General features: G+C 47.7%; 44 protein-coding genes and 1 riboswitch (1 of these 45 running past the window's edge). Of the genes, 12 read left to right on the forward strand and 32 right to left on the reverse strand.

Annotation, left to right across the window (positions count from 1 at the left end; translation table 11 throughout):
- The 9 genes from DXA13_RS15840 to DXA13_RS15885 all read right to left on the reverse strand — a co-directional run.
- Window positions 1–419, reverse strand: a 419-nt coding sequence (locus DXA13_RS15840) for a PAS domain-containing protein (RefSeq protein WP_118245864.1), incomplete at its 3' end; no start/stop codon positions are given.
- Window positions 398–886, reverse strand: a complete 489-nt coding sequence (locus tag DXA13_RS15845) for a PrpR N-terminal domain-containing protein (RefSeq protein WP_118245866.1) — start codon at window positions 884–886, stop codon at window positions 398–400. The genes DXA13_RS15845 and DXA13_RS15840, both read right to left, overlap by 22 nt.
- A gap of 171 nt (window positions 887–1,057) precedes the next feature.
- Complete coding sequence (locus DXA13_RS15850) at window positions 1,058–5,602, reverse strand: leucine-rich repeat protein (RefSeq protein ID WP_118245868.1); 4,545 nt, start codon at window positions 5,600–5,602, stop codon at window positions 1,058–1,060.
- Between the two features lie 229 nt (window positions 5,603–5,831).
- Window positions 5,832–8,582 carry a hypothetical protein gene (locus DXA13_RS15855; protein WP_118245870.1) on the reverse strand — a complete coding sequence of 917 codons (2,751 nt, stop codon included), beginning with the start codon at window positions 8,580–8,582 and terminating at the stop codon, window positions 5,832–5,834.
- Window positions 8,582–8,920 carry a YobA family protein gene (locus DXA13_RS15860; RefSeq protein ID WP_243009179.1) on the reverse strand — a complete coding sequence of 113 codons (339 nt, stop codon included), beginning with the start codon at window positions 8,918–8,920 and terminating at the stop codon, window positions 8,582–8,584. Before DXA13_RS15860 ends, DXA13_RS15855 begins: the two co-directional genes overlap by 1 nt.
- Before the next feature lie 558 nt (window positions 8,921–9,478).
- Window positions 9,479–10,225, reverse strand: coding sequence for a TatD family hydrolase (locus DXA13_RS15870; RefSeq protein WP_118245875.1), 747 nt, complete (start codon window positions 10,223–10,225; stop codon window positions 9,479–9,481).
- On the reverse strand, window positions 10,209–10,970 hold the full coding sequence (locus DXA13_RS15875) for an ABC transporter ATP-binding protein (protein ID WP_118245877.1): 762 nt from the start codon (window positions 10,968–10,970) through the stop codon (window positions 10,209–10,211). The genes DXA13_RS15870 and DXA13_RS15875 overlap by 17 nt, the downstream gene beginning before the upstream one ends.
- A gap of 19 nt (window positions 10,971–10,989) precedes the next feature.
- Complete coding sequence (locus DXA13_RS15880; RefSeq protein ID WP_118245878.1) at window positions 10,990–12,036, reverse strand: ABC transporter substrate-binding protein; 1,047 nt, start codon at window positions 12,034–12,036, stop codon at window positions 10,990–10,992.
- Window positions 12,033–12,821, reverse strand: a complete 789-nt coding sequence (locus tag DXA13_RS15885; RefSeq protein ID WP_118245880.1) for an ABC transporter permease — start codon at window positions 12,819–12,821, stop codon at window positions 12,033–12,035. Before DXA13_RS15885 ends, DXA13_RS15880 begins: the two co-directional genes overlap by 4 nt.
- A gap of 163 nt (window positions 12,822–12,984) precedes the next feature.
- A riboswitch (TPP riboswitch) is annotated at window positions 12,985–13,084 on the reverse strand.
- Window positions 13,085–13,255: 171 nt separating this feature from the next.
- On the opposite strand from DXA13_RS15885, the gene sigG reads away from it, so the two are divergent.
- Together sigG and DXA13_RS15895 are read left to right on the forward strand one after the other, a co-directional pair.
- Complete coding sequence (gene sigG / locus DXA13_RS15890) at window positions 13,256–14,032, forward strand: RNA polymerase sporulation sigma factor SigG (RefSeq protein WP_118245882.1); 777 nt, start codon at window positions 13,256–13,258, stop codon at window positions 14,030–14,032.
- A 157-nt stretch (window positions 14,033–14,189) separates the two neighbouring features.
- A complete protein-coding gene (locus DXA13_RS15895; RefSeq protein WP_118245884.1) occupies window positions 14,190–15,011 on the forward strand; it encodes an EFR1 family ferrodoxin in 822 nt (273 codons plus the stop codon).
- 9 nt (window positions 15,012–15,020) lie between these two features.
- Here DXA13_RS15895 and DXA13_RS15900 read toward each other — a convergent pair whose 3' ends face one another.
- The 8 genes from DXA13_RS15900 to DXA13_RS15940 form a co-directional block, all read right to left on the reverse strand.
- Window positions 15,021–16,349: a sodium-dependent transporter gene (locus DXA13_RS15900; protein WP_118245952.1), complete on the reverse strand. Its 1,329-nt coding sequence runs from the start codon at window positions 16,347–16,349 to the stop codon at window positions 15,021–15,023.
- A gap of 107 nt (window positions 16,350–16,456) precedes the next feature.
- Window positions 16,457–17,197 (reverse strand): RNA polymerase sporulation sigma factor SigE, encoded by a 741-nt coding sequence (gene sigE, locus DXA13_RS15905; RefSeq protein WP_118245887.1) that lies wholly within the window; start codon window positions 17,195–17,197, stop codon window positions 16,457–16,459.
- 3 nt (window positions 17,198–17,200) lie between these two features.
- Entirely contained in the window at window positions 17,201–18,049 is an 849-nt protein-coding gene (locus DXA13_RS15910) for a sigma-E processing peptidase SpoIIGA (protein WP_118245890.1), read from the reverse strand.
- A 609-nt stretch (window positions 18,050–18,658) separates the two neighbouring features.
- Window positions 18,659–19,075: an arginase family protein gene (locus DXA13_RS15915; protein WP_118245892.1), complete on the reverse strand. Its 417-nt coding sequence runs from the start codon at window positions 19,073–19,075 to the stop codon at window positions 18,659–18,661.
- Window positions 19,076–19,451: 376 nt separating this feature from the next.
- Window positions 19,452–20,666, reverse strand: a complete 1,215-nt coding sequence (locus tag DXA13_RS15925) for a TolC family protein (protein ID WP_118245895.1) — start codon at window positions 20,664–20,666, stop codon at window positions 19,452–19,454.
- Window positions 20,667–20,686: 20 nt separating this feature from the next.
- Entirely contained in the window at window positions 20,687–21,838 is a 1,152-nt protein-coding gene (locus tag DXA13_RS15930; RefSeq protein WP_118245897.1) for a TolC family protein, read from the reverse strand.
- Between the two features lie 33 nt (window positions 21,839–21,871).
- A complete protein-coding gene (locus DXA13_RS15935) occupies window positions 21,872–24,913 on the reverse strand; it encodes an efflux RND transporter permease subunit (protein WP_118245954.1) in 3,042 nt (1,013 codons plus the stop codon).
- Window positions 24,913–26,076, reverse strand: a complete 1,164-nt coding sequence (locus tag DXA13_RS15940) for an efflux RND transporter periplasmic adaptor subunit (protein WP_118245899.1) — start codon at window positions 26,074–26,076, stop codon at window positions 24,913–24,915. The genes DXA13_RS15935 and DXA13_RS15940 overlap by 1 nt, the downstream gene beginning before the upstream one ends.
- Before the next feature lie 459 nt (window positions 26,077–26,535).
- Between DXA13_RS15940 and DXA13_RS15945 the strand changes: the two genes are divergently transcribed.
- Both DXA13_RS15945 and DXA13_RS15950 read left to right on the forward strand, forming a co-directional pair.
- On the forward strand, window positions 26,536–27,210 hold the full coding sequence (locus DXA13_RS15945; protein ID WP_118245901.1) for a response regulator transcription factor: 675 nt from the start codon (window positions 26,536–26,538) through the stop codon (window positions 27,208–27,210).
- The gene (locus DXA13_RS15950) at window positions 27,207–28,235 is read left to right on the forward strand and encodes a HAMP domain-containing sensor histidine kinase (protein WP_118245903.1); all 1,029 of its coding nucleotides are present in this window, start codon (window positions 27,207–27,209) and stop codon (window positions 28,233–28,235) included. Before DXA13_RS15945 ends, DXA13_RS15950 begins: the two co-directional genes overlap by 4 nt.
- Window positions 28,236–28,445: 210 nt before the next feature.
- Here the strand turns inward: DXA13_RS15950 and DXA13_RS15955 are convergent, their stop codons facing one another.
- Complete coding sequence (locus tag DXA13_RS15955) at window positions 28,446–29,669, reverse strand: alanine--glyoxylate aminotransferase family protein (protein ID WP_118245905.1); 1,224 nt, start codon at window positions 29,667–29,669, stop codon at window positions 28,446–28,448.
- A 324-nt stretch (window positions 29,670–29,993) separates the two neighbouring features.
- Here DXA13_RS15955 and DXA13_RS15960 point away from each other — a divergent pair, with 324 nt between their 5' ends.
- From DXA13_RS15960 to DXA13_RS15970, 3 genes are all read left to right on the forward strand, one after another.
- Window positions 29,994–31,166 carry a hypothetical protein gene (locus DXA13_RS15960; protein ID WP_118245907.1) on the forward strand — a complete coding sequence of 391 codons (1,173 nt, stop codon included), beginning with the start codon at window positions 29,994–29,996 and terminating at the stop codon, window positions 31,164–31,166.
- Between the two features lie 157 nt (window positions 31,167–31,323).
- Complete coding sequence (locus DXA13_RS15965) at window positions 31,324–31,884, forward strand: hypothetical protein (RefSeq protein WP_118245909.1); 561 nt, start codon at window positions 31,324–31,326, stop codon at window positions 31,882–31,884.
- Between the two features lie 38 nt (window positions 31,885–31,922).
- Entirely contained in the window at window positions 31,923–32,372 is a 450-nt protein-coding gene (locus tag DXA13_RS15970; protein WP_118245911.1) for a hypothetical protein, read from the forward strand.
- A gap of 1 nt (window position 32,373) precedes the next feature.
- Here DXA13_RS15970 and DXA13_RS15975 read toward each other — a convergent pair whose 3' ends face one another.
- Window positions 32,374–33,249: a LysR family transcriptional regulator gene (locus DXA13_RS15975; protein ID WP_118245913.1), complete on the reverse strand. Its 876-nt coding sequence runs from the start codon at window positions 33,247–33,249 to the stop codon at window positions 32,374–32,376.
- 161 nt (window positions 33,250–33,410) lie between these two features.
- Here DXA13_RS15975 and DXA13_RS15980 point away from each other — a divergent pair, with 161 nt between their 5' ends.
- The 4 genes from DXA13_RS15980 (at window position 33,411) to DXA13_RS15995 (ending at window position 38,055) form a co-directional block, all read left to right on the forward strand.
- Window positions 33,411–33,857 carry a MarR family transcriptional regulator gene (locus DXA13_RS15980; protein WP_118245915.1) on the forward strand — a complete coding sequence of 149 codons (447 nt, stop codon included), beginning with the start codon at window positions 33,411–33,413 and terminating at the stop codon, window positions 33,855–33,857.
- A gap of 56 nt (window positions 33,858–33,913) precedes the next feature.
- A complete protein-coding gene (locus DXA13_RS15985) occupies window positions 33,914–35,692 on the forward strand; it encodes an ABC transporter ATP-binding protein (protein WP_118245917.1) in 1,779 nt (592 codons plus the stop codon).
- 103 nt (window positions 35,693–35,795) lie between these two features.
- Window positions 35,796–37,616 (forward strand): ABC transporter ATP-binding protein, encoded by a 1,821-nt coding sequence (locus DXA13_RS15990; protein WP_243009182.1) that lies wholly within the window; start codon window positions 35,796–35,798, stop codon window positions 37,614–37,616.
- A gap of 163 nt (window positions 37,617–37,779) precedes the next feature.
- Window positions 37,780–38,055: a GNAT family N-acetyltransferase gene (locus tag DXA13_RS15995; RefSeq protein ID WP_118245920.1), complete on the forward strand. Its 276-nt coding sequence runs from the start codon at window positions 37,780–37,782 to the stop codon at window positions 38,053–38,055.
- Between the two features lie 35 nt (window positions 38,056–38,090).
- Here the strand turns inward: DXA13_RS15995 and DXA13_RS16000 are convergent, their stop codons facing one another.
- From DXA13_RS16000 to DXA13_RS16055, 11 genes are all read right to left on the reverse strand, one after another.
- The gene (locus DXA13_RS16000; RefSeq protein ID WP_118245922.1) at window positions 38,091–38,783 is read right to left on the reverse strand and encodes a 2-phosphosulfolactate phosphatase; all 693 of its coding nucleotides are present in this window, start codon (window positions 38,781–38,783) and stop codon (window positions 38,091–38,093) included.
- Between the two features lie 120 nt (window positions 38,784–38,903).
- Window positions 38,904–39,992: a zinc-binding dehydrogenase gene (locus tag DXA13_RS16005; protein ID WP_118245924.1), complete on the reverse strand. Its 1,089-nt coding sequence runs from the start codon at window positions 39,990–39,992 to the stop codon at window positions 38,904–38,906.
- Window positions 39,985–41,214, reverse strand: a complete 1,230-nt coding sequence (locus DXA13_RS16010; RefSeq protein ID WP_118245926.1) for a Tm-1-like ATP-binding domain-containing protein — start codon at window positions 41,212–41,214, stop codon at window positions 39,985–39,987. The genes DXA13_RS16005 and DXA13_RS16010 overlap by 8 nt, the downstream gene beginning before the upstream one ends.
- A gap of 144 nt (window positions 41,215–41,358) precedes the next feature.
- Window positions 41,359–41,961: a class II aldolase/adducin family protein gene (locus DXA13_RS16015; RefSeq protein ID WP_118245928.1), complete on the reverse strand. Its 603-nt coding sequence runs from the start codon at window positions 41,959–41,961 to the stop codon at window positions 41,359–41,361.
- A 140-nt stretch (window positions 41,962–42,101) separates the two neighbouring features.
- A complete protein-coding gene (locus tag DXA13_RS16020) occupies window positions 42,102–42,965 on the reverse strand; it encodes a creatininase family protein (protein ID WP_118245930.1) in 864 nt (287 codons plus the stop codon).
- Between the two features lie 267 nt (window positions 42,966–43,232).
- Entirely contained in the window at window positions 43,233–44,291 is a 1,059-nt protein-coding gene (locus DXA13_RS16030) for a LacI family DNA-binding transcriptional regulator (RefSeq protein WP_118245934.1), read from the reverse strand.
- A gap of 477 nt (window positions 44,292–44,768) precedes the next feature.
- Window positions 44,769–47,891 carry a leucine-rich repeat protein gene (locus DXA13_RS16035; protein ID WP_118245936.1) on the reverse strand — a complete coding sequence of 1,041 codons (3,123 nt, stop codon included), beginning with the start codon at window positions 47,889–47,891 and terminating at the stop codon, window positions 44,769–44,771.
- A gap of 295 nt (window positions 47,892–48,186) precedes the next feature.
- Window positions 48,187–51,948, reverse strand: a complete 3,762-nt coding sequence (locus DXA13_RS16040) for a phosphoribosylformylglycinamidine synthase (protein WP_118245939.1) — start codon at window positions 51,946–51,948, stop codon at window positions 48,187–48,189.
- Between the two features lie 145 nt (window positions 51,949–52,093).
- A complete protein-coding gene (locus DXA13_RS16045; protein ID WP_118245941.1) occupies window positions 52,094–52,939 on the reverse strand; it encodes a hypothetical protein in 846 nt (281 codons plus the stop codon).
- Between the two features lie 39 nt (window positions 52,940–52,978).
- Entirely contained in the window at window positions 52,979–53,617 is a 639-nt protein-coding gene (locus DXA13_RS16050) for a histidine phosphatase family protein (protein WP_118245943.1), read from the reverse strand.
- A 15-nt stretch (window positions 53,618–53,632) separates the two neighbouring features.
- Window positions 53,633–54,172 (reverse strand): sigma-70 domain-containing protein, encoded by a 540-nt coding sequence (locus DXA13_RS16055; RefSeq protein WP_118245945.1) that lies wholly within the window; start codon window positions 54,170–54,172, stop codon window positions 53,633–53,635.
- Window positions 54,173–54,352: 180 nt separating this feature from the next.
- On the opposite strand from DXA13_RS16055, the gene DXA13_RS16060 reads away from it, so the two are divergent.
- Window positions 54,353–55,228 (forward strand): LysR family transcriptional regulator, encoded by an 876-nt coding sequence (locus tag DXA13_RS16060; protein ID WP_118245947.1) that lies wholly within the window; start codon window positions 54,353–54,355, stop codon window positions 55,226–55,228.
- A 147-nt stretch (window positions 55,229–55,375) separates the two neighbouring features.
- Here DXA13_RS16060 and DXA13_RS16065 read toward each other — a convergent pair whose 3' ends face one another.
- Both DXA13_RS16065 and DXA13_RS23235 read right to left on the reverse strand, forming a co-directional pair.
- Window positions 55,376–57,007 carry an ATP-dependent DNA helicase gene (locus tag DXA13_RS16065; protein ID WP_347559888.1) on the reverse strand — a complete coding sequence of 544 codons (1,632 nt, stop codon included), beginning with the start codon at window positions 57,005–57,007 and terminating at the stop codon, window positions 55,376–55,378.
- Window positions 56,902–57,671: the 3' portion of a DEAD/DEAH box helicase gene (locus tag DXA13_RS23235; protein WP_347559887.1), read on the reverse strand. It continues 61 nt past the right edge of the window; only the last 770 of its 831 coding nucleotides appear in the window; its start codon lies off the right edge, out of view; it ends in the stop codon at window positions 56,902–56,904. Before DXA13_RS23235 ends, DXA13_RS16065 begins: the two co-directional genes overlap by 106 nt.

Genomic DNA, 57,671 nt, shown 5'->3' on the forward strand with positions numbered 1-57,671 from the left:
CCTTGGCACGTCTCAGCCAGCTCCACCACCGCCCCTTCAAAGGCGGAATCCCTGTTCTCCATTTTTACGATTCTGTAGTAAAGTTCCTTTTTTTCTCTTCTCACTGTTCCTGATTCTTCCGCCGGCCTGCGCTTGGCAAAATCCTTTAAGTCCAGTTCAGGAAACAGCCTGGAAAAATCCATGTTTTTTAATTCATCCGCCTCATTTTCAAACAGATCTGACGCCCTTTTATTATAATCGATTACATGGAACTCCCTGTCCAGCAAAAGGAATCCGTTGATACCCGATTCAAACATGGCCTGAAAATACTGGTTTTTACGCCTTTCCTTCCGCAGCTCCATGGCTACGGATTTTGCAGCTTTCAGAGAATCAATGATGCTCGTATACCCTGGATAAATCAGAACCGTCTGCTTGTCCATCCTGGCTCCCATCTCAACAGCATGGGCTGCCCGATGATCACATCGCATGGACTGTTACGTATCTTTTCACAGAGCTCCTCTGTATCCTCATATACAATATTTTCTATCTGCTTATTCTGTGTTTCATAAAACTGCATAATATGGTCGGCAAGCTTTTCCTGATATGTGACGATCGCCGGGCGGCGGCCGGCCCGGAACCCTTTCTCCACAGCCGTCATGTAGTCCCATTCCGTTATTTTAAATTCCAGCACCGGCTGGCTGAAGGTATCCCTTGCGATCACCGCATTGGCTCCTCCGGCCAGGATCACTTCCGCTTCCTGGATCAGTTCCCTGTTTTTCCCTTCCAGGATTTCATTGCGAAGCCCCTCTGCGACAGTTACGTTCAGCTCTTCATCCTGAAACCTCTTTAGTGCCTCTTCAACCAGTTTCGTTAATGTCTTATACGTAATACAGCATATTTTTACCATCTGGTGTCTGTTCCTTTCTGTCCTTATACCCAGTCTTCCAGCCGGTCGTTCTTTTCTTTTTTCTCTTCTATTTCTACTCTCATCTCCGGCTTTTAATTGCAGGTACCATATAGTTGCGGCCACCCGTATAACGGGTGGCCGCAATCCAATTGAACTGACTGTTGCTTACGTTTAACCTTCTATCTCATCTCCACCGCTTTTCCTTATTTTCGGATAAAAAAGCACTCCTATGGCGGAAAGCACAAATAGTATAAGCCACGCTTCCTTGTGGTTTGAATCCCCGGTTTTAGGCAGCTTCTGTGAGAGTGTGGAAGGAGACAGTGGTGGAACTTGACCTGGAATTCCTTCTATCTCACCGGACGGAGACACTTGGCCTGAAATGCCTTCTGTCTCACCAGCCGATGCATTTGTATTTAAGGTATTTGTAATAAACCAGTCGTTTTCGGTATTCGTAACGCTCTTACGATATTGATCCGGAACCGTTATCTCGTCTACCGTCCAACTCGAATCCTTGTCGAGTCTGCGCCAGGAATGCTGCCAGGCATTGGCTGCGGATAATGAGACCGGCTGTCCGTAAGCCTCGCCGTTTTGAAACAGCTGAACTGCCACAGAAGAAGGGCGGCTTAAACTGTCATGATCGTCCCAAATCTTGCTTACATTCACCGTAATCGTATCGACAGACGGTGAATGGTCTGAACCGGAAGAACCGCCGCCAGAATGACCGGCGCTTCTAGTCGTATTGGCAAATATAGGCGTGCCGTCGTAATCAGAACCGTTTTTACTCCAGGCAACGCTCTCTACCGAAAGGTCTGTACTGCCGGAAATGACTATCTTGGCGGTATAGGAGGCCGTATCATAGTTGATTCTGGAATCATTGCCGGCATTTTCCGAAATAAAATAAGTGTAAGTGCCGCCTGCGTCAAAGCTGATTTCGTCAAAATCAACGTCACCTCCATTGTTGCTTACGGTTTGAATGACGGCTCCATTACCATCCTTCAAAGAAAAGCTGAAATTACTTCCGCTCGGAACATTCCCATCCAGTGTTTTTTGAGCGGTCGGAGTCCAGTATGCCGGAGTCGGTGCATCGTCGTTGTTATCGTCGTTATTGCCACCGTTATCGTCTCCATCTTTCACGTTGGTGACAGTGATTATAATGTTTCCATCCGTGTCGGCCTTTATTTCATAGGACATAGAATAACCGGATACCGGATCCTCTGTAACGGTAAACTCAGTAAGATCAGCAGGGATGTTTGTTAAGGTCTTTGTCCAGCCATCGGCGGCTGTCAGGGTGACCGTATCAATTTCGTAGACGTCCGAAAACAGGTGAAGCGTAATGGATTCCGGAAGCACTTCGGCGTTTTGGGGCCACACTTTATGAATGGTAATTGTTTTCAGAGTCGTATCATCTTCACCGATCGCTATGCCACCGTTCGAACCGATGCCGCCGCCGCGGCTGGCTTTATTTCCTGTAATATACAGCGTCACTTTTTTCTTTGCAAGTTCGACCGCAGTTTGTTTAACCACGGACTTCAGCGAGATCTGCTGCGCATAATCTTGAATCGTCAGCGCGGAGGAATCCGCCCCCTCCTGTCCATATCGGGGAATGCCTGTGTTGACGCTTGTATGTGCCCCTGATCCTATACTGTAAATACCTCCGTCTCTGTACCAGAGAATGCTGCCGCCGCCAACCATTCGGTTTGCAAGAGACAGCGTATGATTTGCATTGGTAGCGGCTGCAATGTCATCGCCGGCGCCGGTTGCCAGATTGTTGTAGATCGCAGAACCGTCGGCGATATAAATTGCACCTTCACCGGTCGGACAGAACCACATTCCACCGCCCTGCTCGGCAGTATTATCAGTAATGATGGCACGATTTAGCTGCAAGGTACTGTAGTAATCCGCGTTGCCTTCACTGTAAATGCCGCCGCCCTGATCCGCAGTATTTCCACTGATTTCACCGGCATTCAGCTCAACATGGTTGGTATATGAATAGATACCGCCTCCGGAGCCGCCTGCGGTATTATTTGAGATGATTCCTCCGTTCATGACAAATGCGGTCTGACATTCGCCATTGCCATTCTGCAGTTTGGGATCGATCACACAAACTCCGGCGCCACTTCTACCGCGATTTCTGGTGATTAAGCCGTCTCCGGTCAGTATAAACGAAGAGTTTCCTTCGATGTGAACGGCGCCGGATGAAGGAAATCCTGACCCATCGGCAATACTGGAATTCTCGGAAATCGTTCCTCCGTTCATAATAAATGTGTTTTCCGTGCTGTAATTATCGGTATATAAATACACCGCACTTCCGCGGCATCCACGGTTGTTGGAAATAGAACCATCATTCATTATGAACGAACTATTGTCCAGAAGGTAAACACCGGGTGAAGAAAGATAAGCATTCGCCGTATTAGCGACATTGTTTTTAATTTCTCCTCCATTCATGGTAAGGCTTGCCCCATCGGTAACCCGAATCGAACCACAATAGGACTCAGCAATCGTATTTCCTTCGATAGAACCACCGTTCATAACAAATTCAGCATTTTCACCGCTGACATTTATAACGCCCTGACTGATGTTTTCAAGCTTCATGCGGGAGATCACGACAGGATTTTCTAATGTCATCTGTCCCCTGCATTCAATCAGGCTGCCTTGTGAACTTATAGCATTTCCAATCAGACGCAAATCTCCGGTAAGTGTAAGCGCTGCTCCCTCTTCAACCGTAATGAGGTTGGAGAGATTTTTCGTTTTATCGGCAGTAATAGTATAGGAGCTGCTCCCGCCCATGGCTGACGGCTTCGAAGATAGTACAACTATTTTACCGGCTGGAATCGTAACCGGACTTGTGATTTTAATGTCTTTACTGATTTGAATGATATCTTCCGTGCCGTCTTCCGCCGCATCGATGGCCTCCTGTAATGTGGGCGCATTTACTCCGTCTCGGATTGTATCCCCCACATCGCCGATGGATGGAAGCAGATAGACCGGCTCGACGGAATCGGGAAATGCGCTGCCTGCAACGGTCACATTGTCACCACTGTTATTGATCGTTACGCTTGTCAAAGATTCACAACTGGCAAATGCACTTTCGGGTATACTTGTCAGGCCGCTGCCGATGGTAAGGCTGGTAATGGCAGTCTCTTCAAACGCTCCTGTTTCCAACGTGGTCAGGGAATCCGGAAGTATGAGATTTCCACCCAAATAGTAACAGTAGCAAAAAGCGTATGCACCGATGGATTCTAATGTGTCAGGGAAAGAGAGCTTCGTAATATAGCTGTCCAAGAACGCCCAGTCTCCAATCGAATGCAGTTGACTGCTAAATGTAACGGAGGTTATGGAGGTATAGCTGAAAGCGTAGCCCGGAATTGAACTTAAATTTGACAAATCGACTGCTGTATTTAAGTAGCTACATTCATAAAAAGCATACTCTCCCATAGTGGTGACGCTGCCAAGGTCAGGAATCACCTCCAACTTAGCCGCTCCCTTAAATGCCGAACTCCCTATCTCGGTAATCGTACCCTCGGCAATCACAGTCTTTAAAGAGGTACAGTCGTTGAACATATTCGAGGGAATCTTCGAAATTGACGCAGGTAATGTGATGGATTTTAATGAAGTACAACCTTTGAAGGCAGAGCCTTCCGTAAATATTACACCTTCCGGCAAAGTGATTTCCTCCAAAGCGGTGGCACCTGCAAATGCGGCCGGAGCGGAGATCACAGTAAGCGTACTTGGAAGGTTAATTGTTGTTAAAGCAGAACAATTCGTTACTAAACTATTTCCGGAGATTTCCTGCACGCCCTCTTCAAATGTGATCGTCTTCAAATTTTTGCAATTTTGAAAGTTCCCTTCAAACGTACTGACCGAACCTGGAATGGTGATAGAATGCAGATTGTTACACCCGCTAAAGCTCGCCTCCACCACTTCAACTGTATCGGGAATGGAAAATTCAGTCAGGTTCGGAATACCTGAGAATCTTCCGGTAATCGTTGTCAAAGTGTCCGGTAATATCAAAAATGTGATGTCAGGACATTTGGTGCTTGAACTTAAGCTAAGTGTATTCACCTCATATTCCTCGCCGTCATACTCGATGAATGACGGGATTTCGTATGAAGAATCGGTACTATCCTGGATGATTTTCCAAATGGTTGCCGTACCGTCATTATAAAGGTCAGTCATCAGGCTAAAATCGCCGTCGGGATATTCATAATTTTCCATTATCATATCAGGATCAGAAAATATGGGGAGGATTTCTTTCATGTACAATGCGTCGGAATCGGTAGCGACCGGCAAATCGTTAAGTATCTCCTCTTCCTCAAGTTCTTCCTCCTCCGTTTCTTCAGAGGTATCCTCCTCGCCCCGGGATTCAGAACCGCTCGTACTATTCTGTGATCTGCCTTCCTCTGCGTCGCCTTTGGCTTCGGAGCCAGACGTAGTTTCCTGCGGCCCGCTGTCCTCCGCTCCATCCTTGGAACCGGAATCAATTGTCGGATCCTGTGATCCGCCTTCCTCTGCGTCTCCTCTGGTTTCGGAGCCTTCCGCTGATTCCACAGTATCTTTTTTATCCTTGTCATACGTTTCTCCAGAGCCATCCGTTTCGGTGTCTGTACAGATGGTTTGATCTACGGTTGAAGCTGCATATACGAAAGCCGGCACTGAGCCAAACGTCAAGTTTAATGCAAGCATTACAGATAGTACTTTTAATAAGTTCTTTTTCATCTCAATTTCTCCCCATACGTTGCAAAATTTAAAGAAGTTAAATCTAATTGTGTTGTTTGACGCCAATTTATCATTTGACCCCACTTATTCTGCTTACAAAATGTAACAAAACAAAAAATTCAGATATATTATACTTCAAATTCACAATTCTGTATACTATTTTTAACAAAAAAGGAAGAATCATTATCATTTTTCCCACTATCATACAGTTCCTGCTAATCCTGCGCTCCTACCATCTCCAGTTCTCCAGCCAGTCCTTCTTTTCCTTTTTTTCTTTCCCGGCTCTCCTTTTATATTCATAGATCGATGCCGTTCCGATCAGGAGCAATCCTGCCGCCAGCAGATATACCCACCACTGGATAGTGAGCCAGAAATTCCTCGACTGGTACAGAACGAGCCCTGTCAGAGTTACAAAAGACAGCAGAAGCCAGCGTTTTCGTTTCAGATAATATGAAATCATCATAATTCCCGTCATGGCTGACCCCAGGACGATGACGTCCCACAGTTCTTCCAGCCACAGGCATTCCATTCCCTGTAAAGCAGCTGCGATGACTGTAATTACAAAAAATACCCACTTCATGCTTTCCTTCATTTCACCGGTCCATATATATCTGAGAGAAAATCCGGCTGCCAGCACGGCTGCAATCAGATATTCCGTCTGCCATTGTTTCGGAATATTCCAATAGGGAATCCAGGCCCAGGCCCACACGGCAAGTACTGCCGATGCCGTCAGGATAACACGGCTGCCGTTTATTCCTGATCTCCCGTAACCGTTCAATAAAAAGAGAATAAGCACAGGAATTCCCCAGAAGCTCCAGTATATGCTGTCTTCACCAATCATTATGACCGGAACGATCACAGCCATCATACTCAGCCAGTCCATATCACATTCCGGCTCTTCCTCATCATCCCGATATACGAGAAAACGCGGATATGTCAGGCGCCCTGCCGCGGCCATTACGATTCCTGCCGCAAGGAGGACCCACATTTGCCTGTCGTCTCTCCATCCCGCCCGGAAAACCATTTCGTTGACCGCCGGCAGAATCCCAAGTACAGAAATCCCGGAAAGTCCCGAAAGTTTCTCCAGTCTTGTCACATAGACGGAAAGGACTGCCAAACCTGCAATAACCGCTCCCCACCAGAAAGCCAGGTCCGCGTCTCTCACGAAAACGAAACTCATAAGGCCTGTTCCGAGACAAATTCCTCCGATTCCCATATAACGGCAGCAGATATGGCCGCCCCGTTTCCACAGCCCCCAGCAGACAGCAGAAGAAGCGACCGTGACAAGCCATACACAGATCATGGCCGGCCACCTCTGCCAGTAACCGATAGCTGCTCCCGTAAGCGGAGGCAGCAGCCACACAGCGACATTCAGCAGCTTTCTGTAGGGTTCTTTATACCGCATGAACCAGATTCCGGCAAAAAGGAACCAGAAAAACGCAACCCACAGGACTGATTCCCATCCGCTGTTTTCCACATAGTTGTGGCCGTACCATGTTACACCGATCAGAGAACATACGCCCCAGCTCAGGACAGCCGGCAGCTCCATCGGCTTTAAAAACGAAAAGCAGGAACGTTTTACCACAAAGATAATTCCAGCCAGCGTTAAAGCTCCATAATAGATCAGAAAGCCTCTGCTCTCTCCCCATAGACCTAGCTCGGTCAGCCAGCAAGACAGCGGGTAATAGTAAAACCAGACCAGCAGTACAGCAGCTGTTCCCGTGCCCGTCTGCCACTCTTTCTTTCTGCATGTCCACGATTGGACAGCCAGGCAGGCTGCTCCGCCGTCGACTGCAAGACATGCCGTCCCATATCTGCCCAGAGACGCTTCCCATACGGCCCACAGAATCAGAACCGCCGGAAACAGAATATCTGAGCTGACACTTCTTAGACTTTTTCCTTTTATTTTTGCATGTCCCGACCAATAGAGAAAAAATGAAAGAACCGTTCCCAGTATCACAGGGGCATTTCTCCATGCTCCATCTGCGAGTTTCCTTAAAAGTTCCGCCTCAAGCAGCAGGCGGTGTCCTCTGCTCAGCGCAAAATACCACATCAGAGGCTGAATCAGCAGCAGCCATTGCGATTGTTTTACCGACCACTTCCATGTGATAATCCCCAGGCAGTAAATCGAGAGTAAAAAGCAGGATATCGTATAGTCGTCAAACAAAAACTGTCCCAGGCAGAATACGGCCGGAAGGGAAAACAGCCAGCCGCCCAATTGAAAGAGTATACGATGGTACATGAAATATCCGGCAGCCAGCAAAAGTGTAAGCGATCCGGCTTCTGCAACATAAAGCGCATACTGCCCTCCTCCTTCTGCCGAAAACCATTCTCCCCACAGCTGAAAGAAACTGACCGCAGAAAAAGTCACCGGCACGGAAAGACACCCCAGTACATAAAATGCGATGCTCGTATTGGACAGCTTTAAAACCTTTCCAGCCAGAAAAGAGGCCAGGAAAAAGACGCCTCCTACCGCCATAAGCGCCATGGCTTTTACCCAGCCAGGCATTACATGCCACGTAGTCGTAACAAATATGAGAGAGGCAATCAGGATTAACAGCACTCCTGCAATCAATGCCGCCCGTTCCAGCCCGTTCTCCCGCTGTTGTGTATTATGTACATTGCCACAGCCGGTATAAGCAGGCCGTTCCGTTCTTGACACCGGTACCACACTCTTTATACCCGCCATTTTGCAGGCAGCCGTTTTGTCCTGTCTTTTTGTCGATGTTTCATCTTCAGGCAGGGCCGCAGATTCAGCCTTATTTAGTTCCTGTACCGGCGCTCTGTCCAAAACGGGAGCCGGTGCCAAAACCTGTGCAGTCTGACTATGGCCGACTGCTGAAACAGGGACCGGTTCTTTTGGATGTTCCTTTTCTCTCAGCCGTTTTTTCAGACTGCTGTTCTGGACCGCTAGGATGACGACCGCAGGAATCAGCCCAATTGGAGCCAGCAGCCACAAAATTATAAACCATACCGCCATTATTCCACCTCACTTGCCATATAAATTGCATAAACGGTTACCAGACCTGCCGGATACATCTCCTGAATCTCTCCGCTGTAGACGATCCTGATCCTATCACCAGCCTTCAGGTTCTCCGGAATACCCTCTTTGGAAACAGCATCCGTCGGCACTTCAATCCGGTCCGATGATTTCAGCTCTTCTTCTCCCTCCGCTGGTTCCACAAGCAGATAACGATCTTTGATCTCCAAAATCTCAGCATTAAAATATGCCTGTTTCTTTTCTGCCGAGCAAGATGTGAAAACCGGTACCGACAGACACATGAGAATCAGATACAAAAGAAAACGCCTATTATTCATCCGAAACACCACCCTTCTTTTTATATATTCCATCTGCTAATATACCGGATCCACAGAGCGGATACGGCGCCTCCGGCTGATCTAAGCGCACGGATTTCTGCGGTATACGCAGAAACCGGTATGCGCAGATATAATGTCCCCTTTGTGGACATTATACCGTATCCGCTTTGCGGATACGACGCCTCTGGCTGATTTCAACGCCCGGATTTCTGCGGTATACGCAGAAACCGGTATGCGCAGATATAATGTCCCCTTTGTGGACATTATATCATATATAAGACAGCCGCCGCAATCAAACAAGGATCATAATCATGTAAGACGACGGTGGTTGCAAAAAGGAATAAAGCATTGCCACTGATACCAGATGTAGTGACTTGGCCACTGCCCGGAACGGAATCTGGTATCAGTGACACAGCTGATTCGACTTTTTGCAACCACCCTCTTCTTCACACGAAAAAGGGAAGTTCTAAGGCCTTTCAGCGCTCAGTACTTCCCTTTTCAAGCAGGAACGGACCCGGAATTAATTCCGGTATTCCTGCCACCCTATTCTATCTTTTTTCATATTCTTTCATATTCAGCTTTTATGAATTCCGTAAAATTCTTCTCCAGCTGTTTTTTTACCGTTTCCACATCCACGTGTTTTATCATGGCGATCAATGATGTGGACTGAAGCAGAATATCACTCATGGATTCCATAGGAACCTCTCCCAGCGCCCAGCATACGGCCGGCCAGCCGTCCGTTTCGATTAGAAGTTTGGACAGCGGCACATCCCTGATCACCCGTTTCACAGCTTCACATTTTTCACCATCCGGACCCACGGTAAAATAACATCCGAGAGCCAGAAACGTTTCAAATCCCTCTCCTTTTTCGTCGGAATACCAGTGAACGAGATATCGTCCGGGATACTCTTTAATTATATCTGCGGTCCTCTGCTCCTGGCCCTTTGTATGAAGAATCACAGGCTTATTTTCACGGCAGGCCAGTTCCAGCTGGCGGCGGAATACCTCTTCCTGAATCGTCAGGGAATTTTCACACCAGACGCTGTCCATTCCAATTTCCCCGATAATATCTGCATGATCCAGATACGGCTTCATGTCCTCAAATCTGATTTTTCCGGCATTCCACGGATGAAGTCCGAAGGAGCCATACGCCTGTTGTTTCCCGTCTTCCGCCATAACCGTTTTCAGCAGCTTTGCTTCTTTTGGGTCTGACGCACAGTATATCGTACGGATTCCCTGCTCTTTTCTGATCCGTCTCTCTTCTTCCGTCCCAAGATGGGCATGGGCATCAAAGATTCGTTCCATCGCCTTCCCTTTCCGAGGATGTCCTCATGATTTCATCATAGATCGTCTGTCTCAGCTCCCCCTGGCTGTAGAGCCATCTCCTGTCTCTCCTGCCTTCCGGAACATTCAGCTCGGCGCATACTCCTGCAGGATTTCCTCCCAGAATGAGGATTCGGTCAGACAAATAAATCGCTTCGTCCATATCATGAGTGACGAGAAGCACCGTTTTATTCATCTTTTCCCTCATAGACAGAAGCCAGTCCTGCATTTCCCCTCTCGTAATGACATCCAGGGCTCCGAATGGTTCGTCCAGCAGCAGAATATCTGCCTTGCAGAGAGCCGTCCTTAAAAATGCCGCTCTCTGGCGCATCCCTCCCGAGAGCGCGGACGGATAAGAATGCTCATAGCCGGAAAGGCCGAAGGTATCCATAGCCTTTAAGGCCTCTTTTCTCATCTCGCCCGTCGTGTTATGAATTCTTCCATAAAGACATACATTATCCAGAATGTTCTTCCACGGAAACAGCAGATCATTCTGAGGCATGTAGGCAAAACGGCCGGAGACCCCCTGGATTTTTTTGCCATCCACACAGATATCCCCCCTGTCCGGTTTTAAAACACCGGTCAGAAGTTTCAGGACCGTCGATTTACCGCCGCCTGAAGTTCCCAGAATACTGACAAATTCTCCTTCTTTGATGCTGAAATCCAGATGATCCAGCACGTTCTTATCTTCATAGGAAAAACTCAGGTCTGATACGCTCAGTTTCATATCAATCCTCTCCTTCTGATCACTGCGGCAGAAATTCGTTCGTGTAACACTCATAAGCCGGTATTTTCCGGTCAATTACACCGTACTCTTTCAGAAAATCCGTATAGCTGTCCCAAACGCTGTCCTTCATGGTCCCCCATGTTTCACTGTCCTCCATATATTTTCCAGCCAGATATTCCTGGGACATCTGAAGCATTTCTATGGAGTAATCAGGCGCGTATTTTTGGAGAATTTCCGCACTTTCATCTGGATTTTCAACTGCGTAACGATATCCGGCTTCCGTAGCCTTCAAAAATTTTCTGACCATGTCCGGCTTTTCATCCAGCACCCTGCTGCCTGCTATAATCACCGGCGTATAATAATCCAGGCGGTCGTCCAGCTGGCGCAGTTCCATATAGCGGATAGGAAAGCCTTTCATTTTACATTTGATATTGTCCCATCCCTCATAGAACCACATAATATCAGCCTTATCCTTCAGAGCGGCAAACCCGGAACCGTCAGAAATCACCATGCTAAGCTTGGAAAAATCGGCGCCTTCTTTTGCCATCACTGCTTTCAGAACCGCCTCTTCTCCCGGGCCGCCCCAGCCGGCATACGTCTTTCCTTCAAAATCCGCAGGAGAATGGATATCGCTCTCCTCATAAACTGCAAAGCCGGATGTATTATGCTGTATTACGGCAGCGACCGCCTTGATCGGAAGCGGGTCCTTTGAAGCCAGTGCTACGGTCACATCTTCCTGATAGCTGATCCCGAAATCGCCCTTACCTACGGACACAAGTGTTGCCGTAGCTCCTTCTGTCGGTTCCACAATACTCACATCCAGGCCGGCTTCTTCATAATATCCTTTATCCTTAGCCACATACAGCCCTGTGTGGTTTGTATTAGCTACGTAGTCCAGGATAACCGTTACCTGTTCCAGCTTTGCAGACGCCTCTTCTTTTTTATCCGCCCTCTGGTTCTCTTCCGTTTTTTCTGAAATCCCTGCGTCATTTCCATTTCCTTTGCAGCCTGTCACCGATAGCGCTGCTGCTGCTAACAAAATCGCCGCCATTGTCCTTTTTTTCATAAATTCTCCTCCTTAAACTCCCGTTTTTCTGTCGCCCCCGTCCTGGAATATGGCATAGCCAGAATCTGTACAAGACGGATCAGTCCATTCATAAAAAGGCTTAAACATATGATTACGAGCACGCAGGCAAACACTTTATCCAGCATATACCCGTTTTTCACTCTCAAAAGATAATATCCCAATCCGCTCTGCGAACCGATCCACTCCCCGACAACCGCTCCGCTTATGCTGTAAGTAGCCGATACCTTCAGTCCTGATATCATGGACGGAAGGGCCGCCGGAATTTTTACCAGGCTGTATACGCTCCACTTACCTGCTCCGTAAGACCGGACCAGATTCACGTAATCCTCATCCAGCTGCTCCATTCCATCCACAAAGCTCACTACGATCGGGAAAAAACACATGAGCACCACGGTGAGAATCTTAGGCGCCATACCAAATCCAAGGTAAATAATCAGAATCGGCGCCAGCACGATCATCGGAACTGTCTGTGTCACTACAAGAAGTGGGTAGATTCCTCTTTTTACAGATGGAAAACTGTCCATTGCGATTCCCAGAAACGCCGCCATTACAAATGCAATCCCCATTCCGGCCAGAGCTTCCATAACCGTTACAAAAGCATGACCGGCCAGATTCTTTCCGTCTGCAAAAAGAGCCGCTGCCACCTCTGTTGGAGAAGGCAGTACGTAAAGAGGTATTCCGGCAATCCTGACAGCCGCCTCCCAAATCAGAACAATTCCTGCCAGAATCAGAACAGGAAGTGTCTGTCTTCCGTATTTTCCCATTATTTATCCTCCTCTGTCACATGAACATTTTTCCAATCGTAGAATAATCAATCCGCAGGCCGGACCTGCGCTCCTGAGTGCGGACGCATCCACGGCCGGAGCGCTGCTGCTTTCCCGATCAGTAAAAAAGACCATCCGGATACCCGAAAAGGCAGGGACAGTCTGATTCATTCCGTATCTTCCCTTCGTTGGCATTATCCAAATCAGGTTAAGGGTCGAAAATTCCTTTCCTCTCAGCCGTTAAAGCTCCCCTAGTCTCATTTTTCACTTTAAGTTTTGATTTTATCACAAGCATCACGATTTGTAAAGGAGGCAGTTTATTTTTGCCTTCTCCACCTCTATTTTCAAAAATATGGAAGTATAATCCTGCCATTTTCCGTAAATCATTTTCTTAAACACTCATGTTAACAATTTGAGATGCGGAGGTAAGAATCATGTCGGGATACAAAGTAGAAATCTGCGGTGTCAACACTTCGAAACTGCCGCTTTTAAGCAATGAGGAAAAAGAAGAGCTGTTCAAGAAGATACTGGCAGGCGATAAAGAGGCCAGAGAGCAGTATATTAAAGGGAACCTGCGTCTTGTCCTGAGCGTCATCCAGCGATTTTCCAGCAGCAATGAAAATGTGGATGATCTTTTTCAAATCGGCTGTATCGGCTTAATCAAAGCCATCGATAACTTTGACATCAGTCAGAATGTACGTTTTTCCACATATGCGGTGCCCATGATACTCGGCGAAGTACGGCGTTATCTGCGGGACAACAATTCCATCCGCGTCAGCCGCTCTCTCCGGGATACGGCCTATAAGGCGATCTATGCCAGAGAAGGACTGATGAGAAAAAATCTGAAAGAACCTACAATTATGGAGATAGCCGACGAAGTAGGTATCAGCAAGGAAGAAATCACCTATGCGCTGGATGCCATCCAGAGTCCTGTCAGCCTTTATGAACCCGTCTATACCGACGGAGGCGACCCTCTGTATGTGATGGATCAGATCAGCGACAAGAAAAACCTGGAAGAAAACTGGGTCGAAGACATATCGCTGAACGAAGCCATGAAACGCCTTCCGGAAAGGGAGCGCCATATCATCGATATGCGTTTTTTTGAAGGCAAAACACAGACAGAAGTCGCGGAGGAAATCCATATCAGCCAGGCGCAGGTAAGCCGGCTGGAGAAGAATGCCTTAAAGACCATGAAAAATTATCTCAGTTAATGCCTTACAGCCCCGTTCCTGCATATCTGTTACAGATGATATGCAGAACGGGGCCGTAATATTTGTCGGTTTATTTATTCATTTATTTGACATCTGCTCATACAGATACTAGAATTTAACATATAGATACGAAACTTCAGCAAAGGAGGTATATTACATAATGAACAGAACGGTAACCGCCATGTATTTCAGTGGAACGGGGACTACGAAAAAAATGGTTTCCCATATCGCCGCCCATCTGGCCCATAGCCTGGGATACGAATGTGAATGCTTCGATTTTACCCTTCCCGAGTCCAGAAAAATTTTTCCCATATTCCAGGAGGGAGACATTACAGTGATGGGCACTCCTGTGATCGCAGGACGCGTGCCTAACCTGCTTTTAAAATATTTGAACACCATCGAAGGAAACGGCGCTTACGGAATTCCGGTCGTCATGTACGGCAGCAGAAATTATGACGACGGTCTGATCGAGCTCCGCAATATTATGGAAACGGACGGCTTTCATACAATTGCAGGAGGTGCTTTTGTAGGTGAGCATTCTTTTTCCAGCGTCCTTGGAAAAGGGCGCCCCGACGCAGACGATCTGACCGCTGCCGCCGTTTTTGCAGAAAAAGCTGCAGAAAAGGTTAAAAAACAGAATATACAGAAAGGCCCTGTTCCCGTAAAAGGGGAAACACCTCTCCGCCCTTACTATACACCGAGAGACCGGCACGGAAATGCCATTGATATCAGAAAAGTAAAGCCAAAGACGAATGAACGATGCATTCGCTGTGGTTTTTGTGCCTCCGGCTGTCCCCTAGGTTCCATCGACCCGAAAGACGTATCTATGGTGACAGGTATTTGTATGAAATGCTGTAAATGTGTCAAAGGCTGTCCGAAAGGCGCAAAATATTTCGACGATCCCGGCTACCTCTACCATAAAGAAGAGCTGGAGGCCATGTACGCCTCTGCGCGGGCTGCAAATGATATGTTCTTATAGCCGTCTGCCTTACCCAATTCCCCCAAAGGCAATTCCCAGTACATAAACGACGAATGTAAGTCCTACAAACAAATATTTCGTCACAGGTTCAAACCATTTTCCAAGCGCCTTTTTCCTACCTCTCTCCACTTCACTCCTGGCAAATCCCGGCGGGCATACCCAGAAGAACATGATACCCGCCAACAGCGCTCCAAGGGGGATCATATAAATGGATACAACGTCCATCCAGACGCCTACGGAGTCCGCGCTTTCAATAAATATTCCTACGGCGGCCGCAGCAAAGGCTACGAGTCCTACGGCGGCCTTTCTGGACAGCTTAAGCTGGCTCTCCAGCGCTTCGATCGGCGTCTCAAACAGGTTCATAAGGGACGTCACAGCTGCAAACAGAACCGCTACAAAGAAAAGGATGGAAAAGAATCGGCCAAACGGCATTTGCCGGAATACGGCCGGGAGCGTAATGAACATTAAGGGCGGCCCTGCCGTCACATCGACCTGAAATGCAAATACGGCCGGTATGACCACAAGGCCGGCCAGCATAGCTGCACACGTGTCAAAAAAAGCCACATTTCTGGCACAGCCGACCACATCGGCGTCGTCTTTCAGATAACTTCCATATACGATGGTACCGGAGCCGGCTAGGGAGAGAGAGAAAAATGCCTGCCCCAGAGCGTACACCCACGTTTTCACATCAGCGAGCTGTTCCCATCTCGGGACAAGAAGATACCGATATCCATCCATGGCCCCCGGAAGCAGGGCTACTCTTCCTAATAGAATCAGGAAAAACACGAAGAATACCGGCATCATTACCTTATTCATCTTTTCAATACCGCCTGAAATCCCAAACACCATAATTGCAAATGTAACAGCCAGGCCCAGCATATGCCATCCAACGCTGCCAAAGTTTCCGGCTACCGCTCCGAAATACTCATTCATATCGCCGGCGGCCATCAGTTCTCCCGTAACGGAGGCAGAAAGGTATTTTAGAAACCAGCCTACGACGACAGAATACCCGATGGCAATTCCTAGAGAGCCGATCACCGGGATCATACCGATCACTGTCCCGCCTCTTTTTCCTCTCATACCGACCGCTTTGCCAAACGCACCTGCCGGTCCTGTCTTCACTGCCCGCCCATATGCCATTTCTCCGATCACTCCTGAAAATCCCAGCAGCACTACGAAGATGAAATATGGAATGAGAAATGCCGCTCCTCCCATCTTTCCCGTCCGGTACGGAAACATCCATATATTTCCCATTCCTACGGCCGAACCGATACATGCTACGATAAAACCAAACCTGGTACGGAACTGATCCCTGTTTTTCTCTGAAGTCTTTTTCATCTGCTGCAATTGTCCTTCCCGCTTACTCTCTCGTTTATTCTCTCGTTTATTCTGCACAGGCCGCATCCTGCTCCCGTGCGTTTCATCATCGTTTCATTCTATCATGGCTATTCAAATCGAACAATCTCTTTTTTCAGCCTCTTCATGATCTTCTTCTCAAGTCTGGAAATATATGACTGGGAGATTCCCAGCAGGTCTGCGACCTCTTTCTGAGTCATCTCGTTCCCATCCTCATTAGTCAGCCCGAACCTAAGCTCTACAATTTTTCTCTCTCGGGGAGAAAGACGGCTGATCGCGCAGTTCAGCAGATTTTTCTCAATTTCATTTTCCAGGTCCTTATAAATTACATCCTCGTCCGTTCCCAGGATATCAGACAGCAGCAGTTCATTTCCATCCCAGTCCACATTCAGCGGCTCGTCGATGGATACTTCCATTTTCGTCTTGTTATTCCGCCTTAAGTACATAAGTATTTCATTTTCAATGCAGCGGGAAGCATAAGTAGCCAGCTTTATATTCTTTTCCGGATTAAAGGTATTGATCGCTTTGATCAGACCGATCGTTCCGATGGAAATCAGATCCTCCACGCCAACGCTCGTATTGTCAAATTTTTTAGCTATGTAAACGACGAGGCGGAGGTTATGTTCGATCAGGGTAGATTTCGCTTCCTTGTCATCTTCCGTTCCCAGCATCTGTATCATTTTGGCTTCATTTTCCCCGTCCAGGGGCGGCGGCAGGATATCTGCTCCCCCGATATAATGAACTTCCCCCTGCCTTTTCAAAAGCAGGGTTCGGAAACTGGGCGCGGCCTTAAATTTAAAATGGTTCGGCATAGAAACTTTGATCAGCATGTGTTATATCCTCCTCGTCTTTTCATTCATCTTTTCATTCAGCAGCATTTGATAGGTGCCGTCGGGAGACAGAGGCTGCTTTACGATCGCCACCAGCGGCTTTTCAATTGTTACAGTCTCCCCGTCCTTTTCCACCGTCATGGAATCCATAAAAATTCCAGGCAGCATTCCCATCTTCGTTCCGATCGACGAAAATGGAATATAGATAAAAGAAGGGATTTTTCCGCATATTTTTATCCCTTCTTCATATGTAAGAATATGAACCGGCGTTTTTGTGACCGGCTCTCTCAGACGGTTCCCTGTATCCAGATATGCCGTTACCGTCTCTTCTTTTCCTCTGTAGCATAGTGTGACCTGATAAAAGTTGTTTTTTTCCCTCCTGATCTTCCACGTGGACATCATCATATACCTCACGCCGAAATATCCTCCTGCAATGAGAAATGTCCATAAAAATAACGGCATCGCCTCTGCGCTTTCGCCGGCAAGAAGCCGTCTGATATAGAACACCGCGTTCGTGTGAATATCGAGGGCATACAAAACGCCTCCCAGAGCCGTTGCAGTCAAATACAGAGCCGCTACCATTTTCAGGAGTTCCCTTGTATTCCTGATCGGAAACGCAATTTTCACCATCAGGCAGCCAATCACCGCCCATGTCAGAAAACGCTCCGCCCACCAGGGTATGTAGGGCCATATGCTCAGAACGCATACCCATACAGCTCCAAACACTCCGGCTGCTGCCAGCTTCCAGTAGGATGTTCTCAAATTCATTACACTTTTCAATATGTTCAACAGAAGAAAATCCATCAAAAAGTTAATTAAAAACAGCACGTCTATGTATAAATCGTACGTCACCGCCCCTTTTTCTTCCCCCTTTCTCTGATCGTAAGAACGAATCCCATAAACAGGATTCCCGTCCCAGGCGTTTTAAGTTCCCGGGATTTTCCTATGTATAAAATGGCTCTCTCTCAGCACAGTACGATTATACTCACCTTCCTCTTCAGATTTTGTCAAACGGACGCCGGATATTCCTGTTTTTCATCGTGGAAATCCGTAGTATTAAGACGGGAATGGATGAATTAAGACTTAGATTTGCAAAAAAGAACGCTATAAGACATGAATTTTGACCTGAAATGATCTCTATATGTGAAAAAACGTCAAGAAAATAGGATACATAGAGAGAATTTTTTCTTAGACGATGATACATATTATCACAGTAATGACTACCTGCGCGTTCCGAGCACAGGTCACCGTCTTCAATAACAAAGAGTTCCCCAAGCGGGATTCTCCGCCTGCGGCGGGTCGCTTCAGCGACATCATTCCTTACCGCCGCAGGGAGACCCTGCCCAGAGAACTTTCCAATGTAACAAAAAAGCGGCAAGCAGTGTTTTGCGGGTACCACGCAACACTGCTTGCCGCCATTAAGAACGGCTAAAGAGGAAGAAATATTGTAAAAGGGAATTATCATTCTGTAAAAAGACTGATCTCCGAAAACATCTTGTGAAGTCTATATTCATCGAACGGAAGATACTCTGCAATCGTAAATCCCACGACATCGGAGTTTTCAGTTATACACTTCAGCACTTTAGTAAGCTTTTCGACCGTCATCTTGCCGCCTCCCACTCCATCCCCAACAAGTTCGCTGTTTGCAAAATACGTGGAGTGGAAAAAGCGCTCATCCAATACGTCAATATCGAAATGAACCAATATATGATCAAATCGCTGCATAAATCTTTTCACGTCATCATCAGATACGAATTCGTCAGTCTGCACCTGAAAGGCCACGCCCATATCTTTCAAAAACTTCTCTTGATAATTATGGAGCTTTTGCAGGCCGACATATAAAATCTGGTCAGCCTGCAGATTCCTCCATAAAATAATTACTTGTTGGTTGACGTTTCAAAATTCCGTCAGTCCTCTATCTCTAGAAGAGCAAATATCCAACCTTGCTGAGAGCGCAGGCCCGCCCAACCGTTTCCTGACAAAATCTTTTCCCAGCCGGAAAGCCCTGCTCAGAAATCTGCCAGGGCATATGCATTTTTGCAATCATATGCAAAATCTGCTATCTCCTTCATCATCACAATTCTTCTAACCAGCTTTCTTCATTTTAATATGAGCCCATGGAAATGTTAAACAGCTCATTTCGTTACATTATGTTCTTATAATCCTGTTTGTCCGCTCGAGTACGAAACAGGCGCTATTTTTTCCCTTTAATAGCAACAAAAAGGTTCTGCGCCGGAAAAGCGCAGAACCTTTTTTATTCAATATCCGTAAATCCGTCCACTGCCCACTCATATGCTTTTAAAGCCTCATAGAACGCGATGTTGGCAGAATCTCTGGCTGCTTTTTTTTGCAGGTATGTAAGCTCTGCCTCCAGATAATCCGACCGTGAAAGCATATTCAGCCGATATTTCTGATCTGCCACATTCTTTGCGATCGCCGCGCTCTGATATCCCGCCATCGCCGCATCATATGCATTTTTCTTATCAACTGCCGTCTGATAAAGGGACTGCATCTTGATCGTCAGCTGCTGCTCCCCCTGCTCCACAACCCGCAGGTGATTTGTACTTCCCGCTGTGGACTTACTATAGCTTTCCGTCCTCTGCCCGATCAATGTCTGGTTGTTTCCGATTGCCTTTGCCGTGTCGGCGGAAACGTCCCAGGAATTCATTACAGCCGCATCCGCTTCCGGTATGCTTCCTATTTCCGGATCAGCCCCCGCAGACCAGCCTGTCATCACACAAAGGCTGCTCTTTACCTTGGCCAGGCTGCTGTCCAGTGAAATTAATGCAGATTCTGCCGAAAGTAGCTGATTCTTAGCCGACTGCGCATCAAGTGCCGTCTTAGTCCCCGCCTGAACCTCAGCCTGAGCCAGGTCGTATTTAGCCTGATAGACATCCCTCAGCTTTTCCTGGTTCTCTCTCTGAAGGCGCATGCTGTTGTAAGAAAACATCAGCGTCTCCGCGCCTTTCACCAGCTGCCGTTCCTGCTGCCTCAGAGATTTCGTTGCCTTTGGTTTATCGTAATCCTCCATCGTATCCGTATAGCGTTTTGCCATGGACTTATAGGACTGCTCCTGCTGTGCATAATATGCAGCGTCTTCCGCGTCCCCTTCGTCCTCCGCGCTTTCCTTCAGTTCCTTCATAAGCCTGGCCTGGCTTAAAAGCTCCGTCTGGATCTTCGCCGTATCTGTCATATCCTTATTAAAATCATCCCAATTCTGCTGGATACTGGAATTGTATTTGTGAATCAGGTCGGGAATCTCGTCATACTCCAGCACATTGTCTTCCAGCCTGGCAAGGGTAGCTTCATCGTATTCCGGCTCCTTCTCTTCCTCCGCAGGACCGGGGCCTTCTGCTTCCGCTCCATATGCTGCCGGAGGGTAAAGACACGGTCCTGAGACAAAGGCCGCTGCCAGAATCAGAGGCAGAACCTTCCTGCGCAGGCATATTTTCTGTCTTCTAGTCTTCATAATTACCGCCCCTCTGCCGACTAGGCCTCAGCCAGGCCCTTTACGGCCCACTCATACGTTTCAATCGCTTCAAACAGCTCCATTTTAGCTGTTTTTTCGGCGGCCTGACTGGATAATGTCTTGTATTCCTGTTCCTGATAGTCAATCGGTCTGATCGTTCCCGCCTGAATTTTGACGGAGGCCAGAGCCAGGTTCTTTTCCTCCAGATCCTTAGTGGACACAGCCTGATCGTAGGCGATCTTTGCGGCCTGAACATTCTTTGCGGCCGTTGCAAGGGAGACTCCGATCTGCTCTTCATTCTCCCTGATCGTCTGCTTCAGGGTAGTTTTCGTATTATCAGCCGTCGCGTTCTCCAGTTTGCGCTTGTTGATTTTCAGCGTATAGTTATTTTCCAACGCCGCCTGTCTGTCAGCTTCCGGATTTATGGTATCCACTCTGTCCCAGTCCGGTTCCGGGATTTCTCCTATAACCGGTTCTGCATTGTAGCTCCATCCCGTCATCACGCAAAGCTTCTGTTTTGTTTCACGGATTGACGCTTCCAGAGTGGTCACTGCTGCCTGAGCATTCAGCATACTCTCCTTTGCGTTCAGCACTTCCATGTCCGTCACAGTCTGAGCACCCCGTTTGGCCTGGGCCAGATTGTATTCGGCCTCCAGAAGCTCCGCATTTTTCCTCTTTACTTCCAGATCGAGCAAACTTTTCTGATAACTGATCATGTTGGACTGGGCCACGACTACCAGGTTATCCCTGGCTTCTTCATAGCCCCACCATATGACGGCGCTGTCTTCCAGATTGTCGTCAGCCGTCTCTCTCAGGTTTTGAACGCGGGTATCCATACCCAGATCACTGATAAGGGAACCTGCATCATCCTCTCCCGACAGATTGTTCTCCAGCTCGTCGGCCAGATCCCGGTATGCCTCAGATACGTCGTCTTTTGTAAGACCATAGTCCTTCTTAAAATCGCTGAATTTCTGCTTGTTGTTGAGCACCGTGGCATTATATTTGTCAATCAGCCAGGCCAGCTCATCATAATCCATGTTATTGTCCTGCATTCGTGCAAGCTGTTCGTCTGTATATGTAAAATCTGTGCTTTCGGAAGCAAATGCCTGACAGGGCACCGCCGCCATGGATAAGGCAAGCATCGCTGTCAGGGGCCTCTTCCATCCTTTCATACACGTTCTCCTTCCTATTTTAGCAGTCAACTTCTAGCAGTCAACCATCTCTGCTTCTTTTTTCGGTTTGCGGTTCATGATACTATAATATACTGGCAGCATGAGAAGTGCAAGTACTGTTGAAGCGATGAGGCCTCCAATATTTACCACCGCAAGGCCCTGAGTCATGCTTCCGCTGCTTCCGATTGCAAGGGCCATGGGAATCATCGCCACGATCGTGGTAAGCGTGGTCATCAGAATCGGGCGCAGACGCGTCGCTCCTGCTTCGATCAATGCCGTTTCCATATCCATTTCCGCACGATACTGGTTCACGGTATCCACATACAGAATACCGTTATTAACAACCGTACCAATCAGCATCAGGAAACCGATCAGCGAAGTCATACTGATTTTACAGTTCGTAAGCCACAGAAGGAATACGGAACCGATCAGACTGAACGGGATCGTCGTCATAACCATGATGGAGAATTTCGGCGATTCGAACTGCGCCGCCATAACGACGAAGATCAGGAAAACCGCAAGGGCAATCGCCTTAAACAGAGCCGAGAATTCCTCTGCCTGAGACTGGTCACGGGGAGTTTCTTGCAACCGAAACATTATAAGGCAGATTCGGCTGATGACTTCGCTGGTCAGCTGCTGTTTTGTACTGGATGTTGCCTGTTCCGTATACTCTGCTTCAATCGTAACACGGTATTCTTTGTCGTTTCTTCTGAGTGTAGACGGGCTGTCTTCAAAGTTAATATCCGCTACGTCTGTCAGAGCCACTGCGCCTCCCTCCGGAGTCGTGAGAATAATGTTTCTTATCTGATCGATGGAGGTATATTTTCCATCTGCATACTCTACGCGCACATCTACATCGTCTCCGTCAATTTCCAGCGTCGTGGCCTCTTTTCCGCTCAGCATCTGGTTAACGGTGGATCCGATTCCGGAAGCTGTAAGGCCGGCTGCCTTCGCCTTTATGGCATCGACCTGAATCTTGACGATCGGAGCGCCGTTTTCCAGGCTGGAGTGAACCTTCGTCAGTTCCGGACGCTCGGAAAGCATTTTCACGATATTGCTGGATGTCTCCTTAAGCGTATCATAATCGGCACTCTGAAGCAGCACTTCGTAAGACTGGAACCTGCTGGACATCATGCTCATGGAGGCGCCTGCCTCGACGCTGATATCACAGTTTTCAATAGACGCCAGTTCCTTTCTCCACTGATCCGCTACATCGTCTGTAGACATTTTTCTGTCATCCTTCAAATATGCATTGATCGTAGCGGAAGAACTGCCTCTTGAACCGCCTCCTCCTGCACGTGACATATAGGAATCCAGGTCCTCATGTGTGGCTACAATTGCTTCTGCCTGCTTTAACAGTTCATCTACCTTCGCCGTCTTTAAACCTGGTCTCGTTTCGATTGTAATATTGATCTGTCCCTGGTCATCCGAAGCCATCAGCTCTGTACCCACATGTTTGGAAAGCATGTATGCTCCGACAAGCAGGATCAGAGATGTAAACATGACCGTCTTTTTCTTCGGGAGGAGCACCTTCATGATCCTGCGGTATCCGTCCTGCATTCTTTTTACAGGGTGAAACATCGGCGCCTTTTCATTTTCTCTCGGCCGGTAAAGCATATAACAGAGCGGAACGACTGCGACTGCCGAAAGCAGGGATGCCGCCATGCAGAATACGATTGTAAAACCAAGAGGTTTGAACAGCTGCCCCGTCATACCCTGCAGAAATGCCAGTGGCAGGAATACGACGCACGTCGTAAGGGTGGAGCCCAAAACAGAAGCTCCTACAATTCCGGTTCCTTCCAGAGCTGCTTTCGCATAATTCAGCATTCCCACTTTATCCGTCGCGCGGAAACAGCTTTCCAGCACAACGATGGAGTTATCCACCATCATGCCGACGCCCAGGGTCAGTGCGCTCATAGTAATAACATTCAGCGAAAATCCCATCCGGTTCATCAGAATCAGCGCCACCAGAATGGATACGGGAATCGAACTTCCTACGATCAGGGACGCCTTCAGATCTCCAAAGAACAGCCACAGAATAACCATGGAAATGATGATGGCCATAATCAGCGTTTCGATTACGTCCTTTAGGGAATCCATGATATCTTCACTCGTATCACTTGCCACGACAATGTCCAGTCCCTTGTTGGCTGCCATCATACTCTGTATGTTTTTATTGACTGCCTTGGAAACTTCCATGGCAGATGCACTCTGCTGCTTGCTGATGGAAACGGACATCGTCTCCTCCCCGTTATACCGGGAAATACTGCTGGCCTCTTCTTTGGCCGTATAAATATTGGCAACGTCCTGAAGATAGACGATATTTTTCGATGATTTGGTTGTCGTAAGAGGAATCGTCTTCAGGCTCTCCTGTGTGGATGCTTTCAGGCTCGTCGTTACGGAAAGCTCCTGGCTGCCTACATCTGTATCGCCTGCCGGATAAGCAACGTCGGAAGCAGCGATATCACTGGCGATCGATGCCATAGTCACGCCGTACTGGCTCATCTTTTCCGGCATCATTTCAACTTTTATGTACTCTTTGCTGCCGCCCCTGGAACTAACCTCTGCAATCGATGAAATTTTCTCCAGTTCCGGAACAATCGTATTCTCTACATAATCATAGATGTTCTCTTCTTCCGGATTCGTAATGGAAAGGGTCATCACTTCAGAAGCATTCATATCCATTTCCATAACCGTAGGCGTATCCACATCGTCCGGAAGGCTCCGTTCCAGACTGTCCACTTTCTTTTTCAGATCATCGTAAGCCTCATCCATATCCGTTCCGTATTCATATTCCAGCATAACCATGGAGGAACCGTCGCTGGAAGTGGAAGACATGGATTTCAGGCCGCTTAATGTACTTACGGAATCCTCAATTTCCTTTGTTACGAGTTCACAGACGTCTTCCGGATTGGCTCCGTCATACCGGGCGATGACAACCATCATGGGCATGCTCATCTCCGGCGTCAGCTCCAGCGTGGAAGATGAAATAGCCGTGTATCCAAAAACGATCAGGCACAGAATGCTGAGTACTGCCGTAACGGGGCGTTTGAGGACAAATCTAGTAATACCTATCATGCTTTTCCCTCCTGTGGTTTACCGCCCTTTTCATTTCCTCCGTCTGCCGGTTTTCCTTCCGGCGCCTCTTTGTCTTCCGCCGGGCCACCCTGTATCTGGCCGTCTGCGCCCCTAAGCTGTGCTTTCGCTCCTTCATACAGTTCAGAGCTCCATGTATTTACAACAAGGTCATCCATAGTAATTCCGGAAAGGACTTCCATTTTTTCCGAATCGTAGATTCCCGTCTCCACCTGAACCTTATGCACGGTTCCTGCCTCCGTATCATATGTATACAGGTAGGAATTTCCTCCTTCGAAGTAAATGGCATCGACCGGTACAAGCATTGCATTTTCCGCCTTTTCCGATATGACGGAAAGCTTCAGGGAAGAGCCCGTAGGCAGATTTCCGTCATCCGGCACGGCTGCTTTGATTTTGAACAGCCCTGTCGCCGTATCCGCCATTGTACTCACTTCCTGAATCGTTCCGGAATAGTTTTTCCCATCCTTTTCTACGGACATGGAATCTCCTACGTTCACATATCCTCTGACACGGTCCGTAACGGAGAAGGATACCACCTTTCCTCCTTCACCTGCAATGACACAGATCAGGTTGCTCTGAGAAACCGTATCATGCACCTCCATATCGGCCAGCTCAATCTTTCCGCTGATCGGAGCGGTAATCGTACTGTACTCCACCTGCGTCTCATAATTCTGCTTGGCTGATTTGTAAGAAATTTCGGCCAGCTCATAGCTGCTCTTATACTGTTCATATTCCTGTGACGAAATGCCTCCGCTGGAATAGAGAATGGACATTCTGTCCAGGTCAGCTCTGGCCTTATCCATGGACACCCGGGCCGTATCCATATTGTTCTTGGCCGAATCCACCTGTTTCGTATCAATTGTACACAGCACCTGTCCCTGCTGTACGCTGTCACCGGCCTGCACATGGACCGCCGTCACATCCCCGGAAGCTTTTGGATAGATATATACCACATCTGACGGTTCCACCGTTCCAATTAAATCAGTAGTCAGCTGGAGATTCCCCTGTTCCGGTACGGACGCCGATAAAATCGGTATGGATGCCGCCTGACCAAATTGTTCCTTTTTAAAAAACCGAGGTGTAATGATGGCTGCCAGCGCCGCTACGGTCACAACACCAATGATGATTCCTTTCTTTTTCATCTTGTCTGCTCCTTTTACTATTGTTTTCTAAGATGAGGTTGCAAAAATTATATCAGCACTGCCGCCAATATAAGATGGAGTGACCTGGCCACTGCATGGAACGGAATCTTATATTGGCGGCAATGCTTTATTCTCTTGCAGCATCCTCTATTACTCAATCATTTTCTTCTTCCATGATAAAATACAGTACGAAGATGAACTGAAAATAAACAAACCGCTTTTTAGCCCGTCCAAAACATGAACATTTTGTGAAAAAACAAGGTGTTCACAAAAAAATCATAAATTTCATGTCCGAACACATAAAAACCTGATATACTGTTTGTGGACAAAAACAATGTCTTTCCTGGAAAGAAACAAAGAGTTCGCTGAAGCGGACTCGCGCGCCGAGCGCGGTGCCCGATCATGCAGGGCACGCTGTCCATAGCGAAACGTTTTTTATATCATCAAACGGAGGATGTTATGTTTCATATATTAGTTGTAGAAGATGACAAGAATACAAGAGAGCTTATGAAAGCAATTTTAAAGGCGAATGGTTATCTGCCATTCCTGGCCGCTAACGGAATGGAAGCCCTGTCTGTAATCGACAGCAATCACATTGACCTGATCTTGACCGATATCATGATGCCGGTCATGGACGGATATGAATTGACAAAGCGGCTGAGGGAAAATAATTTTGAAGTCCCTATCCTCATGATTACTGCCAGGCAGCTGCCGGAAGATAAACACCGCGGTTTCATAGTCGGCACCGACGACTATATCACAAAGCCAATCGATGAAGAGGAAATGCTGCTGCGGATCAAGGCTCTGTTGCGCCGTGCAAAAATCGTTTGCGACCATCAGATTTCCATCGGTTCCGTCGTGCTGGACTATGATTCCCTTACAGTCAGGCGGGACGACAGCTTCGTTACTCTCCCGCCGCGGGAATTTTACCTGATGTACAAGCTGCTGTCATGTCCCGGAAAGATTTTCACGCGCGTTCAGCTGATGGATGAAATCTGGGGAATGGATTCCGAATCTACGGACAATACGGTGGACGTCCATATTCACCGTCTGCGCAAAAAATTCGGTGACTATCCGGATTTTTCCATAGAAACAGTCCGCGGGCTCGGCTACAGGGCGGTGAAAAACGTATGAATTTAAATGTCATTCTGCCAATTGTTATTTTTATCATCCTGTTTCTCGTTCAGGTAATTATGTCTTTTATCATGTTTCTCATTTTCAGTTTTGCCACAGGAACTCCGGTCAATTTTCACTTTATGATCCCGCCGATTCCGCTTCTGCTGGCCGTCAGCCTTTTAGCCGGCCTGCTCCTGACCGCCCTGTTGAATCAGATTATATTAAAACCTATGACCACCCTTGTATCAGCCATCAACGAACTGGCCAAGGGTAATTTCCATGTGAGAATTCATATGGATACGGTAGAAGAGCTGACCAAAATATCAGAAAGCTTTAACCGGATGTCCGAAGAGCTGGAGAATACGGAAATTCTGCGCACAGACTTTATCAATAACTTTTCCCATGAATTCAAAACGCCCCTGGCCTCTTTGAAAGGCTTTGCCAAACTGCTGAAAAATCCTGATCTGACTCTTGAAGAACGCAACGAATATCTCGATATTATCATTCAGGAAACGGGACGCCTTTCGACTCTGTCGAAAAACATACTGGATCTTTCCAAGGTGGAAAAAATGTGTATTATCACAGAAAAGCTGCCCTATAACCTGGCGGAACAGATTCGGCGCTGCATACTGCTTCTGGAACCAAAGTGGTCTGCCAAATCCCTGAATCTGGATATCGACTTAGAGGAAATAACATTCAACGGCAATCAGGGGCTTTTAAATCAGGTATGGATGAATCTGATCGACAATGCCATAAAATTCTCTCCAAACGGCTCTGATATCCGAATTTCCCTTTCCCATCAGGAACGGAACCTGATCTTTGAGATTGAAGATCACGGATGCGGTATCTCTGAAGAAGCCATTCCCCATATCTTCGATAAATTTTATCAGGGTGATACCTCACACACTACGGAGGGAAACGGGATCGGTCTTGCAGTAGTCAGCCGGATTATAACGCTCTGCGGCGGAGATATCCGTGTAATAAGCAATTCAGGAGCGGGAACTCTGATGTCCGTATCCCTTCCATGGCGGGATTCCAGATAAGCGCCCAAGCCCATAGACCAGACTCCGTTCCAGGCAGTGGCCAAGTCACTCCATCTGGTCCATGGGGCGTCTCGGGTTTTGTTTTTCAGGACTTTCCGAACACAAAAAACAGAGGAGCTTCCTCCTTGATCCGCTCTATGGCGGATTTAAGGGAAGCTCCTCTGCTTTTCGTATTGACTGATCTTTCATTCTTGTAAATCCATATAAAAATTATGCGTTTTTGTATACTTCCAATGCTGCTGCCACACCGTCTCCTGCCGGAACCTTTACGCCGTTCTGACGCAGAACTGCTTCTAAAGCTCCCAGTGTAAACAGGATGTTTCTCTTCTGGCTGGAATAGCCCATATTGCCGATTCTCCAGATTCTTCCGTCCAGCGGACCGAATGAAGTTGCAATTTCAATTCCGAAATATTCCAGAAGCTCTGAACGGATTTTCGTCCCGTTTACCCCCTGCGGAATCTCAATCGCCGTTACGACAGGCATCTTATGAGCGACATCTCCGAAAATTGTCAGTCCCATGGCATTCAGACCTGCCGTCAGCGCCTTGTCATTTAAGGTATGGCGGGCGAAACGGTTCTCCAGCCCTTCTGCCATAATGCACCTGAGCGCCTCGTGAACTGCATACTGCATGCTGGTCGCCTCCGTGTGATGGTTTAAGTGGCGAGGGCCCCAGTAGTCCTGAAGCTGTGCGAGATCCAGATAGTTGCTGGGGATGTGAGGCATCGTCGTATCTACGTCTTCCGCCGTACGAATCCCGCTCTCTACTTTCTTTCTGGACAGGATAATCTTTTCTATTTCTTCATTATAAGTAATAAGTGCAGAACCGGATGGAGCGGAAATACATTTCTGTGTACCGGAAATACATGCATCGATTCCCCATTCGTCAACTTTTACCTGTGCGCCTCCAAGAGTAGCAACGGCATCTACAAGCAGCAGTGCTCCGTATTGCCTGCACAGCTTTCCAATCTCTTCCAGCGGCTGCATCATAGAAGTGGAAGTTTCACCATGAATGACGGCAACAGCCTTATAACTCTTCTTCTTTAATTCCGCTTCAATCTCCTCCGGGTCAAAAACATAGCCCCATTCTTTCTCCAGAAGGGTAATTTCTGCGCCGCAGCGCTCCAGAATCTCTTTCAGAAGATAACCAAAACGTCCAAATGCAGGAATTAACACCTTGTCGCCAGGACAAATTGCACCGGTCAGTACAGTTTCAAGTCCTCCGCGGGAGGTTGTATCTACGGTGTATGTCTGATCATTTTTTGTCTGAAATACCTGGCGGGCCATTTCCATCGTCTCTGACATCAGGCCTAAGAATTCAGGATCAAACTGTCCGAGAATCGGTGCGCTCATGGCACGAAGGACACGTGGATCTGCATCTACAGGACCGGGACACATCAATGTACGAGGAGATGGGTTAATTTCTTTAAAGTTCATAGTTTCCTTCCTTTCCTTGCTACACAAACTACTTCTCCATTACTTCTTTTTAACAGTTCAGGGCTGCGGGAACCTCCGTATTTTTGTATTCTACTGGGTCATCCAAGAAGATACTCCGGCCTGAACAATTATTATTCTTTTAAGATTCTTACCTATTATACTTACTTCATCCCCATTCTTCAACAACTTTTTTCATAAAGAGTGAAAAATTTCCCGCCTCTTCCATAAGTCATCAGGAATCTCCTCTGTTTGTCCGAATATAATTGACAGTCAATTATGCCAATGTTATGATAATTTTAGGTAAATATTAAGGGAGGTTTTACGATGAAATTACTGAAAAAAGCGGCTGCTCTTCTTTTGACCGCTGCACTGCTTCTTGGCACCGGTTGTATTTCAGCACTTGCCAAAACGGAAACACGGGGAAAAATCACGTCCGTAACCCTCCATATCGCTGCCGAACTTGGTGATGAAAGCGACTTCAGCGATATGCGTCTCAATCTTACTGCTGGTTCAGGGAACTATTCCATTGACGGATATGAGGTGCTGAATGAAACGAGCAGCTCTTCCTACCCTCTTGTACAGGTTACCCTGGAGGCGGAGAACGGGTGGTATTTTGACGTCTCTACCCGCGACATCCATCTGGAAGGAGAAGAAGCAGACTGCACTTCCAAAAGTACGAAAAATGACGCTGAAACCCTGATTATCAAAATAAAACTGACGGACATGACATCGGATCTGCCCCCCGTCTCTTTTGCAGATCTCGATTCCGACGGAGAAGGCAGCTGGACTTCCGTGCCTGGCGCCAGAAAATATGAGCTGCGCCTCTACCGTGGAAACACCCTCATCGGCTCCACCAAAACTACATCGGATACTCATTACGATTTCAGCGGCATGATTACCCGTAAAGGAGACTATTTTTTTAAAGTCCGCGCCGTGGGTGCCAAATCCAGCGATAAGAGCGACTGGACAGAATCCGACGGTTATTACTACGACGAATCGCTGAGTGATAATTATCATGACAGCGACTGGTGGTATGACGATGATTACTATTACGGAAACGGACCTGGAAGCGGTCCATCCGGTCCCGGCAATTCCTATTATTATAATAATAATACGAACAGCGGTCCCGGCGCAGGACCATCCGGAACCTCTTCCGGCAGCCAGGGCGCATGGTGCCAGAACCGATACGGCTGGTGGTACCGCTATACTAACGGTTCTTACCCGGCCAATGCATGGCTATATGTGGACAACAACTGGTTCCATTTTGACGGCAACGGCTATATGCAGACAGGATGGCTGAATGATGGCGGCCGCTGGTATTATCTGAATCCCAACAGTGACGGTACGAAGGGAAAAATGATAACAGGATGGTATGGAATTAACGGCAAATCCTATTACTTCAATCCAACTTCCGACGGAACGAGGGGCGCGCTCATTACAAACACGGTAATCGACGGCAAGTACAGAGTTGGCTCCGACGGAGCATGGATTCCCTGATTCTTACTTTTTTTATAAATTCAAACAGAAAACCGTAAGATTTTGTTATATTCTTTTAATTGATTGTCTTCTTAATTAATGATACGATATAGACAGGAAATTCAATTGGTTAACGTATAAAATTTTAAATTTCAAACAAATAACAGGAGGGTTGATTATGAAATTATTAAAAAAGGGATTTGCTATGGCAATAGCTGCAGCTATGCTTCTGTCGTCAACGATGACTGCATTTGCTGCCGAAGAACGAACGAAGATCACATCCGTCAAACTGACGATTACCGCTGATCTGGAGGATTCTTCCGATTTCGACGATATGACGCTGGATGTCACATCGGATGGCGGCAATTATTATGTAGACGACTACAAAGTAACAAGTACTTCCTCATCCACTTATCCTACCATCCAGGTAACGCTCAATGCCGATGACGGCTATTATTTCGACGTTTCCTCCAGCGATATCAAGTTAAGCGGTGACAAGGCCAGCTTATCTTCCAAGAGCACGAAGAGCAAGTCTGAGATTCTTACTCTGAAAATCAAGCTTACCGATATTACGGCTGATTTGGACGAAGTAGCTACGCAGAACTCAGTTCCGACGGAATCGCCACATGGGAAGGCGTCGGCGGCGCACAGAAATACGAACTGCGCCTCTACAGAGGCAGCGGCAGCGTTGGTTCCCTCGTATCGACCACAGATACGGAATATAACTTCCGCTCACTGATTTCCCGTTCCGGCGACTACTATTTCAAGGTTCGCGCTGTGGGAATCAAATCAAAAGACAAAACGGACTGGACGGAATCCGATGAACAGTATTTTGAATATGCTCTGGGCAATGGAAGCAGCAACAGCAATTCCAATTCCGGCACTCCCGGAACCGCAGGATGGAAAAGCAACAGCACCGGATGGTGGTATCAGAATGCAGATGGCTCCTATCCAGCTAACGCATGGCTTTTCGTAGACAACAACTGGTTCCACTTCGACGGCAACGGCTACATGCAGACAGGATGGATTACAGACGGCGGCAACCGCTTCTATCTGAATCCAAACAGCGACGGCACAAAGGGCAGAATGGTAACAGGCTGGTGGATCATCAATGGTAAGTATTATTACTTTAATCCTGTTTCCAACGGATCGAGAGGCGCTCTCGTCACCAATACCATTATTGACGGCGTATACCGCGTAGGCGCTGACGGAGCATGGATTCAGTAAATCAGAATTCCTTTTTCATGATTTCGATAAAGGTTTTCAAAGCAGGATGTGTCTTAATTTTCTTATAATAAAGGCCAAAAGAAAGGACTGGAAGCCCTTTCACATGGATATAACATAGTCCCGGTTCCCGGACCGGGAGAATATCAGGCAGGATGGCGAAGCCCAATCCTGCCTTTATTAATGTAACTGCACATGTCGGAGTGTCGCAGAAATACATGTCCGACACAGGTCTTGTACCGATAATTGCTGCATTTGCGGATGAAAGTTCCGGAAAATTGCGATGCGGGTCACAAATAATCATCTTTCCTTTATTCAAATCCTCCTGGCAGAGTATATCTTTTTGGGCCAATGAATGTTCCGGAGTCATCACACATACAGCAGGCGCTTTCATGAGAGGCAGGAAAGTTCCTGCTTTTTTTCTGGTGCTCTCTTCATAAAATCCGAACATCACATGCAGGGATTCTTCCAGCAGCTGGCTTTGTAGAACCTGAGAGGGGAGCATCCGGATGACCGGATGAATCTGTGGCATGTCTTCCGTCAGTTTCTTCAGGGGGCCCGGCAGTATGGAATAAATAAACGAACCGGGGCAGCCGATATGAAAAGGAATCACCTGATCTTCCGGTTGATTTGACAAACGATTTTTGGCTGCGTGAGCCATCCCTACAATATTTTTTGCATCGTCTAAAAACAGGAAACCTGCTTCCGTAAGTTCTACAGACCGCGTTGTACGGCGGAACAATTTGGTATTCAGTTCACTTTCCAACGTCTGAATCTGATGAGACACCGCCGGCTGCGTCATGTGCAGCTGTTCCGCAGCACGGGCAAAATTCAGGTTCTCAGCGACCGTCAAAAAGCACTCCAGCTGCGCTATATTCATATATTTTCACCTCAAATCACAATATTATTAATAAAAGTTATTTATTAATAATATCATTTTTTAAATTCACTTTCAAGGCATTATCGGTTAAAACAGTTCTAGTGACAATCATTCACACGATAACAATTAATCAATTAACAATTCCACAAGGAGGTTTTCAAATGCCGGTGCTTAAAGATGACAACGTTCTCAGACTGCTTAAACAGCTGAATCTGGTTCTGGAAGGAACCATAAACCATATGTTCTCCAGCAGCGGGCTGACTGCCGCACAGTGCGATGTTCTGAGCTATCTGACCGCACACGAAAGCCCAAATCTAGTTGCTACGGCCGTACACAGGGACCTGCACATCTCAAGAGCCTCTGTTTCCACGCTGCTGAAACGACTGAAGGGAAAAGGATATCTGAATTTCCAGGCCTCGCCTGATGACGACAGGCAGAAACGGATTGTGCTCACGGAAAAAGCCCGGAGAATGAAATTGGAAATGGAGAGAAAGGCATTGATAATTGACGAAAAAATTTATGAAGGGTTCTCACAAGAGGAGCGGACGGCGCTGGAACACATGATCAGGCACATGATTTCAAATCTGGCATCCGATTACAGCAGCTGATCCACTATTACGGAGAAAATCCGGACAAAAAACTGTAAAAAAGAACGGAGGTTTGTATGGTATCAATCTTATTAAAACAGATCAGACAGTATAAAAAAGTTTCATTACTGACTCCGCTTTTCACTGCTTTGGAAGTGTTAATGGAAGTGCTGATTCCATTTGTAACAGCAAAAATTATAGACCAGGGTATTGAAGCGGGCAGTATTACCAACGTATACCAGTATGGAATTCTCATGCTGGTGCTAGCAGGGCTCAGTCTCCTCTCCGGCATTCTGGCAGGCATATTTGCAGCCCGGGCTTCTGCCGGCTTTGCCTGTAATCTGAGAGACGGAATGTATGAAAACATTCAGCGCTTCTCTTTTTCCAACATTGACAAGTACAGTACGGCCGGGCTTGTAACCCGTATGACGACCGATGTGACGAATGTACAGAATGCCTTTCAGATGACTCTCAGGATCGCTGTCAGGGCTCCTCTCATGCTGGTCTGCAGCATGTGTATGTGCGTCGTCATCAATGCCCGCCTGAGCCTGATCTTCTTCGCAGCGATCCTGCTGCTGGCTGCCATCCTTGGGCTCGTCATCCACCGGGCCACAAGGATCTTTGACGTCGTATTTCGAAAATATGACGATCTGAATGCCAGCGTTCAGGAAAACGTATCCGCGGTGCGCGTCGTAAAAGCGTTTGTCAGAGAATCATATGAAAATGAAAAATTTGAAAAAGCCGCTCAGAACCTATATCGCCTGTTCGTAAAGGCAGAACGTATTCTGGCATTCAACAATCCTGCAATGATGCTGGTTGTCTATGGATGCATCCTGGGCCTCTCCTGGTTCGGCGCCCGCTTCATCGTAGCAGGCAGTCTGACCACAGGGCAGCTGACCTCCATGTTCAGTTACGTGATGGGAATTATGATGTCCCTTATGATGCTGTCCATGATCTTTGTCATGCTGTCCATGAGCACTGCCAGCGGGCGCAGAATTGCCCAGGTTCTCTCCGAACAGCCGGATATGGAAAATCCGGGCCTTCCTGTAAAGGAGATTGCGGACGGAAGCATCGATTTTAACCACGTGTCTTTTCGTTATAAAAAGACACAGACGGAGGAAGAATCCGGAGAAAATACACTGTCCGGCATCGATCTTCACATCTCCTCTGGAGAAACCATAGGAATCATCGGCGGCACCGGCTGCGGGAAATCGAGTCTGGTCAATCTGATCAGCCGCCTGTATGACGTTACAGAAGGTTCTGTCTGCGTGGGCGGTCGGGATGTGAGGGAATACGATATGGATACGCTGAGAGACCAGGTAGCCGTTGTCCTGCAGAAAAATGTGCTGTTTTCCGGAACTATCCTGGACAATTTAAGATGGGGAAATGAACACGCTACCGAAGAAGAGTGCATGAATGCCTGTATTCAGGCGTGTGCGGATGAATTTATCAGCCGTTTTCCAAAAGGATATCACACGTACATCGAGCAGGGAGGCACGAATGTGTCCGGCGGACAGAAACAGCGCCTCTGCATCGCCCGCGCATTGCTGAAGCATCCGAAAATACTGATTCTGGACGATTCCACCAGCGCTGTAGATACGGCGACAGACGCAAAGATCAGAAAAGCCTTTACCGCCGCCATCCCGGGCACCACAAAACTGATTATTGCCCAGCGCATTTCGTCCGTACAGGATGCAGACCGCATTATCGTAATGGATGACGGTAAAATCAACGGTATCGGGACTCCGGAAGAACTGATGGAAAGCAACAGGATTTTCAAAGAGATTTACGATACTCAAATGAACGGCAGCGGTGATTTTGACCAGCCTGTCACTTCAGGAAAGGAAGGTGTTTAACATGCCTGTTCAGGAAATCATGAAAAAGGGTGAATCAGAGGGAACTAAACGGCACAACGTCCAAAAGATGCCGGTTCGTACACTCCTTCGTCTGTTTGGCTATATGATGAAATATTACAGAATCCGCTTCTGTCTCGTAGTTGCCTGTATTCTGGGTTCAGCTGCCTGTACGCTTCGCGGGGTCCTGTTTATGCAGACTCTGATCGATAATTACATCATGCCTTTGACAAAGTCGCAGGTCCCTGATTTTGGTCCCTTAAAGAAGACTTTGATGAGCATGGCCCTGATTTACGTCATCGGCATCCTCTGTGCTTATGCATATAACAGGCTAATGGTCAATATCAGCCAGGGAACCATGCGGAATTTAAGAATCGAACTGTTTACCCATATGGAATCGCTTCCGGTCAAATATTTCGATACCCATGCGCACGGCGACATCATGTCCGTGTATACAAATGATGTAGATACACTGCGCCAGCTGATGAGCCAGAGTGTTCCTCAGATGATCAGTTCGGCAGTAACGATCGTCATGACATTTTTCAGCATGGTCTTTCTGAATATCCCCCTCACGATAGTGACGATCATTCTGGTATGTGTAATGATTTTCGTATCCAAGCGGCTGAGCGGTCTGTCCGGACGATATTTTTCCAGACAGCAGCAGGACCTTGGCCGCGTCAACGGTTATATTGAAGAAATGATGGAAGGTCAGAAAGTGGTAAAAGTCTTCTGCCACGAAGCAAAAAGCCTGGAACAGTTCCACGTGATCAACGACTCCCTGCGTGAAAGCGCCGATCTGGCAAACCGTTTTGCCAATATCGTCATGCCTGTCAATTCCAATCTTGGAAATATCAGCTACGTTCTCTGTGCCGTCATCGGTGCTCTGCTGGCCTTAAACGGCTATGCAGGCCTGACGCTTGGAGTACTTGTTTCCTTTATGACGCTGAACAAGAACTTCACTCAGCCGATCACTCAGATCAGCCAGCAGTTAAACAGCATCGTCATGGCTGCGGCAGGAGCAGACCGGGTATTCCAGATGATGGACGAAGAATCGGAAACAGACGACGGATATGTAGAACTCGTCAACGCCTCGGAGGCTTCTGACGGAACAGTGACGGAAACGGATGCGCGGACGGGGATATGGGCATGGCGCCATCCCCATCAGGCGGAAAAAACCGTAACCTATACAAAGCTCAGGGGAGATGTGATTTTCGACGATGTGGACTTCGGCTATGACGACGGTAAAATCGTACTGCACAACATTGACATCTACGCGACCCCGGGACAGAAAATAGCATTTGTCGGAAGCACCGGAGCCGGAAAGACGACCATAACCAATCTGATCAACCGTTTTTATGATATACAGGATGGTAAAATCCGGTATGACGGCATCAATATCAATAAGATTAAAAAGGCGGATCTCCGGCGGTCTCTGGGAATCGTTCTGCAGGATACTCATCTCTTTACCGGTACGGTCATGGACAATATCCGCTATGGAAGGCTGGACGCCTCAGATGAAGAATGTATGGAAGCCGCCAGGCTGGCCAATGCCGACGGATTCATACGCCACCTTCCGGAAGGTTATCAGACCGTACTGACTGGAGACGGAAGCAATTTAAGTCAGGGACAAAGGCAGCTTTTAGCCATTGCCAGAGCCGCAGCCGCTGATCCCCCCGTATTGATTCTGGACGAAGCAACTTCTTCGATCGATACCAGAACAGAACGGCTGGTACAGAAGGGAATGGATCAGCTGATGAAAGGACGAACCACCTTTGTGATCGCCCACCGCCTCTCAACGATACAGAATTCAGACTGTATTATGGTATTGGAACAGGGACGAATTATTGAAAGAGGAAACCACGAACAGCTGCTGGATGAAAAAGGAGCGTATTACAGGCTCTACACCGGAAAATTCGAAACCGCTTGAGAAACGTGCATTCCCAGCTTATAATAGATATCGTATAAAAGTAACGCTTTCCCCGCCTCTTCCCGGAAAGCATGAATTGATCCAGGTAGAGGCGGTGTCAAAACAGAGACTGGCAATTAGAAACATATCGTTTGATATCAGTTGAAAGGAGGTACTGCCGCATATGAAATATATTCATACCGATAATCAGATCGCCGCATATGACGATAATCACAGACTTCTGGCCGAGGTCACCTTTCCCGATCTGGATGAAAATTCGGTCAATATCAATCACACGTTTGTGGATGACTCCCTGAGAGGTCAGGGAATCGCAGGACAGCTTATGAGGGAAACGGCTTCACAGCTCAGGAAACAGGGAAAAAAAGCAGTTCCCACCTGCTCCTACGCCGTCAAATGGTTTGGAAAATACCGCGACGAATATTCCGATATTCTCAAATGACCTCATCTTCTATTTTCAAGTAATCGTACATCCTCTTATATATCGATTTTTTTCATAAGACGGCAGCCATCTGCCGTCTTTTCCGCTTTCAGAACGAAGGAAAACCTGTCTGCGGCAGTACACAGGTCAAAATCCTGGATCGGGAACGCCTCCCGATATTCCGGATTAAAAAATTTAAGGCCCGGCACGTGGCGCAGCTGTTCCATTCCGCCTGCCAGGTCAAACATCTCTCCAAGAAGCAGACTCCTGATGTATTCCGCGCAGAGCGTATCCTCCGGCGACTGTCTCTTTCCCTCCAGCCCCATAGCCACAAGAGACACCTGATCTGGATTTCTCCTTCTGATATATTCGGCAATGGCTTTTGCGTTCACCAGGCTTCCTGCAACGACCTCTTCTGCATGTTCTGCACCTGCAATTCCCTGCGTTCCCGCACTCGTTCTGTGTACGACCGTCTTACCGGACAAGTCCGCCTGTGTAATATGATATGGGGAATTTCCGAAATCAAAGCCCTTGCAGCGGAATCCATGTTCCTCTCCTGCCAGTATCCACTCCGGATTCACTTCCTTCAGCTTCAGCGCCGTATCAATGGAAGACACCGTCATAATTCGCTCTGCCCCCCTGTCCACCATATAGCACTCCGTGGAAAATGCACGAAATACATCAATAATTACCGCAATTCCTTCTGCCCGTCTCGCTCCGTCTATCATCTGTAAAATCTCAATCTTCATATGAAACCTCCATACCAAATCTGTTTTTAAGTGTATTCAGTATACCATAATATCTAACAGTTCAGTACAGTCAGTTTGCAAAAAACAGAAGACAGCCGCATGTGCCCTGCCTTCTGTTTCCTATGGTACGATAATTACTTTCATCGCCCCGTCTTTTCTGTTTACAAATGTATCATATGCCAGATCAAATTTTTCCATCGGGAACACGTGGGTCATAATGGGCTTTGCCGTAATTTTCCCCTGAGCTAAAAGAGACAGTGCTCTTCTGCAGTTATTTCCGCCTTCCCCTCTCACTGTGTGGAACTGAATCCCGTTTCTAATAGCAAAGTTAAAATCTGCCGGGACAGCCTTTTTATAGAAAGAAACCATGGTCATGTTCTTCCCATGCATGGTCGCCCTCATACAGACATCAAAAGAATCCTCTGTTCCGGCGCAGTCGAATGTCCTCTCAAATCCCTTGCCATCCGTTATGTTCAGCAGGTCCTCCAGCAGATTCTCTGTCTCATGAATATTCAGGGTATGGGTGGCCCCCACCTGTTTTCCGATATCCAGCCTCTCTTTTCTCGTACCGGCGAGTACGATCTTTTCGGCCCCAAGAGCCCGGCATGCCTGAACGACCGACAGGCCAATCGGCCCCGGACCCATGATCAGGCAGGAATCGCCTGCGATATATCCGCCGCTGGTATCGACAGCCCAAAGGGCGCATCCCATGGTGGTGGCATATGTGGCTTCCTTCAAATCCACATTGTCAGGGAGCTTATACACTGCGTTTATGTGATGAACGGCATACTCTGCAAATCCGCCGTCACATGTCATCCCTGTGGTCCTGTGCCCTTTTTTCATATTTCCATAGTTTAAACAGGCCGTATAATTTCCTTCCAGACAGCTGGAACAGCGTCCGCAGCCTTTATGGGCCTGTACGGCAACTCTGTCGCCAACAGAAAATTCATCAACGCCTTCTCCCAGCGCTGCGATCGTACCGGTCCATTCATGGCCGGGAGTGAATTCTCCGAACGGCGGCATGCCGGGCATAGCAGCCTCTCCCTTTGTTATCATTTTCACATCCGTACCGCACAGACCGCATGCTGCAACCTTTACCAGCACTTCTCCATACCCAGGCTGCGGGACAGGCTTGTCATATGTAAGTCTGATGTCGTTCACCCCGTACAAAACCATCGCCTTCATTTTCTTAGGAAGCTCATCATTCATCCTGTTTTTCCTCCTGCATAAAGTCAGCCAGCAGCCCGGCGGCCTGAACTGCAAATTTCTCCTCATTGATATTGGCATCGGCCTTTATGACCGTGATTTCCTGTTTTAAATGTGTCTCCAATACAGATATCCACCGCCTGTCCGCTTCCGGATCATTGAGTATACCACCCGTACTGCCGATTGCGGAAAATCCATTCATCGGTATCATGACGGCCGTCTTTCCTCTTGACTTGTTCAGTTTTTCCGCTGTCACCTGTGCCGTCTTTTCCATTTCTGCGGCAGTCGCCCTGACGTTTGTATTATAAGGATTGTGATAGTGCGTCTTCCTCCCCCGGTATTTCTCCGGAATGGAATCCGGAGCACCGAAACAGAAATAATCTACTGCTCCCGGGCATATTACCTGGGGAATTCCTTTTTTTCCGGCCTCTACAAGGCGGGGTCTGAGAGGCGTGTAGATGTCATCTCCCCAAGTTTCTCCAATGAGTTCGTGAATTGTCATGTCCAGTACGCCTTTTATATATCCCTGTTCAATCAGATATTCCATAGCCGATCCGCCTGCTCCCGACGCGTGAAATGCCACGACTTCGTATCCCTTTGTCTCCAGATATCTCCTGGCTGCCGCAACCCCGGACTCCGTATTTCCAAAGGCTGTGACAGCGACCACTGACTTGCCGTGCATATCAAAGGGAATCCCTTCCTTTGCCATTCCTGCAACAGCTGCAGCTCCGTTGGACAGCAGCGTTCTGCCTATGGAATTCATTCCTCCGACAAAATCAAATACGGAGAACATCATCATAATGTCTTTGTATCCCACATAAGGCCGTATATTTCCGGAAGCGACAGTGGAAATAATCAGCTTCGGCAGTCCGATCGGCAGGGCCTCCATGGCAAATGCGGCAATGGAACTCCCCTGATTGCCGCCGATCGAGATCACTCCCGCCAGGCTTCCGGCTTCCAGCATCTTAAGAAGGATTCTGGAAGCGCCTTTTCCCATGGTCCTCATAATATCATCTCTGCGCATGGAGGCCAGTTCCTCCATGCCGACTCCCGCATATCTGCAAACGATGTGATTTGGATACCGTGCACAGGCCAGTTTGGAATTTCTCGTACCGACGTCGATCACAGGAGCTTCAAACCCATATTTCACGATTAAGCTGTTCAAAAAAACGGCTTCCGGGCCTTTGGTATCCATTGTAACTACAATAGGAATTGATTTTCTCATTTTAAACTCCTCTTCTCATGACAATCAGAAAATGAACCAAGCAATTTCAGCCTCCCCGGATCATCGCCCTTTGACCGCCTAAGCGCTTCCAGGAAATGCTCGCGCCCTTTCGTCGCCTTTTTCCTTAAATAAAAACAGCCTCCGCTACATGCCCATAGTATCCATATAGTACAATGTTCTGGCATTATCCTCCAACACATCTCCCATGTAAAACGCAGCAGCTGTATTTTTTCCTGTCGTAATAAATCCGTGCTGTTTCAGAATGCATGCATTCATCTCTGGATCGTCTGCAAATGTACGGATTACCATCTGTGCCAGTTCCTGTGAACCTGCCGGTGCAAAATCTACGATCCCAACCCGTTTGATCAGGGCCTGGGCGGCGGCCGTCACGGCCGGCAGTTTTTCTTTTTTCGTTCCATAAGCAGTTGCATAAGCAGAGTGCCCATGAAGGACGGACTGCACCTCCTGCCTGATTCTGTAGATACCACAGTGAAAATGTACTTCTTTCGAGGGCTTTTTATCCATTTCCAGAAGATTTCCATCCAGATCCACGAGGACGAAATCCTCTGCCTCAGCCATTCCGAAACACACTCCGGAAGCCTTTATCAGCACCATGTTTGGACACCCAGGCACCCTTGCGCTGAAATTGCCGCTTACTCCTGAGCTCAACCCTCTGGAATATGCCAGGCGGCTCATCTTCGCCAGCTGTTCCCTGGCCTGTTGAATCTGTACTGCATTTGTTGTCATCCTCTCACCTCCGAGTTCAGACAATCAGATTTATGATTATTCCGTTGTTTTAATGCGTCCTTCCGGCCTGCTAATGATCGTTGGTGTATAAATGGCTGTTTACTCATTGTGGCCGGAAGGACTATGATTAGAATCAGGGATTAGGCTCTTTCAGGGAATGTACGGTCTTCGTTTTTTACCTTGAACGGGAATTTCTTTACTTCTTCAATAAAAGCTGCCAGATGCTCGGCCTCCCTCTCAAAGAGTGCCTGCCCCTTTTCCGGCGTTCCGCGGAACGGATTTCCGATAGTCGCATGATCGCTGTACTCATGATGTTCCATCGGAACGTAAATATTCTCTGAACCGTGAAACTTCACAGTTGTCGTTCCATCGATCTTGGAGAATTCCGGTCCCATCCATGCCGGTGCATGTGCCGTATCTTTTACCGCCAGACTCATGTCTACCATATCCATGTCATGAGCCATTACCTGTGCCGTCTCCATCTCTCCAGCGTGCCAGCCCGGCGTCTCCTCCGGCGGCCCCTCCAGGATTCCCTTCACCACTTCACATTCTCTTTCCGTAGGCGTCTTGTAAAAACAGACGAACGCTCCGTATTTGTAGCGGATCTGACGCATGAATTCGTCGATCGGCTTGGTGTTGGAGCCATGATGGGTAACAAATACGATTTTGTTCGCTCCATGGTAAATCAGGCTCAGAGCGATGTCCTTAAGGACGGCTCTGTATGTATTCGCAGAAAGGGTGATCGTTCCGCAGCCCTCGTTGCATTTTCCCATGTGATGTGGAGAATATCCAAACGGTTCCAGTGGAGTATACGGCACATCGGCCAGCTTGGAAGCCCGCTCGGTTACATTGATTGTCGTGTAGCTGTCCGTTCCCAATACCAGATGAGCACCGTGCTTTTCGCAGCTTCCGATCGGTACGATTACCGTATCTGTCTTTTTGAACCACTCAATCGCATCCACATAACTGCATTCCAGTAAATTGTACCTTTTTGATCTTGCCATGTTTTTACCTCCATGATTGAATTGTGATGGTCTACGCTGTTCTCCATAGTTCTACCTATAGAAAACATTTTCTGAAAACGTTTTCTAAATTTAAAATATCATACTCGTATTCCTTTGTCAATATCCTTTTAAAAATAATTGCAAGCGCTTTAACACTTTCCAAAAACAAATTCTTTCCCGGAAAGGAAAAAAGTGTTCTGCAGACATGCCCGTCAAGCGCGGTATTTCTGCAGAACACTTTTAAATATTTTTTATTTTCATTTTTTCCTATTCTGTTGCAGGTTTTTCAATCTTTTTTGGAGGAGCCAGCGACTCTCTCATTTCAATATGAGCAGATAATTTCTGAGTTCTTGGAACCTTCTCCCCGCTCAGAAGTTTCTCCAGAGCTTCCATCGCAACTTCTCCCAGTCGCTCCATCGGAACTGAAACGGTTGAAAGGGCCGGTGTTACGAAAGACGCCGCATCGATATCATCGAAACCCACAACAGAAACATCCTGCGGAATCCGGTATCCTTTCCGCTCCAAAGCCTTCATTACTCCGATGGCCATAAGATCATTCTGCGCAAATATTGCTGTCACTCCATCGCTTCCTCCGATTTTCGGCAGGCGGTCCACTGCCATGATCCCTCCTTCAAAGGTAAAATCTCCTCTGACAATATATTCCGGAACAACAGGAATCCCTGCTTCCTCCAGAGCCTGGCGGAACGCCTTCTCCCTGTCTGATACGGTTGCAGACGATTTGCTTCCTGTGATCATGGAAATCCGCCTGTGCCCCATCTCTATTATGCTGCGGCACATTTCTCTGACTGCGCTGCCATTATCGACCTGTACGGAGTGAAGCGCCTTGTCAAATGGTTTTCCAATGACAACTGTCTTCATCTCCTTCTCCTGGAAAAGCTGGCTCTTCTTTGCTCCTTTTATAATACTGCTTCCCACCACAATCAGTCCGTCCACTCTCCGCTCCCACATGACTTCCAGGTAATGGGCGATTTTCTCTTCCGAACGGCCGGAATTCGCCAGGATCACGCTGTAATCGGAAAGCTGGGCGCGGCTTTCTATACTCTGAACGATCTTTGGATAATATGGATTGGATATATCCTGAATTATCAGCCCGATCGTCTTGGTGCTGGATGACTGAAGCCCTCTGGCAAGGGCATTGGGACGGTATTTTAATTCTTCCATCACCTCCAGCACGTGTTTCTTCGTCTTCTCGCTAACAAAATAATCATTGTTATTCAAGACTCTGGAAACCGTAGTGATGGACACATTAGCCATTTTTGCTACATCCTTGATTGTGACAGCCCGTGAAGTTTGCTCCTTTTTCATTATTATTTTCCCCTCTTTCCACGTTTTCTCAAATATCCACTGCTGCCTAATCCCTATGTACTACATTCTATATCATTTCACGTAAAAACTCTAGTACTTCTTGTTTTGTTGAAGGCTCTGCTGTAATCCAGGATCTGTTTACAGCTGGAAGTTTGTAACCGGCAGGTGGATCAGTCGATGAAAGACATGGAAAAGAGGGTGTTGCAAAAGTCGAATCCGCATTGCCTCCGATACCAGATTCCGTTCCAGGCAGTGGCCCAATGTCACTACATCTGGTATCGGAGGCGATGCTCTATTCCTTTTTACAACATCCTCTGAATTAATAATGTGTTCATTGATCACAGTCAGCCCTTGCAGTCCCTGTGCTCCCGCCGACCCTGTTCCTTCCTGCGGAATTACAAAGTCAAGCTTATACTGTACATATATGAGTCAGAGAGATCATTGGTAAGCACTCCGTTTATCAACACGTTAGTTTCGTCATAGTGGTTCCTCCTTCTGCAAGGCCCCTCTTGTCCCATCCGATTCCGGATTAAAATAATACTGTTTCCTGTCAATTTCCTTCCAGCCAACCGCCATCGCTCCGTCAGCACCCAGATAAAACCAACTCTGATATGCCGGGTCATAGTGCCATCCCGTCGCCATTGCTCCTTCTTTTAAGCCGGCCTTTGTCTTCGTATCCTCCTCCGTGCACAGATAATACCACTGGTTATTGATAAACTGCCAGCCGGTCAACATCCGGCCCTCTCCGTCGAAATAGTACCACAGATTGTCAACGATCCCCCAGCGGCCCGCCGCGTAAACGCCGTTTGTCTGGCGGAATTTCCAGATACCGGTTTCCGTCCGTTCCCAGGCGCCCCGAAGAATGTCGGTATTTTCCGCCGCACCGCCTTCGGAGGAACTCCGATTCCATAAATATACAATGCGGAAGCCGGCGAGATTGCCCACTACCTTGCCATACCTCCCAACCAGTATGACGCCCGAGCCGGAGATATGGCCGTTGATTATCAGTGTGCCTTCCACAACTATCGTACCATCCACAACAAGATTTCCGTCCACGGTCAGCACAATCCCGTCTGGAACCGTGATCTCCGCCTCCTCGCCAATCCATTTATCACCGGTGACAGACGTATCCTGCTTTACAGAAGCGAGGGCCCCGTCCGGGACATCCTCTTTCCCATCCCAGGAGGCATCGGCGATGGCATCCTGGTTCAGATAGGTGTTGAGCAGCAGCTGAACCCTGGGAGAATCGGTGGAAAGCGGCAGCGATTCCGGAAACGCCTGAAAGCCCAGTTTTTGAAGATTCGGGCCAATGTGAACCGAGTCAATGCCATCGCAGCCATCAAACGCCAACGTACCAATTTCAGTAACCGATTCCGGAAGGCTAAGAACTCCGGTAAAGTTAACACAATCCTTAAATGAAATTTGATCAATGGTTTCTAATCCGGCCGGGAGTTCCAAATTTCCTGTAAACCCACATCCGTTAAACGCGCTTATCTCAATGGAGGTTAACGTATCAGGAAGAGACAAGGCTCCGGTAAAGCCCGCACGCTGAAACGTACTTTCTAAAATATTGCTCAATCTCCCTTTGATAATTAAATTACCGGTAAAGCCCGTATTCCGAAAAGCAGCTCTTCCTATATAGGACACGTTTTCAGGAATCGTTAAATCGCCGGTAAAGCCAGAATGACTAAACGTGTCGAGGCCAATATAGGTCAATGTCTCCGGAAGGCGGAGCTGCCCTGAAAACTCATTATAGATAAAAGCAGATTTTTCGATGCAGGTAAGCGTCTCCGGAAGGCGGAGCGAACCAGTAATATGTTGGTTGAAGAAAGCCTTTTCACCAATATGGGTCACAGAATACATGTTTCCGTCCGGAGCCTTGACTGTATCCGGAATGAACACATCCTTATCAGGGTCTCCGCTGTATTTGATTAGCTTTACCGCATCACTTCCGATCCTTATATATCTCATATTCCCATCTTGAAACCCTGTATCCGCTGACGGCTGAAATGGCTGGCCTTCCACCCTAATCTTCTCCTTAAGGATGCCGGAATCAAAAAGCAAGTCGCCCACCTCCTGTTTCCCGGTATCATAACCCTCAATATCGGTTCCATTAAACGCCCGTTCTCCGATTCTAGTCACTCCGTCCGGGATTCGTAGCCGGCCTGTCAATTTGCTGCAGTTAAAAAACGCCCCCATTTCAATCGAGGTTATTCCATCCGGCAAAACCAGTTTGCCTGTGAAATCGCAATTTTCAAAAGCCATATCACCAATATCGGTAATTGAATCCGGAAGTTTCAACTCGCCTGTAAATTTACACATAGAAAACGTCTCACGCTCTATTACCTTCAGTTCTTTAGGCAGAGTAAGTCTCCCTTCAAATCCAATGTTACAGAACGCCCACTGGCCAATGTACGTCACTGAATCCGGAATGAACAGATCTCCGGTAAATGTACAGTCTCTGAACGCTGAATTTCCAATAAAGGTCAACTCCTCCGGTAAAATCAGCCGGCCGGTAAATCCGGTTGACTGAAACGCGCCTCCCCCTATGTAAGTCAGCGTATCCGGCAAGTGAAGCTCGCCTGTAAAGCCGCTTTCGTAAAATACGGAGTCTTCGATTCGTACCAGTGAATCCGAAAGGATCAGTTCACCCATAAAGTTACATCTCTCAAATGCCGCCTTCCCGATTTCAGTCACCGTATCGGGAATAACCAGATCTCCCGTCAGTCCGGTACAGTCCCTGAACGCTCCATTCACAATACGGACCACCTTGTACTCCTGGCCGTTTGCAGGCTTTACCACCTTATCCGGGATAATGAGCGACCCCTTCGGCTTTTCACCGTCATACCCCATAAGCTGCACCGTGTCAGGCCCCAGCTCCTTATAACTCAATCCGTCCGCGGCAAAATGGTCGTTGATGGTATATACCTCGGCTCCTCCCAATATCACACTCACTGATATGGCTGGGTCGCATACATATCCCTCTGGCAGCTTGGCAGTAAACTCAAATTCGCCGGTATACGGCCACCGCCCCTCCTCGTCCTGCTCATATTCCGGACAGCTCCAATCGGCGATGGAAAGCTCCACAGCCTCTGTTTCATCCGCGATGAACGCATCAACCTGCGTGGGCAGCATGGAAACCACCGTTTCAAAATCTGCCTGATTTTCCTGATTAACGCCAATCAGGGACAGTTGGCCCCCGTTCAGATTATCACCATCCACGAACTCCCATCGAAAGACTGTCTTTTCCGAGCTCTCTTCCACCAGCTTTTCGTCCTGTGAAGGGATCTCGCCTTCCTCCAGCTCCTCGTCCTGTGAAGGGGTCTCGCCTTCCTCCAGTTCTTCGCCCTGTGAAGGGGTCTTACCTTCCTCCAACTCCTCGCCCTGCCCAGTTAGCGTGTCGTCCAGCCTGGAAGTGTCCTCTACTTTCGAGTCCACATCAGCGGACGTGTCATATCCCATTTCCTCCTTATTATCCTCCACGCCCAAAATGTGATCCGCCTGCACCATATTCTTTGCCCACGCCTCTGTTGAAAACTGGGTGTTTAAAAGCAAAGCAATCAGCAGCACGGAAATCCTTCGTTTCTGCTTTCCTCTCATCTGCCTTTTCCTCCTGTTCCTCCTCCTTCTGATCTCGTCAAGTATGGTCCTGCGAAGATGAACAAATTCGTTCATCTTCCCATAAACGACGAAATGCGAACACGCTTTTCCATGTCCGCATTTCTTATTATCAGTTATATTTATATTCTACCAGAAAGGGAACGATAATTCAACAAGAAAACTGTTATTTTAAGCAGAGGTTCTTCCAGGGTAGAGAAAGCCGGTATAGCCCGAAGATATGGACTATACCGGCTTTTAAGATATTATAAAGAGATATCAAAAATTCATTCGGGTATTATTTAAAATACTTCACACCTGACTCGAATATCTTCATATCCTGTTCGCCGTAGATATTCATGGCTACCGCTTCTCCCCGTCTTTCGGAATGAGCCATCTTGCCCAAAATTCTTCCGTCAGGACTGATAATACCTTCAATCGCCATATAGGAACCGTTCGGATTCCAGAATTCATCCATTGTCGCATTGCCCTGATCATCCACATACTGTGTTGCCACCTGGCCGTTTGCAAACAGCTTCTTCAGCCATTCGTCGTTCGCCACGAAGCGGCCCTCGCCATGGGAAGCCGGATTGCAGTATACGCCGCCCAGCTCTGCTCCTGCGAGCCATGGGGACTTGTCTGAAATTACTTTTGTGTAGACCATCTTGGAAATATGACGGCCGATGGTGTTCATGGTCAGAGTCGGAGAATCCGGCCTCTGTTCACAAATCGCTCCCTCCGGTACGAGTCCCAGCTTAATCAGCGCCTGGAAGCCGTTGCAGATGCCCAGCATAAGGCCGTCGCGCTCGTTTAAGAGCTTCATGATCTCTTCCTTGATTACGGCGTTACGGAATACTGCTGCAAAAAACTTGGCAGAACCTTCCGGTTCGTCACCAGCGGAGAAACCGCCGGGGAACATGACGATCTGTGCTTTTGCAATTTCTTTTCTGTACACTTCTACAGATTCTCTGATATCTTCCGCAGAGAAGTTCTTGAATACCTTTGTCGCAACCTTTGCGCCTGCACGCTCAAAGGCCTTCGTGCTGTCGTATTCGCAGTTCGTTCCCGGAAATACAGGAATAAACACGTTCGGCTGTGCGATTTTATGACTGCATACATAGACGGAATCTGCCTTGAATGCGTCATGGGAGACGTCTTCCAGCTTCACGCCTGATACGGTAGGGAATACCTTTTCCAGCGTATCAGTCCATGCATTCAGAGCCTCATCCATTGTAATCACAGTGTTGGAATATTCGAATCTTCCCGTATCCGTCACCTCACCAATCACCGTATATGATATGGATAGCTCTCCTACCTTGCCGTCGGGAACTTCACAGACGATGTTGCCCCAGCCTGGTGCAAAGAAATCTCTCGGATCTACATTGTGTTCAATCTTCACGCCCAGCTTGTTACCGAATGCCATCTTACTGACAGCCTCGGCCATACCGTTTCTCTCTACTTCGTAAGCGGAAATGATTCTGCCCGCTTTGATGTCCTCGCGAATTTTTTTGTATCCATCCATGATCTGTCCGTATACAGGCAGGTCATATTCGTCTTTCTCGATCTTAAATACGACGATCTTGCTGCCCGGTTTCTTGAACTCAGGAGTAATAATATCCTTATGACTCGCCACATCCACGGCAAAGGAAACGAGCGTCGGAGGCACATTGATCTCTCCGTGTTCGTCGTTGAACGTGCCGGACATACTGTCCTTTCCGCCAATGGAAGGGAGACCGAATCCAAGTTGTGCCGCATATGCGCCCAGAAGCGCTGCGAAAGGCTGGCTCCATCTTTCCGGATTCTCGCTCATCCTGCGGAAATATTCCTGGAACGTAAAGCGGATCTTGCTGTAATCCCCGCCTGCGGCAACAATTTTAGCAACGGAAGAGACAACGGCATAAATTGCTCCGTGATATGGGCTCCAGCTGGAAAGGTATGGATCAAAGCCATAACTCATCATGGTAACCGTATCCGTATGACCCTCCAGCACAGGAAGTTTTGCAACCATGGACTGCGTTTCTGTCAGCTGGTACTTACCGCCGTAAGGCATGAATACGCTGCCTGCGCCGATGGAACCGTCGAACATCTCCACAAGGCCTTTCTGTGAGCACACATTTAAGGATGCCAGCATATTCATCCATGTCTTCTTCACATCGTCAATTTCTTTTCTGTCAAAGAGATTTCCTTCTTTATTCGGCACTTCCAGAGTCACATCCGCTTCCTGATGCGCTCCGTTTGTATCCAGAAATGCCCGGCTGACATCTACGATGGTTTTTCCTCTCCAGTTCATCACCAGCCTTGGACTCTCCGTAACAGTCGCTACGGTAACAGCCTCCAGATTCTCTTCTGCCGCATATTTTAAGAAGGTATCTACATCTTTCGGGTCTACGACAACGGCCATACGCTCCTGTGATTCAGAAATAGCGATTTCCGTTCCGTCCAGACCTGCATATTTTTTCGGAACTTTGTCCAGATCGATAATCAGTCCTGCTGCCAGCTCGCCGATGGCAACGGAAACGCCGCCTGCGCCGAAGTCATTACATTTCTTAATAATACTGCTCACTTCCGGCCTGCGGAACATTCTCTGGATCTTTCTCTCTGTCGGCGCATTTCCCTTCTGTACTTCCGCACCACATACTTCGATAGAGGCTTCCGTATGAACCTTGGAAGAGCCTGTCGCTCCGCCGATTCCGTCACGCCCCGTACGGCCGCCCAGCAGAATAATGATATCTCCAGGATCAGATGTTTCGCGGATCACGTTCTTTCTTGGAGCCGCACCCATAACGGCGCCGATTTCCATTCTCTTCGCAACGTAGCCCGGATGATAGATTTCTTTTACATAACCTGTTGCCAGGCCGATCTGGTTGCCGTAAGAGCTGTATCCATGCGCTGCTCCTGTCACCAGCTTCTTCTGGGGAAGCTTGCCTTTCAGCGTCTCGTTCAACGGCTTTGTCGGATCTGCAGCGCCGGTTACGCGCATAGCCTGATATACATACGTCCGTCCGGAAAGAGGATCGCGGATCGCGCCGCCTAAGCATGTTGCAGCGCCGCCGAAAGGTTCGATCTCTGTCGGATGGTTGTGTGTTTCATTTTTAAAGTTAACAAGCCATTCTTCCGTAACTCCGTCAATTTCAACCGGCACTACGATACTGCAGGCGTTAATCTCATCAGATACTTCCAGGTCCTCCAGTTTCCCCTCTGCGCGAAGCTTTTTCATGGCCATCAGCGCCAGATCCATCAGGCATACGAACTTGTCCTTACGGTCCTTGTAAATCTCCTCTCTGTCGCTCAAATACCGGCTGTATGTCTCCTCGATCGGCTTCTTGTAGTCGCCATCTGTGAACGTCACATTTTTAAGCTCTGTGGAGAATGTGGTATGGCGGCAGTGATCCGACCAGTACGTATCGAGAACGCGGATTTCCGTAACGGACGGATTGCGTTTTTCTTCATTAATATAATAATTCTGAATATGCTGGAAATCTTTAAATGTCATGGCCAGATTCAGAGAATCATACAGCTCCTTCAGGGTGCTTTCACCAGCAGTACAGAAATCTCCGAAAATTTTCACATCTTCCGGAACCTCGAATTCCGTCACAAGGGTGGCCGGCTTTTTCTCATCCGTCTCCCTGGAATCCACCGGATTGATGCAAAAAGATTTCACCGCTTTCTTCTGTTCTTCACTCAGCATGCCGGAAATGACATATGTGGTAGCCGTGCGGATGACCGGCTCCTCATTTTCATTCAGCAGTTTCACACACTGTTCTGCAGAATCGGCTCTCTGGTCGAACTGCCCCGGCAGAAACTCTACTGAGAATATGGTATCGCCTTCTTCATGGGAAAATGTCTCTTCATATAAATCGTCTACCGGCGGCTCGGAAAAAATGGTGCCCAAAGCAGTTTTATATGTTGTTTCCGACAGGTTCTCAATATCATAACGGATCAGGACTCTTACTCCCGCAACAGTCTGAATTCCCAGATAGCTTTCAATTTCTTCCCGGAGTTCCTTTGCTTTTACTGCATAATCCGGTTTCTTTTCCACATAGATACGTCTAACGCTCATGCTTTTCCTCCTGTTTGTATCTGCTTAAAAAGGCAGATAGTAATCAAGTTGACACTGAGTTACATAATCATCTGCCTTTATCATATCACAAGGAATATAAATTAGTAAAATTAATATATCTTATATTTTTTATAAGCTGTTATCATTACCTCTTTTTCTTTTTCAAGATTTTCATAATGTAATACCAGGCGATTCCCAGGGCAAAGAAAATGATCAGATTGCGCGCCATATACTTAGGCGCGAACTGGTCCAGCCACGAGCTGCGGCTCTGATTGATCATCAGAGGGCCGGCTTCCTGAAGGCTGTCAAAGTGAATGCTGTCCACCATGGAACGAAGCAGCGCCTTATTCTCTTTTGACAGCTCTCCGCCAAATGAAAACATCTGGAAGCAGAGGCGGCTGCCGTTCACAATCGTGTAATACTGCTCCCCGTTTGCAGCTCCGTTCAGGTCAGCCTCTCCAGCGATAAACTTGGCCTGTGGATGATCGTAGATCACGTAATCGTGAATATTTATACCATTACTGCCGCCTTCCTTCGGGGTTACCAGATCGTCGGCGAAAGTCTTGATATCCGCTTCGGAAAACTGGGTGAGGTGTACAATCTCCTGATCCTGTCCGGATAGGGTAATATTGAACTCCACTTTTTCATCTTTATTAATACTGTCGAGGAGAATTCCGTGTTCCCTGTATTTCTTTAATATCTTCTCCCCGTCCATCTCATTTTCCGCAAAAGCAGAATCGTCCTCAGCCATTTCCGATGATATGGTAATCCATCCCTTTGGAACGTGGATCTCCATTCCCAGAGACTCAATTCTAACAGGCGTTTCGGAAAGCTCTGCCTCTTCTGCCCACGCAGTCACGGCCGGAGCTGCCGCAGTAAGACCGACCGCCAGTCCGACTGCCGTTATGGCCGCCGCCAGTCCGGTTCTGAATTGTTGAATCCTGCTTCTCCTGTTCCCGCAGCTTCTGTTCCACATCTCTTTTCTGCTCATTTTGCTTTCAACCTCTTTTCTTTCCGCCTCCTTAACATGTCAGAACCTGACTTTTCCTTCTCCCTCGGAAAATCCCTGCAAGTGGCTTACGTCATTCGCGTCCAGCATGGTATATTTCCCTGTTTTTTCATCATAAGCCACCGTGCTGATGCTCACATTCTTCACTATGATCTCATCGTGGTCACCCAGCTCTTTCTCCAGCATGCTCGATACAATATAAGCCAGGGACGCCCCGTGGGATATGACTGCAACATCGCCCTGGGCGAGGCTGACGACCTCTTTTAAAGCTCTTTTCACCCGATCATAAATCTGCGGCCTGGACTCTCCTCCCGGAGGCGTAATTTTCGCCGGTTCACTGCACCAGATTTCAAATTCCTTTGGATATTTCCTGCTGATTTCATCCCAGGTCATGCCTTCCCACTCCCCGAACTCCACTTCCTCCAGGCCGTCGATCACGGTTACGCCCACATTCTGGCTTTTGCCGATGGCTTTTGCCGTTTCATATGCTCTTTTCTGCCTGCTGGAAAATATCTGCACAACCGGCCGTTTTTTCATTCCTTCTGCCAGAAGCTCTGCCTGCCTTCTGCCTGTTTCATTCAGTGAAATGTCGTGGCGCCCCTGAATTTTCCCTTCCAGGTTCCAGTCCGTCTGTCCATGACGTATTAAATAAATCTTCATCTCTGTCTTCCTGCCTTATTCCTCATCGTCCATTTTCAAATGCTCTGCCTGGCTCACATTGACTGCATCCAGGGCAATTTTCATAATGCCTTTGATCTCATCCGGCGTCATCTTCATCTTTTCAGCCAGCTCGTCGACCGTCGCTTCTCTCCCCAGTTCCTTTGCCATCATGGAAGAAACCTGCTGAAGCACGTTCACCCTTGCGAGCATCTCTTCTTCAATCTCAGCCTCCTGCTTCTGTTCGGCAACGACAGACTCCAGCGCTTTTCTCACTTCATCTTCAAGATAAGTCTGGAAATCACCGCCGTCAAATCCACCCACCGCAAAAGTCAGAGCCATGTTGGCTTCCTGAACCAGGTCATTCATGACTACCCCCTGGTTTTCGTATTCTTTTGCATATTCCAGAACGGTCTTCAGATTGCCTTCAATCAGCCTGTCCCTGACAGACATATCTCCCTGCGAAAGCCGGAAAAGGAGCTTCTCCTCTTCTTCTCTTTCCAGGTTTCTGATCTGCTCCAGCTCTTCCAGATACATCTGATAAAAATCATCATGCATTTTTTTTCGCTCCTGTCCTGCCCCATCACTTCGCGGGCAAATTGCTTATTCAATAACAAGTATATCTTTCGCCAACATTTCCGTCAAGTAGATGCCCCAGGTGGATTCCTGTCGAAAATATGCCTTTACATTGTCCGTCCTTCTATGATAATATGATAAGAGTTATAAGGGGGCCTAATAATGGACATCAACTATGAATTATACAAGGTTTTTTATCACGTAGCAGTTACCCTCAGTTTCTCTGAAGCGTCCAAACAGCTGTTCATATCCCAGTCTGCTGTCAGCCAATCCATCAAAGTTTTGGAAAAGAAACTGAATCAGACACTTTTTATCCGCAGTACGAAGAAGGTTCAGCTGACACCGGAAGGAGAAATCCTTTTAAAGCATATCGAACCGGCTATGAACCTGATCAAAAGGGGTGAAAATCAGCTGCTGGAAGCGAATACACTGAACGGAGGCCAGCTGCGTATCGGCGCCAGCGATACGATCTGCCGCTATTATCTGATTCCTTTCCTGAATCAGTTTCACAAAGATTACCCGAATGTACATATAAAGGTCAACAATCAGACCTCTATTGAATGTGCCCACCTTCTGGAAAACGGTCAGGTAGACTTTATTATTACCAATTTCCCCAATTCCGGTCTGTCCAATACCCAGAATATACGCAGCCTGCAGGAATTTTCCGATGTGTTCGTGGCAAACCAGCATTATTTTCCGCTGAAGGATCAGGTAATGAGCCTGAGAGGTCTTCAGTCCTATCCGATTCTCATGCTGGACAGAAAGAGCACCACCAGCGAATTCCTTCACAGCATGTTCCAAAAGTACCAGCTGGATCTCGTTCCCGAAATTGAGTTGAGCAGCAACGACCTGCTGATCGATCTGGCCCGCATCGGCCTGGGAATCGCTTTTGTCCCTGATTTCTGTATACCGGACAACGACAAGGACCTGTTTATTCTGAACCTGGAAGAAAAGCTTCCGCCAAGGCAGATCGTCGTGGCATATAATGAAAATCTGCCGATTTCACAGGCAGCAAAACAGTTTATGGAAATGATGTGAACTCGCAAAAAATAATCCCGGTCTGTTTCGAGGCAGCTAGCCAAGTCGCAGACCGGGATTATTTTTGTTCTGCCGTGTTACAGACCGGGGGCAGGGCTGAAAGAGCTTAGTTTGAGATATAAAGTCCATAAAATTTGTCATTTTTCATCACATATATTGACTCCAGAAGCCCTCCAGCGCCCCTTTCACTGTTCTTCTGTTTACTATCTTATAATCGTCCCACTCTATGGGAAACATCGCCTGGTAATCCCGTTCCAGAAACCGCTCATCGAGAAGCGCTATGATCCCTTTGTCATCTATGGTACGGATTACACGGCCAGCCGCCTGCATAACCTTGTTCATTCCAGGATACTGGTAGGCAAAATGGAATCCATTCTGCTTATTTTTATCAAAATATTCCTTTAATATTTCCTGTTCCGTACATACCATAGGAAGTCCTGTTCCCACCAGAATCGCTCCGATCAGCCGTTCTTCCTTCAAATCAATCCCTTCCGAAAACAGTCCGCCCATGACGCAGAAGGCGGCAAAGGCTTTGTCTCCCTCCACCTCAAACTGCCTTAAAAATTCTTCTCTTTCCTCTTCCCGCATGCCGCTTTTCTGCACGGTCCAGAGAAATTCAGGATTCCGTTCTTCCAGAATGGCCGCCGCCTCTCTCATATACTGATAAGACGGGAAAAAGACCATATAATTGCCCTTTTTCGCACCGACAATCGTCTCAACATAATCCACTATTTTCCCGTATTCAGACCTGCTTCTGCGGCTGTATCGGCTGCTCACATCGCCGGCTACCAGCAGTAGACGGTTTTCCTGTTTAAATGGAGACCTGGCATAAACAGCGTAATCTTCTTTATTTCCGCTCAAAAGCTCTTTATAGTAATTGACAGGTAGAAGTGTTGCGGAAAAAAACACAGCCGCATTCCCCTGTTTTAAACAGTTTACAAGATTTCCGGATGGATTCACACAGAACAGTCTCACTGCAAACTGGCCTTCTCTGTCCATTTCCGTGTAAATCTGATAATTTTCATCCACCAGTTCATAGATGTAGAGAAAATTTCTTATTCGGAAGTAAAAGTCCAGGACCAGGTCCCTGTCCTGAAATTCCAGATTCTCATCCATGAATTTCTGCAGCGCTGTGAACATGGCTGTGACTGCCAGGATCAGATGATTGATTTCCGGCAGAATCTGGACGCCTTCGCATTCTCTCTTCATTTCCAGCAAAATTTTATTGCACCGGTCCAGAAGGCGGCACAGACTGGGCGACCGGTCCTTCAGTATCCGTTTTACAAGGAGCACTTCTTCCTTAATCAGCACTTCACTGTACATTTCCCTTGCCCTGCTCACCAGATTGTGGGCTTCGTCGATCAGGAACAAATAATCTCCGGAAACATTATCTGAAAAATACCGTTTCAGCCTGACATTCGGGTCAAATACGTAATTGTAATCGCAGATAATTCCATCCATCCAGTTGCTGATATCCAGGCAGAATTCAAAGGGACATATCTTGTACTGTTCTGCGTATGACAGGATCGTTTCCCGGTCAATCCCGGATTCCCTGTGGATGATTTCGTAGACCGCGTCATTCACGCGGTCAAAATGACCTTTGGCATAGGGGCAGCTTTCCGGATTGCAGTCAGGCTTCTCCAGAAAACACAGTTTATCCTTTGCCGTTATAGTTACTGTGGAGAAATACAGCCTCTGTCTCTCAGAATTCGATAAGTATCTTCTGCTACGCTTCTCGTTATGGTCTTCGCCGTCAGATAGAATATTTTGTCCCCATATCCTTCTCCTACGGCCTTTAATGCCGGATAAACTGCAGAGAGCGTTTTCCCGATTCCTGTCGGAGCCTGTATAAACAGATTCTTCCCCCGGCTGATACTCCTGTACACAGCTACGGCCAGGTCTCTCTGGCCCTCCCGGTAGGGAAAGGGAAATTCCAGATTCTTTATGGATTCGTCTCTCCGTATTCCGTGATGGTACAGATATCTGGCCCACTTCACATATTCATGAATCAGTCCCAAAAACCATTCTTCCAGTTCTTCAAATGACCGTTCTTCCCGAAACCGCCTGATTTCCTCTGTTTCTATGTTGCAGTATGTGATCTGGACGCCGATGGCGTCCAGATTATTCTTTAAGGAATAAAAATACCCGTAGCATCTAGCCTGTGCCAGATGGATTTCATCGGCAGCCTCTTTTTTTCCAAGGTCCTGGTAAATCCCCTTGATTTCGTCAATTGTGATTCCCGATGATTCCGTAATAATCCCGTCTGCACGGCCCTCAATTTCGATTCGGAACTGTTCTTCTTCGACCACATGTTTTAAGACGACTTCCGCCTGATATCCGGCCCCCATACGGCGCTGAATCTTTCTGTGAATCCTGCTGCCTTCCTGCATGGCCTCCTTTTCAGCGCCTGCAGTTCTCCTGTTGTCCAGATCGCCGGAGCGAA

It is taken from the genome of Clostridium sp. AM58-1XD (assembly GCF_003464085.1).
Taxonomy (GTDB): Bacteria; Bacillota; Clostridia; order Lachnospirales; family Lachnospiraceae; genus Lachnoclostridium_A.

Bases quoted from the DNA above. Each gene is read 5' to 3' on its own strand.
- DXA13_RS16050 (WP_118245943.1), bottom strand. From the start codon at position 53,617: ATGAAGATTTATTTAATACGTCATGGACAGACGGACTGGAACCTGGAA.
- DXA13_RS16015 (WP_118245928.1), bottom strand. From the start codon at position 41,961: ATGACAACAAATGCAGTACAGATTCAACAGGCCAGGGAACAGCTGGCG.
- DXA13_RS16055 (WP_118245945.1), bottom strand. From the start codon at position 54,172: ATGCATGATGATTTTTATCAGATGTATCTGGAAGAGCTGGAGCAGATC.
- DXA13_RS15955 (WP_118245905.1), bottom strand. From the start codon at position 29,669: ATGAACTTTAAAGAAATTAACCCATCTCCTCGTACATTGATGTGTCCC.
- DXA13_RS16000 (WP_118245922.1), bottom strand. From the start codon at position 38,783: ATGAAGATTGAGATTTTACAGATGATAGACGGAGCGAGACGGGCAGAA.
- sigE (WP_118245887.1), bottom strand. From the start codon at position 17,197: ATGCTGATCAAAGTTTCTATGCCGAACCATTTTAAATTTAAGGCCGCG.
- DXA13_RS16035 (WP_118245936.1), bottom strand. From the start codon at position 47,891: ATGAGAGGAAAGCAGAAACGAAGGATTTCCGTGCTGCTGATTGCTTTG.
- DXA13_RS15950 (WP_118245903.1), top strand. From the start codon at position 27,207: ATGAATTTAAATGTCATTCTGCCAATTGTTATTTTTATCATCCTGTTT.
- DXA13_RS15960 (WP_118245907.1), top strand. From the start codon at position 29,994: ATGAAATTACTGAAAAAAGCGGCTGCTCTTCTTTTGACCGCTGCACTG.
- DXA13_RS15930 (WP_118245897.1), bottom strand. From the start codon at position 21,838: ATGAAAGGATGGAAGAGGCCCCTGACAGCGATGCTTGCCTTATCCATG.
- sigG (WP_118245882.1), top strand. From the start codon at position 13,256: ATGTCGGGATACAAAGTAGAAATCTGCGGTGTCAACACTTCGAAACTG.
- DXA13_RS15945 (WP_118245901.1), top strand. From the start codon at position 26,536: ATGTTTCATATATTAGTTGTAGAAGATGACAAGAATACAAGAGAGCTT.
- DXA13_RS15980 (WP_118245915.1), top strand. From the start codon at position 33,411: ATGCCGGTGCTTAAAGATGACAACGTTCTCAGACTGCTTAAACAGCTG.
- DXA13_RS16020 (WP_118245930.1), bottom strand. From the start codon at position 42,965: ATGGCAAGATCAAAAAGGTACAATTTACTGGAATGCAGTTATGTGGAT.
- DXA13_RS16005 (WP_118245924.1), bottom strand. From the start codon at position 39,992: ATGAATGATGAGCTTCCTAAGAAAATGAAGGCGATGGTTTTGTACGGG.
- DXA13_RS15870 (WP_118245875.1), bottom strand. From the start codon at position 10,225: ATGGAACGAATCTTTGATGCCCATGCCCATCTTGGGACGGAAGAAGAG.
- DXA13_RS16010 (WP_118245926.1), bottom strand. From the start codon at position 41,214: ATGAGAAAATCAATTCCTATTGTAGTTACAATGGATACCAAAGGCCCG.
- DXA13_RS15885 (WP_118245880.1), bottom strand. From the start codon at position 12,821: ATGGGAAAATACGGAAGACAGACACTTCCTGTTCTGATTCTGGCAGGA.
- DXA13_RS15940 (WP_118245899.1), bottom strand. From the start codon at position 26,076: ATGAAAAAGAAAGGAATCATCATTGGTGTTGTGACCGTAGCGGCGCTG.
- DXA13_RS15855 (WP_118245870.1), bottom strand. From the start codon at position 8,582: ATGGCGGTATGGTTTATAATTTTGTGGCTGCTGGCTCCAATTGGGCTG.
- DXA13_RS15845 (WP_118245866.1), bottom strand. From the start codon at position 886: ATGGTAAAAATATGCTGTATTACGTATAAGACATTAACGAAACTGGTT.
- DXA13_RS16040 (WP_118245939.1), bottom strand. From the start codon at position 51,948: ATGAGCGTTAGACGTATCTATGTGGAAAAGAAACCGGATTATGCAGTA.
- DXA13_RS15985 (WP_118245917.1), top strand. From the start codon at position 33,914: ATGGTATCAATCTTATTAAAACAGATCAGACAGTATAAAAAAGTTTCA.
- DXA13_RS16045 (WP_118245941.1), bottom strand. From the start codon at position 52,939: ATGAGCAGAAAAGAGATGTGGAACAGAAGCTGCGGGAACAGGAGAAGC.
- DXA13_RS15900 (WP_118245952.1), bottom strand. From the start codon at position 16,349: ATGAAAAAGACTTCAGAGAAAAACAGGGATCAGTTCCGTACCAGGTTT.
- DXA13_RS15875 (WP_118245877.1), bottom strand. From the start codon at position 10,970: ATGAAACTGAGCGTATCAGACCTGAGTTTTTCCTATGAAGATAAGAAC.
- DXA13_RS15850 (WP_118245868.1), bottom strand. From the start codon at position 5,602: ATGAAAAAGAACTTATTAAAAGTACTATCTGTAATGCTTGCATTAAAC.
- DXA13_RS15975 (WP_118245913.1), bottom strand. From the start codon at position 33,249: ATGAATATAGCGCAGCTGGAGTGCTTTTTGACGGTCGCTGAGAACCTG.
- DXA13_RS15995 (WP_118245920.1), top strand. From the start codon at position 37,780: ATGAAATATATTCATACCGATAATCAGATCGCCGCATATGACGATAAT.
- DXA13_RS16060 (WP_118245947.1), top strand. From the start codon at position 54,353: ATGGACATCAACTATGAATTATACAAGGTTTTTTATCACGTAGCAGTT.
- DXA13_RS15860 (WP_243009179.1), bottom strand. From the start codon at position 8,920: ATGAATAATAGGCGTTTTCTTTTGTATCTGATTCTCATGTGTCTGTCG.
- DXA13_RS15925 (WP_118245895.1), bottom strand. From the start codon at position 20,666: ATGAAGACTAGAAGACAGAAAATATGCCTGCGCAGGAAGGTTCTGCCT.
- DXA13_RS15990 (WP_243009182.1), top strand. From the start codon at position 35,796: ATGATGAAATATTACAGAATCCGCTTCTGTCTCGTAGTTGCCTGTATT.
- DXA13_RS16030 (WP_118245934.1), bottom strand. From the start codon at position 44,291: ATGAAAAAGGAGCAAACTTCACGGGCTGTCACAATCAAGGATGTAGCA.
- DXA13_RS15965 (WP_118245909.1), top strand. From the start codon at position 31,324: ATGAAATTATTAAAAAAGGGATTTGCTATGGCAATAGCTGCAGCTATG.
- DXA13_RS15880 (WP_118245878.1), bottom strand. From the start codon at position 12,036: ATGAAAAAAAGGACAATGGCGGCGATTTTGTTAGCAGCAGCAGCGCTA.